At 42.6% G+C, this 46251-nt stretch carries 40 protein-coding genes; 23 read left to right on the top strand and 17 right to left on the bottom strand.

The window, feature by feature from the left end; all coding sequences use genetic code 11:
• Window positions 1-206 (top strand): hypothetical protein (locus AAEY94_RS19635; protein WP_350979732.1); only part of this gene is annotated, 206 nt, incomplete at its 5' end.
• Between the two features lie 479 nt (window positions 207-685).
• On the opposite strand, the gene AAEY94_RS19630 is transcribed toward AAEY94_RS19635, so the two are convergent.
• Window positions 686-1588 carry a LysR substrate-binding domain-containing protein gene (locus AAEY94_RS19630; protein ID WP_350979730.1) on the bottom strand — a complete coding sequence of 301 codons (903 nt, stop codon included), beginning with the start codon at window positions 1586-1588 and terminating at the stop codon, window positions 686-688.
• Between the two features lie 210 nt (window positions 1589-1798).
• On the opposite strand from AAEY94_RS19630, the gene AAEY94_RS19625 reads away from it, so the two are divergent.
• Both AAEY94_RS19625 and ybaK read left to right on the top strand, forming a co-directional pair.
• A complete protein-coding gene (locus AAEY94_RS19625; RefSeq protein ID WP_350979728.1) occupies window positions 1799-2767 on the top strand; it encodes a TDT family transporter in 969 nt (322 codons plus the stop codon).
• Between the two features lie 10 nt (window positions 2768-2777).
• Window positions 2778-3251, top strand: a complete 474-nt coding sequence (gene ybaK, locus AAEY94_RS19620) for a Cys-tRNA(Pro) deacylase (protein WP_162022404.1) — start codon at window positions 2778-2780, stop codon at window positions 3249-3251.
• A 395-nt stretch (window positions 3252-3646) separates the two neighbouring features.
• Here the strand turns inward: ybaK and AAEY94_RS19615 are convergent, their stop codons facing one another.
• Together AAEY94_RS19615 and AAEY94_RS19610 are read right to left on the bottom strand one after the other, a co-directional pair.
• Complete coding sequence (locus AAEY94_RS19615; protein ID WP_350979726.1) at window positions 3647-4378, bottom strand: DUF2057 domain-containing protein; 732 nt, start codon at window positions 4376-4378, stop codon at window positions 3647-3649.
• Window positions 4379-4505: 127 nt separating this feature from the next.
• Window positions 4506-5351 (bottom strand): pseudouridine synthase family protein, encoded by an 846-nt coding sequence (locus AAEY94_RS19610; RefSeq protein WP_350979724.1) that lies wholly within the window; start codon window positions 5349-5351, stop codon window positions 4506-4508.
• A gap of 181 nt (window positions 5352-5532) precedes the next feature.
• Here AAEY94_RS19610 and lgt point away from each other — a divergent pair, with 181 nt between their 5' ends.
• Window positions 5533-6309 carry a prolipoprotein diacylglyceryl transferase gene (lgt, locus tag AAEY94_RS19605; RefSeq protein WP_101085954.1) on the top strand — a complete coding sequence of 259 codons (777 nt, stop codon included), beginning with the start codon at window positions 5533-5535 and terminating at the stop codon, window positions 6307-6309.
• Between the two features lie 109 nt (window positions 6310-6418).
• Here lgt and AAEY94_RS19600 read toward each other — a convergent pair whose 3' ends face one another.
• Window positions 6419-7261 carry a sulfotransferase domain-containing protein gene (locus AAEY94_RS19600; protein ID WP_101085953.1) on the bottom strand — a complete coding sequence of 281 codons (843 nt, stop codon included), beginning with the start codon at window positions 7259-7261 and terminating at the stop codon, window positions 6419-6421.
• Window positions 7262-7586: 325 nt separating this feature from the next.
• Between AAEY94_RS19600 and AAEY94_RS19595 the strand changes: the two genes are divergently transcribed.
• The 3 genes from AAEY94_RS19595 to AAEY94_RS19585 all read left to right on the top strand — a co-directional run bounded on the left by AAEY94_RS19595 (window position 7587) and on the right by AAEY94_RS19585 (window position 10867).
• Window positions 7587-7808 (top strand): hypothetical protein, encoded by a 222-nt coding sequence (locus AAEY94_RS19595; RefSeq protein WP_101085952.1) that lies wholly within the window; start codon window positions 7587-7589, stop codon window positions 7806-7808.
• A 681-nt stretch (window positions 7809-8489) separates the two neighbouring features.
• A complete protein-coding gene (locus tag AAEY94_RS19590; protein WP_101085950.1) occupies window positions 8490-9980 on the top strand; it encodes a SulP family inorganic anion transporter in 1491 nt (496 codons plus the stop codon).
• Between the two features lie 29 nt (window positions 9981-10009).
• Window positions 10010-10867, top strand: coding sequence for a universal stress protein (locus tag AAEY94_RS19585; protein WP_502959412.1), 858 nt, complete (start codon window positions 10010-10012; stop codon window positions 10865-10867).
• 257 nt (window positions 10868-11124) lie between these two features.
• On the opposite strand, the gene fdhF is transcribed toward AAEY94_RS19585, so the two are convergent.
• The 3 genes from fdhF to AAEY94_RS19570 form a co-directional block, all read right to left on the bottom strand.
• A complete protein-coding gene (fdhF, locus tag AAEY94_RS19580; protein ID WP_350979720.1) occupies window positions 11125-15357 on the bottom strand; it encodes a formate dehydrogenase subunit alpha in 4233 nt (1410 codons plus the stop codon).
• Between the two features lie 471 nt (window positions 15358-15828).
• The gene (locus AAEY94_RS19575) at window positions 15829-16545 is read right to left on the bottom strand and encodes an oxidative stress defense protein (RefSeq protein ID WP_335690861.1); all 717 of its coding nucleotides are present in this window, start codon (window positions 16543-16545) and stop codon (window positions 15829-15831) included.
• Window positions 16546-16709: 164 nt separating this feature from the next.
• The gene (locus AAEY94_RS19570) at window positions 16710-17615 is read right to left on the bottom strand and encodes a LysR family transcriptional regulator (protein WP_350979718.1); all 906 of its coding nucleotides are present in this window, start codon (window positions 17613-17615) and stop codon (window positions 16710-16712) included.
• 100 nt (window positions 17616-17715) lie between these two features.
• Here AAEY94_RS19570 and AAEY94_RS19565 point away from each other — a divergent pair, with 100 nt between their 5' ends.
• A complete protein-coding gene (locus tag AAEY94_RS19565; protein ID WP_502959414.1) occupies window positions 17716-18522 on the top strand; it encodes a class II aldolase/adducin family protein in 807 nt (268 codons plus the stop codon).
• Between the two features lie 136 nt (window positions 18523-18658).
• The gene (locus tag AAEY94_RS19560; RefSeq protein WP_350979714.1) at window positions 18659-19540 is read left to right on the top strand and encodes a bile acid:sodium symporter family protein; all 882 of its coding nucleotides are present in this window, start codon (window positions 18659-18661) and stop codon (window positions 19538-19540) included.
• A gap of 170 nt (window positions 19541-19710) precedes the next feature.
• Here AAEY94_RS19560 and AAEY94_RS19555 read toward each other — a convergent pair whose 3' ends face one another.
• Window positions 19711-20715: an AraC family transcriptional regulator gene (locus AAEY94_RS19555; RefSeq protein ID WP_350979712.1), complete on the bottom strand. Its 1005-nt coding sequence runs from the start codon at window positions 20713-20715 to the stop codon at window positions 19711-19713.
• Between the two features lie 141 nt (window positions 20716-20856).
• On the opposite strand from AAEY94_RS19555, the gene AAEY94_RS19550 reads away from it, so the two are divergent.
• Both AAEY94_RS19550 and AAEY94_RS19545 read left to right on the top strand, forming a co-directional pair.
• Entirely contained in the window at window positions 20857-21186 is a 330-nt protein-coding gene (locus AAEY94_RS19550) for a 2Fe-2S iron-sulfur cluster-binding protein (RefSeq protein ID WP_157822775.1), read from the top strand.
• Window positions 21187-21196: 10 nt separating this feature from the next.
• A complete protein-coding gene (locus AAEY94_RS19545) occupies window positions 21197-22354 on the top strand; it encodes an alkane 1-monooxygenase (RefSeq protein WP_350979710.1) in 1158 nt (385 codons plus the stop codon).
• Between the two features lie 37 nt (window positions 22355-22391).
• Here the strand turns inward: AAEY94_RS19545 and AAEY94_RS19540 are convergent, their stop codons facing one another.
• From AAEY94_RS19540 to AAEY94_RS19525, 4 genes are all read right to left on the bottom strand, one after another.
• A complete protein-coding gene (locus AAEY94_RS19540; protein ID WP_192115657.1) occupies window positions 22392-23525 on the bottom strand; it encodes a sensor domain-containing diguanylate cyclase in 1134 nt (377 codons plus the stop codon).
• Between the two features lie 500 nt (window positions 23526-24025).
• Window positions 24026-24406, bottom strand: a complete 381-nt coding sequence (locus AAEY94_RS19535; RefSeq protein ID WP_182741341.1) for a DP-EP family protein — start codon at window positions 24404-24406, stop codon at window positions 24026-24028.
• Between the two features lie 32 nt (window positions 24407-24438).
• Window positions 24439-27732: an nSTAND1 domain-containing NTPase gene (locus AAEY94_RS19530; RefSeq protein WP_101085939.1), complete on the bottom strand. Its 3294-nt coding sequence runs from the start codon at window positions 27730-27732 to the stop codon at window positions 24439-24441.
• Between the two features lie 204 nt (window positions 27733-27936).
• Window positions 27937-28902: a 2-dehydropantoate 2-reductase gene (locus AAEY94_RS19525; protein WP_101085938.1), complete on the bottom strand. Its 966-nt coding sequence runs from the start codon at window positions 28900-28902 to the stop codon at window positions 27937-27939.
• Window positions 28903-29033: 131 nt separating this feature from the next.
• Between AAEY94_RS19525 and AAEY94_RS19520 the strand changes: the two genes are divergently transcribed.
• Window positions 29034-30347 carry a metal-dependent hydrolase family protein gene (locus AAEY94_RS19520; RefSeq protein WP_101085937.1) on the top strand — a complete coding sequence of 438 codons (1314 nt, stop codon included), beginning with the start codon at window positions 29034-29036 and terminating at the stop codon, window positions 30345-30347.
• Window positions 30348-30732: 385 nt separating this feature from the next.
• Window positions 30733-31698 (top strand): sensor domain-containing diguanylate cyclase, encoded by a 966-nt coding sequence (locus AAEY94_RS19515; protein ID WP_182744683.1) that lies wholly within the window; start codon window positions 30733-30735, stop codon window positions 31696-31698.
• A 203-nt stretch (window positions 31699-31901) separates the two neighbouring features.
• Here the strand turns inward: AAEY94_RS19515 and AAEY94_RS19510 are convergent, their stop codons facing one another.
• Window positions 31902-32348, bottom strand: coding sequence for a MarR family winged helix-turn-helix transcriptional regulator (locus AAEY94_RS19510; RefSeq protein ID WP_101085935.1), 447 nt, complete (start codon window positions 32346-32348; stop codon window positions 31902-31904).
• 205 nt (window positions 32349-32553) lie between these two features.
• Here AAEY94_RS19510 and curA point away from each other — a divergent pair, with 205 nt between their 5' ends.
• The 4 genes from curA to AAEY94_RS19490 all read left to right on the top strand — a co-directional run bounded on the left by curA (window position 32554) and on the right by AAEY94_RS19490 (window position 35878).
• Window positions 32554-33582, top strand: a complete 1029-nt coding sequence (curA, locus tag AAEY94_RS19505; RefSeq protein ID WP_101085934.1) for an NADPH-dependent curcumin/dihydrocurcumin reductase — start codon at window positions 32554-32556, stop codon at window positions 33580-33582.
• 43 nt (window positions 33583-33625) lie between these two features.
• Complete coding sequence (locus AAEY94_RS19500; protein WP_194956143.1) at window positions 33626-34303, top strand: type 1 glutamine amidotransferase domain-containing protein; 678 nt, start codon at window positions 33626-33628, stop codon at window positions 34301-34303.
• Between the two features lie 130 nt (window positions 34304-34433).
• A complete protein-coding gene (locus tag AAEY94_RS19495; RefSeq protein ID WP_101085932.1) occupies window positions 34434-35054 on the top strand; it encodes a glutathione S-transferase family protein in 621 nt (206 codons plus the stop codon).
• Between the two features lie 224 nt (window positions 35055-35278).
• On the top strand, window positions 35279-35878 hold the full coding sequence (locus tag AAEY94_RS19490; protein ID WP_101085931.1) for a hypothetical protein: 600 nt from the start codon (window positions 35279-35281) through the stop codon (window positions 35876-35878).
• On the opposite strand, the gene AAEY94_RS19485 is transcribed toward AAEY94_RS19490, so the two are convergent.
• Window positions 35868-36701 (bottom strand): TIGR03899 family protein, encoded by an 834-nt coding sequence (locus AAEY94_RS19485; protein ID WP_101085930.1) that lies wholly within the window; start codon window positions 36699-36701, stop codon window positions 35868-35870. The genes AAEY94_RS19490 and AAEY94_RS19485 overlap by 11 nt on opposite strands.
• 66 nt (window positions 36702-36767) lie before the next feature.
• A complete protein-coding gene (locus AAEY94_RS19480) occupies window positions 36768-37907 on the bottom strand; it encodes an MFS transporter (protein ID WP_502959413.1) in 1140 nt (379 codons plus the stop codon).
• Between the two features lie 281 nt (window positions 37908-38188).
• On the opposite strand from AAEY94_RS19480, the gene AAEY94_RS19475 reads away from it, so the two are divergent.
• The 5 genes from AAEY94_RS19475 (at window position 38189) to AAEY94_RS19455 (ending at window position 44091) form a co-directional block, all read left to right on the top strand.
• Window positions 38189-39592, top strand: a complete 1404-nt coding sequence (locus AAEY94_RS19475) for a porin family protein (RefSeq protein ID WP_101085928.1) — start codon at window positions 38189-38191, stop codon at window positions 39590-39592.
• A gap of 56 nt (window positions 39593-39648) precedes the next feature.
• Complete coding sequence (locus AAEY94_RS19470) at window positions 39649-40812, top strand: imelysin family protein (RefSeq protein WP_101085927.1); 1164 nt, start codon at window positions 39649-39651, stop codon at window positions 40810-40812.
• Window positions 40813-40954: 142 nt separating this feature from the next.
• Window positions 40955-42583: a di-heme oxidoredictase family protein gene (locus AAEY94_RS19465; RefSeq protein WP_101085926.1), complete on the top strand. Its 1629-nt coding sequence runs from the start codon at window positions 40955-40957 to the stop codon at window positions 42581-42583.
• Window positions 42584-43050: 467 nt separating this feature from the next.
• Window positions 43051-43572: a menaquinone-dependent protoporphyrinogen IX dehydrogenase gene (gene hemG / locus AAEY94_RS19460; protein WP_101085925.1), complete on the top strand. Its 522-nt coding sequence runs from the start codon at window positions 43051-43053 to the stop codon at window positions 43570-43572.
• A gap of 3 nt (window positions 43573-43575) precedes the next feature.
• Window positions 43576-44091 carry a cytochrome b/b6 domain-containing protein gene (locus AAEY94_RS19455; RefSeq protein ID WP_101085924.1) on the top strand — a complete coding sequence of 172 codons (516 nt, stop codon included), beginning with the start codon at window positions 43576-43578 and terminating at the stop codon, window positions 44089-44091.
• On the opposite strand, the gene AAEY94_RS19450 is transcribed toward AAEY94_RS19455, so the two are convergent.
• Both AAEY94_RS19450 and AAEY94_RS19445 read right to left on the bottom strand, forming a co-directional pair.
• Window positions 44065-44193 carry a hypothetical protein gene (locus AAEY94_RS19450; protein WP_277949079.1) on the bottom strand — a complete coding sequence of 43 codons (129 nt, stop codon included), beginning with the start codon at window positions 44191-44193 and terminating at the stop codon, window positions 44065-44067. The genes AAEY94_RS19455 and AAEY94_RS19450 overlap by 27 nt on opposite strands.
• Window positions 44193-45080 carry a LysR family transcriptional regulator gene (locus AAEY94_RS19445; protein WP_101085923.1) on the bottom strand — a complete coding sequence of 296 codons (888 nt, stop codon included), beginning with the start codon at window positions 45078-45080 and terminating at the stop codon, window positions 44193-44195. The genes AAEY94_RS19450 and AAEY94_RS19445 overlap by 1 nt, the downstream gene beginning before the upstream one ends.
• Window positions 45081-45224: 144 nt before the next feature.
• Here AAEY94_RS19445 and AAEY94_RS19440 point away from each other — a divergent pair, with 144 nt between their 5' ends.
• Window positions 45225-46196: an aldo/keto reductase gene (locus tag AAEY94_RS19440; protein WP_101085922.1), complete on the top strand. Its 972-nt coding sequence runs from the start codon at window positions 45225-45227 to the stop codon at window positions 46194-46196.
• Window positions 46197-46251 lie beyond the last annotated feature (55 nt).

The raw sequence follows: 46251 nt of genomic DNA, 5'->3' as shown, positions 1-46251 counted from the left end.
TCCAAGAGGGGATTGCTGTTGATCCCCTTTTGGCCCGTGCAGGGTGGAACCTTGCGATCTTAATTCAAACGAAGTTTAAAAATAGATATGGTGAAGCGCCACGACGTTGGTGGCCGAAGGCCATCGCCAAGACTAAAACCAAAGAACAGAGCTGGATTCCGGCTCACAAGCATTACCGGAATGACGGGAAATGGCGACCGGAATAACAGAGAATGGCGACCGGAATGACGACCGAAATGGCGACCGGAACTACAGAGAAGAGTGACTGGCATGTCAGATGTACTTGGCCCGTGCAGGGTGGAACCTTGCGGTCTTAATTCAAACGAAGTTTGAAAAATAGGTATGGCGAAGCGCCACGACGTTAGTTGCCGCAGGCCATAAGTACAAAGTATAAAAAACAAAGCTGGATTCCGGCTCACAAGCATTACCGGAATGACGGAAAATGGCGACTGGAATGACGGGAAATGGCGACTGGAACGATGGAAAGTGGTGACCGGGATGATGGGAAATGGCGACCGAAATGACAGAGAAGAGTGACTGGGATGTCTGATGTATTTGGCCTGTGCAGGGTGGAACCTTGCAATCTTAATTCAAACGAAGTTTGAAAAATAGGTATGGTGAAGCGCCACGACGTTAGTGGCCGCAGGCCATAAATAGCAGAACTAGAACCCATAAAAGAATCGCTTTATGAATTATCCCATTGATGACAAAACTCAATAAAGCTTTTCAACAGCGGGCTGTGATACTTATCTTTGTGAACCACCAACCAAAACGGTCGCTGCATATTGATATGATTCCCCTTAATTTGGGAGTTGAGCTGAGTCACACGGCCATCGTTAATCGCATATTGTGCCGCCAAAGCAGATAAACATCCTAAGCCAAGTCCGGCGGCGACACTGTTAATTAATGCTTCAGTGGTATTCAGTTCAAACACTTCATGCCACGACTCTATTTGCGGCGCGATAGTGCGCAAAAAAAACTCTCTAGAGCCAGAACCTGCTTCACGTAATATCCACTCACTTTGCTCTAAATCGTTAAACGTCCATTGTGCCTGCAGACTTATGGATAAATGAGGCGCAGCGATAATACACATTTCATCATGGCTAAACTGACTGGCGATGAGTTCTGGGTGATGACTTTTACCCTCAATCAAGCCAATGTCTAACTCGTAATCCAGTAGTTTTTGGCAGATTAGACGTGAATTGGAAATCACCACGCTTTGTGAGAAATGTTGATGTTGCTGCCTAAATTGGCTCAATAACCCGGGTACAACATGATTACCTAAGGTGTCACTGGCACCTATTTTCAATTGACCCGTAAAAGCGTGGTCTGCATCAAACAATTGACTGATATTATTTGCTCTACTAAGCAGCTCGTCGGCCAGTGGTAATAGCTTGTGTCCTTCTTGATTAAGCACCAAGCGATTATTGACCCGATCAAATAGCGGGTGACCCAGTTGTTTTTCGAGTTCAGCCAGTGCCATGCTCACCGCGGCTTTAGACAAATACAGCGCCTCGGCTGCAGCTGTTAAGGTTTTATGTTGGGTAACACTGGTAAACACGTTGAGCTGCTTTAATGAAATGTGCATAGCGCCGCTTAGTTTGATATAGAGTGAGTTTGAAATAGCATTAGTTTGATGGTTATAAAGTTAATGTGAACGGTTTTATCTTCATCGTTATTGTTATGATCGATATTTCGTTCAGATTTTCTGAACGTATGTTTCATATAATTGGATATATATAAACAAAGTGCAAGCGTAATATAAGCTTATTCTCTGATGGGTTGTTTTGAGGTTGTAATGATTCGAGCAGTAAAACAAACACTAACGACTGTTCCAACCCCTATGGCTGGATTAGCGTTGGGTATTGCAAGTTTAGGTTGGAGTTGGGAACTCCTAGTTGATTTCCATCATTATAGTCAGTGGGCAGGGGCTGTAATCGCAAGTGTATTATTACTGATTTTAAGTGCTAAATTTTTATTACATTCACATTTATTACGTCAAGATCTCGCTCATCCAGTCGTTGGTAGCGTGGTACCTACTTTTGCAATGGCGTTAATGGTGGTGTCGAATTCGCTGGGTTATGCCTCGGCACTCGCAGGTGATTTATTATGGTCATTTGCCGTTTTGCTACACATCGGTTTTTTGGTCGGGTTTATTTATCATCGCAGTAAGCAATTTTCTCTGCATCATATGGTGCCGAGTTGGTTTATTCCTCCTATTGGTATTGTGGTGGCAGATGTGTCGTTTTCAGGCAATATTCATCTCGCGTGGGTTGCTCATACCGCGCTGATTTTTGGCATGTTAAGTTATGCCATAATGTTACCGATGATGATTTATCGTCTTATATTTACAGAACAAATTCCTGATGCAGCCAAACCAACCTTAGCGATTTTAGCGGCGCCAGCCAGTTTATCTTTGGCGGGTTATTTAACCGTAATTGAACAACCATCGCCGGTCATTGTTGGATTATTATTTGGTATTGGAGTGTTAATGACTGCAATTATCTATTTGTGTTTTTTCAAACTGATGCGTTTACCTTTTAGTCCTGGTTATGCCGCGTTTACGTTTCCGATGGTGATTGGGGCAACGGCATTATTTAAGATGTCTGTTTGGATGGAAAGTGTTGGCATGGCTGCGGAATATGTACAGCAAATTAATGCATTAGCTGAGTTTGAATTGCTTGTCGCTACCGTGGTTGTCAGTTATGTTTGTCTGCGATATCTGCATTTTTATCAACCGAATAGAGTCTTGGTGGCTAATCCATAAATGAGCGTATATGACCCCAGCAATTGAGATAGCAAAAAAGCATAAAATAGATTTTGAAGTACATGAATACCACCATGATACTAATAGTGAATCTTATGGTTTAGAAGCAGCGCAAAAACTGGGTGTGCCAACGGAACAAGTGTTTAAAACCTTGGTGGTGAGTTTAGATAATCAAGCGCTGGTGGTTGGGGTTGTGCCAGTGTCGTCGATGTTGAGTATGAAGTTAATCGCGAAAGCCGCAGGCGCAAAAAAAGCCCGCATGGCAGAGGCATTAGTCGTTGAGCGTTCTAGCGGTTATGTACTGGGTGGAGTGAGCCCATTAGGGCAAAAAAAACCTCTGCCGACAGTTATCGATATTTCTGCACAGCAGCATCAACGTATCTACATTAGCGCCGGCAAAAGAGGCGTAGATATTTCGTTAAGCCCTGCTGATTTACAACGGTTATTGAACGCCACGTTTGCTGATATTTGTGCCCAACGCTAACGTCTATTTGCCATTAACTGGCCGATGAGATTGTTAGCTTAATGACCATTGTCAGCAAGCAATACGCAGCAAGCATTTCGCAGCCAACATTTCGAAATAAGCATTTTACAGCCAATAATTTTTTACAAAGAGTTTGCTATAAAAGGTTAGCTATAAAGAGATCGCCGTAAACAATTCACCTCAAACAATTCACCTCAAACAATTCACCTCAAACAATTCACCTCAAACAATTCATCTCAAACAATTCATCTCAAACATTTTATCGTAAAATATCTGCTCTTAAACAAGTCAGTCTAAAAGAGTCAGTCTCAAATCATTAGTTTCAAAAGAATGAGTGTCGAACTATTCAAGTTCAAACTCTAGGTTTTACCTTCGTTCAATAACACCCTTCATTATCAATTTATTTTGGCTTTAAACTCTGCTTGGGTATTGGGATTAGCTTTTTGATACCAATAATCGAGCATTCTACTGATTTCTGCTTGGGTGATATTTTCAGTTTTATTAACCTGAGTGTCGGCAGTATTGTTACTTGCGGTAACCTCTGCCGTTTTTGCGACTGGTACTATGGCTACTGGCGCTACTGGCGCTACTGGTACTACTGGTACTACTGGTGCAATTGGCGCTGCAGTAGCTGTTTTTTTGTTGATAGGTTTAGCTGATGCAATTGCAGCTATGGCGCCAGATTCATTATATTGTGCGATCTCTTGAGCAAAATCACGGCCAATTTGTAAGCCTGATTTCATCAGTTTATCTTGAGTAAATACAATGCTTTTACCCGTATTGTCGGTTAACGTTATAGTGGGTTGATCATTAAATTGATTGGCGCGTGAGGCAGAGTTAATGGTCGGCAATGTGAGTTGGTAGTTTTGCTCGCTGGCCTGAAAACGTAAGATAACAACATCAGAAACAAAATTATTTTGGCTGCCATTATCGCGATAACGGGCTTGATAGCGAAAAGCGATTTGTTGCATGTTATCGGGCATGCTTAAGTCCAGTTTTACACTAGATTGCTGTTGTGATGCTTTACCGTTAACTAATACCGTTTCGACTCTGTCTGGCAGTTGTAAACTGGCGGCGATGCCCATAGGGCTAAGAGTAAGACAAAGTAACGCGATGATATGACGCATAGTGTGTGGTTCCATTGATGTTGATGAACAATATTGTGTGTTATGTGTAAGCACAATAATTGCTTAATTGCTTAATTGCTTCATTGCTTAATTGCTTAATTGCTTAATTGCTTAATTTCCTAATAGCTTAAGTGGTGATAAATGCTGGTCGGTAATGCTCTGGCAGTTCAAAGGTTTTTAGCATGTTGCTTAATGGGCAAACAAAACGGAAAAAACACGATGTCAGTGCAAGGTCGGGCGAGTGCTCGTTGCCATTGCCATGCAAACGATCGCCTACAACCGGGTGGCCTAAGCTAGCCATATGAATCCTAATTTGATGTTTACGGCCGGTGTCTATTTTTACCTGTACTTTGGATTGATTCAACTCTGAGTTGTAGGTCAGTAAGGTGGCGTGGGATAACGCCGGTTTATTATCGACTGGAGTATTAATGGTAACGGGTTTGCTCGGAAACTCACCTTCAACAATCACTTGATAGTACTTTTCCAATTCGCGAGTTTCAAATAGCTTAGCAATAGCAGCAGTGGCTTTTTTACTGTGTCCCAATACTAATAAACCGGTAGCAGCACGATCTAGACGATGAATAATAAAGGCATTGCGCTGCGGCTGCATATTTAATTCAGCGTAGCGATTAATGGTGGTGTGATCGCTCCACTTTGAGCCCTGGCAACGCATACCATAGGGCTTGTACCAAATGCTGTAGTCGCCTTCATCAAACAATAACTCTGCCGGTGTGACTTGTTCGTCTAAAATGTATTGATTGTAATAGAGATGCAGTTTGTCACCAGGTTGCAAAGGCTTTTTTGCACGGCGAATACGATTAGTTTGTTTACCATGGCTGTGCCAGATAGCACCTTTTTGCATAGCATCTTTCAATACTTGCTTGCTCAGGCTACTGGCTTGCGCCAAAAGCTCAATAGCGTCAGTACTGTGCTCGGTAATATCAATATGGTATTCGGTTTTATCGGCCATCATTTGGTTAACTCTAACAATGCAGTTTATCAGCAGTAAATAACGCTAAATGTTACCTTATTTAGCGCTTCAATGTTGATTAGTTAATGAAACTTTCTCTTCGCTTAAGTATCTATGTATCATCTGTCGTAAAGTTGTTTTAGCATAACGCGACAAAACACCATATCAATCTGGAGTAGGTAACTTGGAACACATCGTTTGGGATTTTGATCCTATATTAGTCTCGTTTATGGGATTAACCGTACATTGGTACGGCGCGCTTTTTGCGTTGGCTATAGCCACTGGTTTTCAGGTGATGAAGCACTTTTACAAAAAAGAAGGCTTAGATGTTGAGTCTCTTGATAACCTATTAGTGTATTGCGTTATTGGCATTATTGTTGGGGCTCGTTTAGCTCATTGTATTTTTTATGACCCTGGGTATTACTTTGCTCATCCGCTGAAGATATTTGCGATTTGGGAAGGCGGCCTTGCTAGCCATGGCGGCGGGTTAGGAGCGATATTGGGTCTGTATTTTTACCAACGTAAAGTGAAGTTACCGTTTTTGTTTTTACTCGATCGTTTAGCTATTGCGACAGCCATATTTGGCTTTTTTGTGCGTATGGCGAACTTTGCTAATTCAGAAATTTTGGGCGAACCCACTAATCAGCCATGGGGCATTATTTTTAAACGTATTGATATGTTGCCGCGCCATCCTGCGCAGTTGTATGAATCGTTTGCCTATTTATTAATATTTATCGGCTTATTCGCCATTTATAAATACACCAATATGAAGCAAAAACACGGCGCTATCTTTGGTTTGTTTTTGGTATTGGTCTTTACTGCGCGTATCGCGATTGAAAGCGTGAAAGTCAGCCAGGCGGCATATCATGAGTCAATGCTCAGTGCCGGCCAGTGGTTAAGTTTACCGTTTCTATTCGCGGGTATTGTGTTGCTGGTTATGGCTTACCGTAAACGCAGCTAATATGCTTACAAACTGAAAGTGATATCCAATAAAAACGTCCTATGGCTAATGCGAGAGGACGTTTTTTTATGAGTAATCTGAGTCAGGATTTAATGCCTTTTACTTGGCATTACATACCTGCAGGTAAATACTTAAATCGCTTCATTTGTTCATAATGGGTATCAACAATTTTTTGTACTTGTTCTGGTGTCAGTTTGGTTTTCCACTGATGCTTGCCACCATTTCTAAAGAAGGCATTAGCATTTTCATGTTTTTCAACAAAGCCGAGTTTAGTTTCTTGGGCTTTCAATTGAGCAAAAGAAGAGTGCTTAATGGCATTTTTCAGGCGGACAGGATCTTTTTTCAAACCTAAAAAGGATTCTACTTTACGGAAGACCTTTTTAGGATCATCTAGCATATCCTCATAGCGTAAAATCAGCTTTGAGGCATCATCGGCAGTCCAGCTAGACACATGCATAGACCAAGAGGTAATAATTTGTGGCACATGCGGTGCTTCATTTGGCGTGCCAGTCATTTCTTCTGCCATATAAGCTATGGCTTCATCGATGCTGTAACCAAAGTAATTGGCCATTGAGATTGCCACATCTAGCGGGTTACGAACCACATAAATTGCCCCAGATGTGACTGAGGAATTATGCAGTGGATGACCGTTGTATTCGCCTAGGTAGTTGTGGGTTTTTACAAATGTGGTGCCATTAGCTTGATGCGCAATATCAGCCTGAACCTGTGGCCGCAATACACTCACCTCTTCTAACGTCAGCTCAGTGGTGGCAGCTTTGTCTTTTGGTAAATAATGCTGGTAACGATGCGCGGCCGACTCTGCCGTCGAAATGGTGTGCATGGTATTAATATCAATCGGTTGATCTTGATTTTGAATATAGTTTTCTAAAAATGCGCGTACCCAAGTGTTACCCGATTTAGGGTAAGAGGCCACCCAAAGTATGTTTCCCATCCGTAATCCTTTGTTATTATTTTTACGTCGTTCAATGCAGTAAAACTACCGATAATTGTTCAAAATGGCAAGTTTACTGGGGTGTTTGTATAGGGATTAAACTGTGATTATAACGACGATAATGTCGCTAAATGTAAACGCTGTAATGAATTTCAAGCTTCATAGCGCATGGTTTATTGTTAAGCGCTGACATTAATTGCTTTGCATCAAATTGCTTTGCATCAAATCGCTAGCAAATGTAGCATGCTTGTTAATAAATGCCTTGCGACCGTTTGGTAGAGGTATTTTAGGCTGTATTATGTATAAAACAACAAGGAGAGTTTTGATGAATATTAATGCAACGCTGGTTGGCCAGTTAATTGTTATTTTCGCATTGCTAGTGGGTGTTATCAGTTATTTTCTTGGTCGTCGTAAAACACAATCACCGATTATGGCGGGCGTGCTTGGCGCTGTATTATCAATTGTACCGCTATTTGGTTTGATCTATTTAGTGGTGTTGATACTCAAAAATGATGTTAATTTAGGCGCTGAAACCGCAAGCAATTAAAGGTTGTTCCTAGGTCTCCTTTTAATGTTAAGGCTGCTGTTTTGATGCAGTTACCATTTTTTCTGCTAGTGATAATAAGTTTCGGGTCAACTTATGCAACGTTAATTCCTCGCTCTGCTTATGAAGCATTCCGGCTATTGGGTTCTATTTCAGAGTGTGTTTCAGTATTAATGGCTTACGGCTTAATCGTTGCGTACAACAAATTTACCTCAGAAAAAATTGCGGTTATCTCTTCATCATAACGTTGGGCTTTGTTCAGTTGAGCATTAAAAGGGGATAGCTGAGTGTTGTATCCACTTTAGCTGCTCTGACAAGGCTCTAAACCAGTAAACGTGTCCGCGGTGTTACTGTTTAAACGCTTTGATTTTACTTATGCAACCCTTTATACTTGCCGCTGCATTTTTATGCACTGCGCGTTTAATAAATTTTAAGCCTAATTTACCCATATTGCCGAGGTCGTTTTTCCATAATGAATATTAAGCCGCATTAGTTTTCCCTCCCTATTTGGATCGTTAAGATCCGTCCGTAATTGCTGCCATGTTGGTAGTTTTTGTTGTATATCACTATCCAATATCATTTTGTCGCATTAATGAGTTAATTTCACCGCTGACGCACGCTGATATCTCAGGCGTTAACATATGTTATTGGCATATTGGCTAACATTAAAACAGAGTAAAATACATGATACAAAACATGAAAAAAGAATGGTTTTCCAACATCCGTGGAGATCTGTTAGCAGGTATAGTCGTCGCGCTAGCGTTAATTCCTGAGGCGATTGCCTTTTCTATTATTGCTGGGGTTGATCCAAAAGTGGGTTTGTACGCTTCATTCTGTATCGCTGTGGTTATCGCGTTTACGGGTGGACGTCCTGGAATGATCTCTGCGGCTACTGGTGCTATGGCGCTATTGATGGTGACCTTAGTTAAAGAACATGGTCTTGAGTATTTATTAGCAGCAACGTTATTGACCGGCATATTTCAAATTGCAGCAGGTTACTTAAAGCTTGGTAGTTTGATGCGTTTTGTCTCGCGTTCGGTGGTGACCGGCTTTGTGAACGCACTCGCCATTCTGATCTTTATGGCGCAGTTGCCAGAGCTCACAGATGTGACGTGGCATGTATACGCTATGACCGCCGCTGGACTGGGTATTATTTACTTATTCCCACTCATCCCAGTTATTGGTAAATCGTTGCCGTCACCTTTGATCTGTATTGTCGGCTTAACCATTTTTGCGGTTTACATGGGATTAGATATCCGTACCGTAGGCGATATGGGACAACTTCCTGATACGTTACCAATCTTCCTTTGGCCAGAAGTGCCATTAACCCTTGAAACGTTAATGATTATCTTCCCTTACTCTGCTGGTCTTGCTGTTGTGGGTTTATTGGAATCGATGATGACAGCGACCATTGTTGATGATTTAACCGATACGCCAAGCGATAAAAACCGCGAATGTAAAGGCCAAGGTATTGCGAATATCGGTGCTGGTTTATTGGGCGGCATGGCAGGTTGTGCCATGATTGGTCAATCAATTATCAACGTTAAATCAGGCGGGCGTGGGCGTTTGTCGACATTCTCTGCCGGTTTGTTTTTGCTAATCTTGATCGTGTTTTTAGGTGATTGGTTAAAAATGATCCCTATGGCTGCACTCGTTGCCGTGATGATCATGGTGTCTATTGGAACCTTCTCTTGGGATTCTATTCGTAATCTTAAACATCATCCTTTATCGACCAATCTTGTGATGGTTGCCACAGTTGTTGTGGTTGTCGCTACCCATAATTTAGCGATTGGGGTATTTGTAGGTGTGTTACTTGCCTCGTTATTTTTTGCCAATAAAGTGGGCCGTTTTATGGTGGTTAAAAACACCGACACTTCAGCAGACACTGGCCGTCATTATCAAATTATTGGCCAAGTCTTTTTTGCCTCAGCAGATAAGTTCAGCAACTCATTTGATTTCAGAGAAGTGGTTGATAAGGTGACTATTGATTTATCTTTGGCACATTTTTGGGATATTACTGCGGTATCGGCGCTCGATAAAGTGGTGATTAAATTCCGCCGCGAGGGCACTGAAGTTGAGTTAATTGGTCTTAACGAAGCCAGCGCTACCATTGTGGATAAATTTGGTGTGCATGATAAACCCGAAGACGTTGAAAAAATGATGTCAGGTCACTAAGCCCATAGCCACACCATAAAAGGATAATAATGATGACAAATGTGATTGCCTGTATCGACGGTTCAAAAGCAACACGCGCGGTATCTGATGCTAGTGGGTGGGCGGCTATGCAGTTGAATGCCCCTGTGACTTTACTACATGTATTGGATAAGTCTGCCTATCCTACAGAGTTAAATCTGTCGGGAAATATTGGCCTTGGAAGCCGAGAGCATCTGCTTGCTGAAATGGTTGAACTTGAAGGGCGCATGAGCAAACTCGCGCTCGAACAAGGTAAATATATGCTACAAGATGCGCAAACGAGCATTGTGGCGGCGCAACCTTCTGTGACTGTGCAAACACTGCAGCGCCATGGCGATTTAGTTGAAACGCTACTTGAGCAGGAAGCTGATGCCAGACTGGTGGTTATTGGTCGTCAAGGTGAGCAACATCAAGATCAAGCGCAAGCGATTGGCAGTCATTTAGAAAGTGTTATACGCACGCTTAAACAGCCGATTTTAGTGGTGATGGCTGATTTTACAATGCCAAGCCGTTTTATGATTGCTTATGACGGCAGTGCTACTTCGAAAACCGTGCTTGAACGCTTGATAAGCAGCCCACTACTTAAAGGGCTCGCATGCCATTTAGTGATGGTGTCTGACAATCAGTCTCAAGCGCTAACCGAATTGACTTCAGTTGCAGACTCTCTTACCGAGGCTGGTTTTGAGGTAACAACTGCGGTTTGTCAGGGCGAGGTGCAAACGGCTCTAGAGGCTTACCAGCTAGCACACCAAATTGATTTAATGGTAATGGGTGCTTACGGTCATTCACGTATTCGTGAGTTTTTTGTTGGTAGTAATACGACACGGATGATCAGTAAAAGCCACATCCCGTTGTTATTGTTGCGCTAAGCAAAAAAGACTAGCGTCGCTTCGCTGCTAGGGCGGACTACGTCCTGCTAGGATCGCTTCGCTGCTAGGGCGGACTATGTCCTGCTAGGATCGCTTCGCTGCTAGAGCGGACTATGTCCTGCTAGGATTGCTTCGCTGCTAGGGCGGACTTGCGTCCTGCTAGGGTGCTAGGTTCTTGATTTTATAGGATCTAGCCGCGTAGCGACCTAGCAGCGTAGCGCTACTAGGCTACTAGTATGCTGTGAGCTAGGCTCTGCTTAAGCAACAACACTTGGCAGCAGTGACTTTTCTGCTTTTACTGCACACACCTTATATTCTGGAATTTTTGCAATGGGATCCAATGCATTAATGGTCAGTTTATTGGCTGCGGCTTCGGCAAAGTGGAATGGTAAAAATAATACTCCTACCTGAGCCCGCTTAGTCACAAAGGCGGCTATGTCTATTTCTCCGCGGCGAGTACTCAGTTTCAACATATCACCGTTATTGACTCCCAATTGCTCGGCATCAAAAACCGAAATCATTACTCTGGGCGACCCTTTAATATCCAGTTCCGGGGTTTTGCGCGTCATAGTACCAGTATGGAATTGTTCCAGTAAACGGCCTGTTGAAAGGGTTAATGGATATTCGCTATCGGGCATTTCGGCAGGTAGTCGATAGCTCACTGGCATCATCCTGCCTTTACCACGTAAAAATGTTTCGGTATGCAAAATCGGTGTGCCAGGATGGTTTTCATCAAAGCATGGCCACTGTAAACCATCTACCTTATGTTCAAGTCGTTGCCAGGTAAGGCCTTGATATTGCGGGGTGACGTGGTTAATTTCTTGCCAGATATCTTTGGTGCTGTGGTAATTCCAATTAGCATCAAGGCTGTTGGCAATCATTTGGATAATTTTCCAGTCTACAATCGCATCCCCAGGAGGGGTTAACGCGACACGTAATTGTTGTACCCGACGTTCTGTATTAGTGAAATGGCCATCTTTTTCGGCAAAGGCAGTTGCGGGTAGTACCACATGGGCCATCTGCGCGGTTTCGGTTAGAAAGATATCTTGCACTACCATAAATTTAATTTTGGATAGTGCAGCGATTACGTGAGCTTGGTCCGGATCGCTTAGCACTGGGTTTTCACCCAATACATACAGAGCATCGAGTTTACCTTTGACAATAGCCTGCATGATTTCAGTTGCTGCTAATCCTATCTCTAAATTTAGCGATGTATTGCCCCAAGCTTTGGCAAATTTAACGTTATTGAGTGGGTTATCGACTTGCTGATAACCGGGATAATAATTGGGTAACGCGCCCATATCACAGGCACCTTGCACATTACTTTGGCCACGTAGTGGATTGAGTCCGCCGCCCGTCACGCCAATGTTGCCACACAGCAATTGCAAGTTAGAGGTGGACACAACGTTGTCATAACCCGAGGTATGTTGAGTAATTCCCATGGCATAATACAAGGCGGTTTTATCCGCGGTACCAATCATTTTTGCCATAGCGGCAATGTTTTCAGCGCTCACACCAGTAATTAACGCTGCATTGGCTAAGTTGTAATCTGGCTTCATCACTTCTTGCTTGAGCAATTCATAGTCTTCAATACGGCTATTGATGTAGTGCATGTCTTGCCAGTTATTGATGATAATTTGCTGCATGATGGCATTGAGTAACATCACATCTGTGCCCGGTTTATGTGACACATATAAATGGGCACTGTCTGCAATAGCCGTTCTCTTTGGGTCCGCCACAATTAAGCGCGCGCCGTGTTGGCTGACCGCTCTTTTAATGTGAGAGGCGATAATAGGATGGGCGCTGGTGGTATCGGAGCCGATAATAAAAATAACATCGGACTCTTTGATACTGGGAATATCATTGGTCATGGCCCCGCCGCCAATGGTATCGGATAACCCTGCAACAGATGATGAATGACATAGTCGTGCGCAGTGATCGATGTTATTAGTGCCCATAATGCTACGGGCGAATTTTTGCATTAAATAGTTTTCTTCATTGGTGCATTTAGCTGAAGACAATGCCGCAAACTTGCTTGGCCCAGCAGCATCTTTAATCGGTTGAAGTTGCTGTGCTATATAGTTAATGGCCTCGCTCCAGCTGGCCGGTTCTAGCTGACCATTTTTGCGAATTAATGGTGTGGTAAGGCGTTTAGGGCTGTTTAAAAAGTCAAAACCAGAGCGCCCTTTAACACATAACATGCCTTCATTGACCACTGATTGAGTATCGCCAGATACTCGCATTACATGATTTTTGGCCGGGTCGACATGCAGTTCAACCCGGCAACCGACACCACAATATGTGCACACGGTTGAGGTTTTGGTTAACGCTCTGTCGCTGCCTTGGGTTTTATCGCGGGCATCAACCAAAGCGCCAGTAGGGCAAACTTGAACACAGTTACCGCATTGCACACAATCACTGTCATTCATCGACGCAGTAAAGCCAACACGAGGGGCGTTGCGGCTAATGCCTGCTGTTGTAGCATCGGGTAGTGCTTGATAACTATTGGCTTCAAAGCTGATAACGTTATGACCACTTTGTTGATGGCAAGCGTCAATGCAAGCGGCGCAACTGATACAGCGATTAGCGTCGAAAGTAATAAAAGGCGCACTGTTATCGACTTTAAATTTACGCGACTGAGTTTGATCCAGTGTTTTTCCGTCGACTTTATATTCGGTGGCATAGTCGCGTAACTTACAATCGGTATTGGCTTGGCAAGCACACTCCAAACAACGCATAGCTTCTTGCATTGCTTCATCGGGAATGAATCCTAGCTCTACTTCGGCAAAGTTAAGCGCTCGATTGAGCTGGTTTAGCTCTGGCATTTTTAAGCGACGACGTTTGGCTGTCTCAGGGTATAAGTTAGGGTAAGCGTTGGGATGTAGCGCTGCAGATAACGAGGCTGTTTTGTTGGCTTTTCGTGAGTTAAATAGTCCAGGCTCTAAATGACATGTTAAGCCTTCAGTTAATAATCCTTCAATGGCTTCAGCGGCTTTTCGACCGTCTGCCACCGCACCAACTGCAGTACCTGGGCCGGTGCGGGAATCACCGATAACAAATAGCTTTTCCACTCCAGCAGACATGGTTTGCTCGCAGCCAAGGAAGGTATGCCAGCGGGTCAGGGCGATATGGCCAGTGTCTATTTGATTTTCTGGCTGGTCTAAAAAGGCTAAATCCACTTGTTGAGATACCGCAGGAATTACAGTGTCGAATGCTTCTTCAAAGGTTTCGCCAGTCGCTTTAGGAGAACGGCGACCAGATTCATCGGGCTCGCCGAGCTCCATTTTAGCAAAGGTGACGGATTTAACCCGGCCCTGGTTATCGCTGTGGTTTTCCAGAGGATTAGTGAGAAAATGAAACTTAACCCCTTCCTCTTCTGCTTCATGTATTTCATAGGGCTCAGCTGGCATTTCATCACGGCTACGACGATAGATTAAGGTCACATCAGCACCATCACGGACAGCGGTACGGGCGCAATCAATGGCAGTATTACCGCCACCAATGACGGCTACTTTTTTGCCTGTAATGAATTTTTTGTCGGTGCAATAATCGCGTAAATAGTCCACACCTAAATAACAGCCGATTAAATCACTGCCAGGATAATTCATTGGCACGGCTTTTTGCGCCCCAATCGCGAGGCAAACCGCATCATAATTGGCCACTAACTCGGTTAAATTGGTATCACGACCCAGTTCAACTCCAGTTTCAATCTTAAGTCCATTGCGGGTGAGCAGTTCAATCTCTTTATCCAGTATATCTTTAGGTAAGCGGTACTCAGGAATACCGTAACGTAACCAGCCTCCAGCTTTAGGAGCCGACTCCATAATGGTCACATCGTGGCCATTATTAGACAAATAATAACCCGCGGTGAGTCCTGCAGGGCCACTGCCGATAATGGCAATGCGCTTGTTGGTAGCGGGTGCTTTTGGCGGAACATAAGACTCTGCATCTTGTAAATCTAAGTCTGCTGCATGACGTTTTAATTGGCGAATTGCCACAGGTTCATCTACCAGTCCGCGGCGACACTGGGCTTCACAAAAAGCCGGGCAAACACGGCCAATAGACAAGGGTAAAGGTAAGGTTTGCTTGATGACTTTGACGGCTTCTTTATGATCACCTCTGCCGATATGATACAGGTACGACTGCACGTCAACGCCGGCAGGACAGGCGGTTTGGCAAGGTGCTTCACAATCCGCAAAGTGATCACTCAGAATATCTTTGAGTGCTTGTTGACGAAGATGGCTTAAGTGGCTCGACTGGGTAATGACCTCTAAGCCGGTTTCAAGCGGGGTTTCACAGGCACGAACACATCGTAAACTGCCATCATGGTTTTTGATTTGTACTTGGCACAAATTGCAGTGTTGTCTCTCTTGGCGATGAGAATAATCACATAAGCTAGGGATGTTAATACCGGCGTTTTTTGCTGCCTTTAACAAGCTGTCAGCTTTAGGAAGCGAAAGTGTTGTTCCGTCGATAGTGATATCAATCATTGCAAAGCCTTTTCATTTTTTGAGTCACGGGCAAAGTCTAATGCCTTTGAGGATGGGACGAGTAGGGCGTCAATAGGCATAAAAAACTAAACCTAAAATGGGATTAATGTCAGCAATGGCAGATTAAGCTGATAACCTTGCGCTCGCATCTACAGTCTATGCATCAAGTTTAATTTGAGGAGTGATTTTCAGATGTGACTTAGATCATTTTTATTGCGATTAAATATGTATTTTATATTAATGTTATAATAAACAATTAACTACTTGTGGTTTTATCTCGTAATTATTGCTAGGAGAGTGATGATTTGTTGTCATTGTTCACAATTGTGGACAGTTGGTTGTGATGAGAGGATTCATCGCTGTTGCAACCATTGCTGTTACAACAATGGCTGTTACAACAATGGCTGTTACAACAATGGCTGTTACAACAAAGCAGGCTGAATAAATGATATTCAACCTGCTTGTTTATTGCTACTTCAATCTAAAAACCACTTCAACTCTGTCGCTAATGTTAACTTGGCCTTGTTGATAGGTTTGCGCCACATCGGCATTCATTTTCATGCTGGCGCGGTACATTTCTGGCTGATTGGCTTGTTGCGGAAAGTATCTTACTTGCCATACCCCAGCAATTTGTTCACCAAAGCCTTTGGCTAAAGATTGAGCTTTTTGCTTGGCGTCATCAATCGCGGCTTGGCGAGCCTGGGCAATAATTTTGGCTTCTTGGCTCGACTTTAGCTCGATATTATTAACGTTATTAATCCCTTCAACCAAAGCGCTGTCGAGTAATTCATTTAAGCTGTTAAGGTCAATTACGGTAATGGTCATTTGACGACTAGCGTTATAACCCGTGAGTTTACGCGGTTCATTTTGCACATACATATATTGCGGATTAAGTTGTAAGTTAGCACTTTGGATGTGTTTTTTGTCGACTCCAGCTTTGAGTAATCGTTGCATAAATTGGCTAACGGCTTCGTCGGCTTTGTCTTTAGCCGCTTTAGCGCTATCAGCTTCTATAGATACTTGAACATTAATAATAGCCATGTCTGCTGCAGCTTCAATGGTGCTTGTTCCCACTGTTTCAATATGAGCAAAACTGAGCTCGGCTGCTTGTACTGGCGATAAACTGCTGGTGGCGGTTAAAGTAAATAATGAGGCAGAAATGATGCTTGTGAGTAATATTTTGTTCATTGATAACTCCGCTAGTGGTTAGCTAAATACTGTTTTCACACAGGTAAAGTGGGTCTGTTATGAGTGTAAACGGTGCAAATATAAAAAAGGGTTTTTATTTTTGACTATTTTCTGCGATTTATTTCTTACGGTTTATTTATGACTTACTAACTACTTAACAGAAACTAAAACAACTGGGCTGAGATATTAAGCAGTTTGTTTCTGATCCATTGATTTACCGGATCGTCTTGGGCTTGTTGATGCCAATACATGTGTACCGCCAGTTCTGGTACTTCAAAGGGCAATGGCGACACTACAATTGGCATGGTTTGTTGTAACAACATGGCGTAGGTGTTTGGCATGGTCATGATCAAATCTGATTGGCAGATCACGCTGATGGCGGCAAAGTAATGCTCGCAACGTAATGCAATATTGCGGCTAACGCCTTGATGGGCGAGCGCCATGTCGACGGTGTCGATGCTGAAGTCTTTTAAGCTCACTAATGCATGAGATGCGGCGGCATAATTGGCGAGGGTGAGCTGCTGTAATATCGGATGGTTTTGGCGGCACACTAGTGAAAATCGTTCGCTGCATATTAGAGTGTTGCAAATATCTTTATGGGTTGGCATCAGTACATCGATAACAATATCTAAACTTTGCTGCGTCAGTGACGGCTCAAGTTCAGTGCGTTTAATTTGACGACTGTTTAGGGTGATATTGGGGGTGTTATTGAGTAAATCGGGCATAAGAATAGGAAAGAACATTGACTCTAATATGTCTCTTAAGCCTAGTTTTATCTCGCGTTTGTGCTGTTGTATGTCAAATATTGCGGGTTGGCTAACGGTATTATTGAGTAACAGCAGCGCTTGTTGCACGTCGGGAATGATTTTTTGGCATAAGGCTGTTGGCACCATTTTACGGCCATGGCGGACAAATAATGGGTCGTTAAATTTGTCGCGTAGCCGAGCAATAGCATGGCTTACAGCGGGTTGTGTTAGGTGCAGTTTACTGGCCGCAGTAGTAATGCTGCCGTGCTGATATACCGTGCTCATAATGAGGAATAAGTTTAAATCAATCTTACTATGCAGCATATTAATAGTTATCTATGATTTAGTATCATTTGAATTTATTTTAGGCTTGGTTAAATTAAAGTCAAACTAAACCAATAAAAGCAGACTCAACATGACCTCAATAAATGACACTCAAGCACAGCAAATTCAAAAAATGACTATTGGTACTGATAAGTATCCAATGCCGTTACCGCCAAAATTTGATAACAAACAACAGCAACAACAATATGAAAAACAGCGCTTAGCCGCGGCATTTAGGGTATTTGCCCATTACCGATTTGATGAGGGTTTAGCGGGGCATATCACCTTGCGTGATTGTATTGATCCTGAGTCATTTTGGGTTAATCCATTAGCGGTGCATTTTTCTAAAATTAAAGCATCAGATTTAGTGCGAGTTGATCATAAAGGCAATATTTTGGAGGGCAAGCACCCAATCAATAATGCCGCATTTGCTATCCATTCGCGTATTCACCATGCGCGCCCAGATGTCAACGCAGTGGCCCATGCCCATACTACTTATGGGCGTGCATTTTCATCACTAGGTGAGTTACTTAAACCTATCTCTCAAGATGCCTGTATGTTTTATGAAAACCACAGCGTGTTTGACACCTTTACCGGCGTGGTCGCCGATTTATCTGAAGGCGACATGATCGCAGAAGCGCTACAAGGTCATGCTGCGGTGATATTGCAAAATCATGGTTTGCTAACCGTGGGTAAGTCTGTGGATGCGGCAACGGCTAATTTTGTCATGTTAGACAGTTGCTGCCATAGCCAGTTATTGGCACAGGCGGCGGGTGAACTTAAATTGATTGGCCATGAAATTGCGACTAAAACTCGTCAAGTTAATGGTTCTGATTTAGTGACTTGGGGTAATTTTCAACCTTTGTATCAGGTCATGTTGGCACAAGACAATAGCTTTTTAGATTAAGCCTGTTAACGACGCCAAAGGGCGGTTTGATTTTGATAAAACCGTATTCATGCAGTCATATTTCGCAAGAACGTATTCTGTACTGAAGCTTATGATACCCGCTAAACCTGTTTAGCGGGCAAGGATGTTACTCCCAATGACAGGTTCGATTATTACCGAAATACTGCTGCCACTTGCGCTGGCGTTTATTATGTTTGGCATGGGCTTAAGCTTAACCCAGTTTGATTTTTTACGTTTGTGGCAAACTCCCATGCCGATTATTGGCGGCTTTATAGGCCAAATCATCGTGTTGCCCTTGCTGGCTTTTACTCTATGTTTACTAATAGATTTATCGCCAGCGATGTCGGTAGGGTTAATGATTTTGGCAGCCTGTCCTGGTGGGACTACCTCAAATGTAATTAGCCACTTAGCCAAAGCGAATTTGGCATTGTCAGTGAGTTTGACTGCACTGAGTAGCATTATGTGTGTCTTTACCGCGCCGTTTATCATCCAATTTGCGGTTAGCTATTTTAGTGAAACCCATGATATTGAGGTGTCGTTAAGCAGCATTTCATTAGGGTTATTGGTGATTACCTTACTACCGATTATGTTTGGCATGATTGTGCGACGTTATTATCGCGATTGGGCTGTGAAGGTTGAGGTGTATTTTAGGCGCTTTGCATTAGTGTTTTTATTGTTGATGATTACTGGGGTGGTGATTCAAGAACGTGACATTATCAGCGACGCTTTTAACGAGGTGTTTATTGCATGCATGTTGTTAAATTTTCTTGCCATGATGGTGGGCGTAATTACTGCCAAACTATTCAAATTAAGCCACAAAGATAGCCTAACGTTGGCCATTGAAATTGGTTTACAAAACTCCACTATGGCAATGCTTATTTGCATTAGTTTACTGCAAGCCCCGAGTTATGCTGTGGTGGCTGGAGTGTATAGTTTAACGATGTATTTAGGTGCTGGCTTGTTAATCTCCTATGCCCGTTATGCTAGAAACCAAAAACATACAGTTCAATCTAGCTAATTACATTAGTGCTATTGATTAACGGATTTTGTCGGTTAGTTAATAGCTTAGTTACTTACTTAGGGCTTAGTTAATCACTTAGTGTTTAGTTACATAGTGTTTAGTTACATAGTGTTTAGTTAGTTACTTCGTTAGTTAGTGCTTAGTCACTTATGTTCCTAAATCGAATTTTATTTTACTCTTTTTTGCTGGCGGTATTCACTGGGTGTGGTGCCTTGCCAGCGTTTAAATGCCCGTCGAAAGTTAGCCACATCAACATAACCTAATTGATATGCCAATTGCTTAATACTGCCAGTAGATTGCGATAAGTATTGCTTCGCAATATGGTGATTCACCGACGCGACAATGTTTTTATAGCTTGTTTGTTGTTGGGTTAAATGGCGATGAAGAGTCCGTGGGGTCATATTAAAATGCGTGGCTGTATCGCTTAAGCTTGGTAGTGGCATCGGACTTTGTAGTAAATACTGATACAACTTATCGCTAAGGCTTTGCTGTAAATCAAGTTTTTTAAGTTCGTTAATACACCATTGTTTGGCTTGAATAAACGAGCTGGGATCGGCCATATCCAAGCGTTGATTTAATGATGCTTGAGTTAATATTAGCTGGGTGCTGGCTTGATTAAAATGCACTGGTACTTTGAGTAATGCGGAGTATTGCTGCCAATAGGCTGGTGCTGCGAACCCCAAATTAACCTGGCTTATTGCAGGTGACAACGGGGTGGTTTGTTGTAACAAATTGGCAATGGTGACGAGCAAAGCATCCATAAACGGTTGTTGAATCACGCCCAATGGTTGTATCGCTTGCAGTGTGATAACCATACTGCTGGCGGTTTCATGGGTATTAACATTAACCAATGGTGTGCGTGTATTGATAAATTGCTTCAATGTATCAACAGCTTGTTTAAGGGTACTGCTATTAAGGATGGCAAATCCCATCATGCCATGGGTGTTAATGCCTATTCGGCTGCCGACATGTAAGCCCAAGTCTGGCCGTGCCGATAGATGAATTGCAGACGTTATCAGTCGTTGATAATCATCAAAAGTCACTTGAAAGTGTGGGTCTTGTAGTTGTTCAAGCATAAGGCCGTTATGGGCTAGCCATATATCGACATTGCATTCCCACAGGCGCAGCTGTTGATACACTTGGTTTAAGTAAAATACAGGAAGCAGCTGCATAGCAATCTTATTAATGGCTTTGAGTTAGTTGTAACGGATTTTGCTGTGCTTGTCTATTAATGACCCCTTAATGTCCATTCTTCCCTCTTTGTTATATTTCTGGTTGGCGTACAGTAAACCTTTAATCACCAAGGAATGTGTATGTTGTCTATGTTTACTGCCAAACCGGTTAGCCTAACCATTAATGATGAAATAGTGATAGCGCAAACTAGCGTTAAACACTCTATTTTAACCGCCGCGTTGGCCGCCAACATTGCCTTTCCGCATCATTGCCGAGTAGGCAGTTGCGGTGCTTGTCGATGCAAGTTGGTTGCGGGCGAAGTGAAACAATTAACCGACAGCGCATATGTTTTATCAGCTGAAGCCATCGCTCAAGGAATGATTTTGGCCTGTCAGAGTCTGCCTAAAACTGATGTGAACATTCACGTTAATTTACGCCAGCGTCCTTTAGCTGACGAACCGCAAGCATAAGGACGTGGCCATGTTTAAATACCTTAAATTTATGTCGTTTCATCTTATGGCGGTGATCGCTATTATCAGCATCACTTTGGGTGGAACCTATATCAGCATTGGCTTTGCTATTTGGGTTGCGGTGTATTTGGGTGGTGACATCGTGTTTGGTGATGATACCGCGACGCCACAATATCGCTATCCGGCTTTGCTTACGTGGCAATTGTGGTTGGCACTGCCATTGACTGTGATATTAGTGTTTGTGTGTTGCTGGCAATTTGCCAGCCAAGATATTGGCCAATATGGCGCATGGGTCACTCGTTTTACGGGGTATGACGCCCTGTTAGCAAGGCAAAACACCAGCATGATTCAATATGGGGTGATGGTGATTTATTTGGGCTTAGTGGTTGGCGTAATGGCGACGATTACAGGCCATGAGCTAACCCATCGTACTTGGCAGCCGGTGTCATTATTGATTGGACGCTGGTTATTGGCATTTAGCTTTGATGCTAACTTTGCCATTGAACATGTATATGGCCACCATAAATACGTTAGTACCTTGAACGATCCTGCTACCGCTCCGCGTGGTCGTGGTGTTTATGCACATATTATTATTTCGACCATTAAGGGCAATATTAGTGCGTGGCATATTGAGCAACAAAGGCTGGTGCGTAAACAGTTAGCTGTGTGGAGTTGGCACAATAAAGCGTTACGAGGTTACGCTATGAGTGTCGCTATTATGGTGTGGGTATTTTGGCTTGCTGGTTGGCAGGGGTTAAGCTTTTTTGTATTAATGGCGTTATGGGCTAAAGCGACTTTAGAGATAGTCAATTACATGGAGCATTATGGTTTGGTTCGCGAACTTAACTCGCCAGTAAAACCTCATCATTCTTGGAATACCAATAAGCGGGTAAGCTCGTGGGCAATGTTTAACTTAACCCGACATTCACATCATCACGCTCAAGGGCAGTTACCTTACCATCAGTTATCGCCTTATCCCGATGCACCGCAAATGATTGGCGGTTACCTTAGTACCTTTGTATTGACCCTCATTCCGCCTTTATGGCATCGACTTATGCTGCCCAAATTACAACATTGGGATGCACATTTTGCCACGCCAGCTGAATATAATATGGCCCAGCAGGCAAATCAACAAAGTGGCATTGCAACTTATCAAGCGTGTTGTTAACCCTTTGATTGTTTGATTGTTTAGACGCTAATAGATATTAGCTACTCATATTAATGCGGTTACGGCCTGTTGATTTGGCGCGGTAAAGTGCTGTGTCTGCGGCGCAAACCAGTGCGGTTGGCGTGCGGTATTGACCACTGCGTTCACAGGCAATGCCCTGGCTGACACTGATTTTGGTTTGTGCAGGTAACCCTATATCGGTAAAGCTTAACTGGTTAATACGACGTTGAATATTTTTGGCAATGTATTCTGCAGTTAACGGATTACTGTTGGGCAAAATGACCACAAACTCTTCACCACCATAACGGGCAGCCATCGCATTGTTAGAGGGGAGCACCTCTGCCAGTACTTGGGCAATTTTTTGCAAACATTTATCACCGTTAACATGACCATACTGGTCATTAAACATTTTAAAATAATCGACATCGATAATGATTAAACACAGCGGTTGGTCGTGGTTAATGCTGTCGTTCCAGTTTGTTTGCAAGGCATCATCAAAAGCGTGACGATTGGCAAGGCCGGTTAATTTGTCGGTATGGGCTAAGTGGCGCAGTTTATTGTATTCGGCTTTATGCGAAGTCAGGTTATGCATAATGCCAATAAATAATGGCTCCGACCCTATCTGTATTGACGGTAAACATGACAATGATAAATCGGCTTCGAGCAACGTGCTGTCGGCGCGGTTAATGATAATTTCTTTAGGCCCATGATTAAACTGAGTTACTTTGTTGCTTTGATCGCTGGCGTTGTTCCACAGGTCAAATAAAGATTGATACTCATCTTTAAAAGGACTTTGTAGATAATCGGTCCAGGTTTGACCAATTAACATTTCGGCTGGGGCACCGAATAATTTAGCGCCTAACGGATTAATCATCTCAATAACGCCAGCGGAGTTAATCACAAATATCGCTTCTGAAATCGCGTTAATCACATTGAGTAAGGTGCGAATTTGTAAGTTATCTACTACAGCCATTTTGCCATTCTGGTTTGCTGAAGTGGCATCAAAAGTGGCATCAAACATCACCGCTGTCGATGACGAGTCGGCTAGGGTTTCAGCTTCAACACGCAGTGGTATTTTTACCGCGTTAGGATATTTAGACAATGAGTCTGTTAATTTAGTCACACGAGAAATCGTGTCATTGAGTTCAGTTAATTTATCATTGGTAAACATGGTGCATTTCCTCAAGCGTTTGGTGTTGGTAACCCCTTGTTGATGACAAACACTCTATTAGGAATGGGAGTTTTTAACCTTTCGGTAATCTTCTGATTTTAACTTATTGATTTTTATTTAATTAAATTATGATTTTTGGTATAAAAAAGATTGATTTTAGTTGCAGCTTAAAATGTCTGCATCAATCTGGCTGCGACTTATAGGGTAAGTCATGGCAATTGTCATAGCCATTCATCGGCAAGTTTTAGAGTTTTTCGCGAATTGGTTAGCGAATGTTTTAGTGAAAATATTAGTAAACAACACAGTGTTATTGGCGATGATTAACAGAGGTTTTTGTCTGGATTTTAGCAGAGGATTGAGGACTAAAAATCTAACCTTGCAATGGGTTAGTGGGTAACACAAGTTGTTTTAGTCTTGGTTAAGCGATTAACTGCTTTGTAGTGTGGTTATCTTGTTCAAGATAAAAAGCTCAGGGTAGCCCTGAGCTTTTTATCTATTTTTTATTTATTATCGCGATTAATAACTTGAGGATCTGGGCTAAGTACTAGCAGGGTATTGGCACTGTTTGACAGCACAAATTGAAAGCTGGTGCTGCCTGGCACTTCATTTAAATCGGTTAATTGTATCAAGTTGCCATCGCTGCTGATGGTGGTGGCATCGATAATACCGTCAAACGTGGTAGTGAAAGCTGCGCCAACAAATTTAAGGCCCTTACCAGTCTTGTCAATCAACTGGTAAGAAATGACTCCGTATTGAGTTACGACCATATTGCCGGATACTGCAGAACCATCAATATTAGTATAGCTAAAGACGGGTTCATTGTTCGCGTTTAGGATTACTGTGACGTTAAACATGGTTGCTTGGCCTTGGACATTAGGCATTTTATTCTCCATACTTTCTTTTTGTTTAGGGTTTAGGGTTTAGGGTTAAACTTATAATCTGTGATGGCCGATTGTTGTAGCTGTTGCACTAAGTCATCGTGTTGATCTAGCTCTCCTAGACAATCGAGGGCCTTCGCGTAGGGCATAGTAAATCTCGGTTCTTTATTTTTATCAATAATATCGGCCAATTGATTTTTAGTTTGCTGACATAGGGAGTTAACTTGCTTAGGTTGACCTAGGGATGTCAATAATGAAGCCGTTAACATATTGCTTTGGGCTAAACTCGCGACATAAAGTGAACTTTGGTTAAATTCAGTGATTAATTGCTTAAATGAGGTAATGGCTCGCTGTGCATATACTAAGCTTTCTGACAATAGTCCCTTAGAGGCCAAATAGTTGGCGGCAGCCAATTGATATGTTGCCCAAACCTCTATTTTTTGGGCTGATTTGTTTAAGGTAATATCTTTCTCGAGCATGGTTGCTAATGAGTCAAGACTCTGCCCCATAGTCTGTTCAATCGGCTCAGTACTATAAGCCAACATCTTTAGGTAGGCGTAATATTGCTGGATTTTCCAAACATCATTTTCAGGGTCTTGTTTAAGGGCATTGGTGATGGTCACTAAACTGAGTTGTGCTTTCTCAAAAGCTTGTTGCTGATGGTTTTGGTAGCTTAATAATCTAGCCAGTAACGCATAACTGCTTGATAATCGTTCCAGTAAGTAGGGCTGCTTTTCTAAGGAGTTATTGTTAAATTGTTGCTGAATTTGCTGATGGATTTTAATTGCCGTGCTGATATCACCTTGGTCACTGGCGGCACTGGCAAGCCATGAGCGAGTGTCTGCAATATCGGCTATTAGCTGGTTGTTGGTTTGGTCTTTATCCCACAGTTGTAGTTTAAGTTGTAATGATTGCTCAAATGCCTCACGGGCATCGGTAAAGTTTTGCTGCTTCATGTATATGGAGCCAAGAGAATTTTGCGCATAGGACAACTCCATTAGCGCATCGTTATCGTCTGGCGCGTATTGATACATGGTTTGGCTGTATGTTAAATACTGTTCGAACCAAGGCTGTGCCGCTGTCCAATCATTTTGATCGTATTCAAGCTGGCCGAGCCAAAAAGCATTGGCACCTAAGGTTTTGAGTAAACTGAGGTGTTGAGGTTGCATTTCGAGTAACGGCAGCATGCGCTCACGGGCGGCGATTAAGGCGCTGTGGGCCTCGTCGTTATTGCCGCGAGAATAGGCCACTTCGCCCATGGCCTCTAAGGTTTGGCTGTGTTGAAAGCGCGCTTCAAAGCTTAAATAGCTGGCATCGTCGGCAGAAAAGTCGCTGAAATATTCCAATGCCTTGTTACTGATCCCATCGAGCAAGTCCATGCGGCCAATGCCGCGCATTTTGTCGGCGAACTCACCGACCATAAAACCAAGTAAGTTTTCTGCCGCTAGGCGTTTTTGTTGTGCCTGGGTTTCGGCCTCAATGCTGCGAACACTCATGGCGACAGAAATCAATGTCAGTGCCACAAGGGCTAGCATGACTGCACGGCGGCGCCAGCGGCCGATGTTGGCTTGTTTGGTTGAGGCTTGAATGAGTGCCAGTTCTTGAGGCTCTAAACTAAACAATTGGTTATCGAGCAATGTGCTTGCTTCTACTAATGGTTTGCCTTCTGCCAGTAAATAAGCATTACTCTTTGACTCGGCCAGCCAGCGGTTAGATTGATGCTGTAAACGGCTTTTAATGGCTAAACTGTCCTTGTGCTCGGTTATCCATTGGGTGGCGCGGGGCCAGCGCCTTAATAGCGCTTCGTGAGCAATACTAAAGCAGGGTTGATCTTGTTGCAGATGCGAAACAAACAAACGGTTATCAACCATGGCTTTGACGAGGTTTATTTCGGCATCACTACTGAGATCGCTCCAGCGGGCGGTGCTGCTGGTGATTGATTTTTCATCTTCGGTTAGGGTGACTAACATCGACAGTATTTTAGGCAGTGCGGCGCGTTCGCTGTTGTTTAATTGGTTGAGCACTTCTTCGGCATTTTTACCGATGGCGCCTTCAATCCCCCCAAGCGAATGGTATACCGACACCAATAATTGGTTGTTGTCATCTTTGTGCAAATACAGTGATTGCAAGGTGTATTGCAACATGGGCAGAGCATCGGGGTTTGAGGCGGCTTCACTGCAAAGTATTTCGTCCAACGGCATTGCCGTATCGGGATCGAGTGTCCATGTGAGGTTAGCTGCATTGGCCGGCAAGCGGATCATTTGCATCAGCTCTGATCGGGTTGGCGCCGATAAATCGAAATGTGAGCCATTAGCTTTGCCTGCCATTAGGCTTGGGTGGCTAACAACCTGAGGGTAAAAGTCATTGCGGCAAGCACTAATTATTAATACTGCCCCTGAAACCGCAAGGGTTTCGAGGATATCTAATACATTGTTGCGTTCGGATTCGGTAAATAATGGCGACGCTAATAAGATTTCTAAACGGTCGATAAACAATGAAAAATGGGGCCGACTGTATTTTGGGGCATTGTCATCATTGATTGATGAGTATTTGGCTAAAGCTAGCTGACAATATTCAATAACGGCGTTGATGTCGTTTTGCAGTTTGTTTGCCAGCATATCGGCACTACAGTCGGTAAACACCGCTTGGTCTTTGATTTCCCAGTCGAGCATCGCACTGGCGATATCGATAATTAAGCGTCCTTTAGTGACATCGGCTAAATCTAGGTTAGCATTATCGATTACGCCAACCCCGTTAAAGCCATTTTTGGACATTAAATTAGGCATGATGCCGGCATTAATTAACGATGATTTACCTGTACCGCTGGGGCCGAGGATTAAGCAAAAGGCACGGCCAAATTCAACTTGTTTTGTGATGCGATTTAATAAAGTGTCAACTTGCTCACTTCGGCCAAAAAATACATTGGAGTCGTTGGTGTCAAATGCGCGTAAACCTGGAAACGGCGAGGCGCCTTGCCATTGTTGGGTAGTGACTTTGGCATGATGACCAATAGGGAATTCAACACTGGCGATGGTGCGATAACCGCGTTTGCGGATGGTTTCTATGTACTGCGGATTAGATGCTTGATCGCCTAATGCTTTACGCAGCTGGGTAATGACTTTATGCAGCGGATTATCGCCAATGGCGATGCTGTTCCAGCAGTGGTTAATAATATCGTCTGCTGCTAGCACTTCCCCTTGGTGTTGGCACAGTAAACGCAACACATCCATGGCTTTGGGTTCAAGACTGCGAATAACATCGCCAGACTGAATGCTATTGCTGTGTGGATTAATTTGCCAATCGCCAAAAAAGAAAGTGCTGTCGTTCATCTGTAATTAATTTCCGATTGGTTAATCGCGTTAAGTTATAAGCAATAAAGATTACGTCACGATGACTCTTATTGAGAGTCATCTTTAGGCGTACTACTTCTGCTTGTTTGATTGTATCGTGCGACTACGTCAATTGTATTTTTTTGCAATATTTTACAATAGATTTACTTTTTTCTCGACAACGATATCGCGTACGGCATTTGGTTAATGTCGTTGTTCTAGCTGCTTTATTTGTTCTACTATCGCTTGATTCTCCGGTGTTTTTATACCGTGTTTTTTCCCAATGCTGACCACCGCGCCATTGATGTAATCGACTTCTGTTTTTCGTTTCGCTTGAATGTCTTCCCACATTGATGATCGTGCTTTGGGATCGATGTCGAGCATCTGTTTAGCGACCAGATTAAACAACCCATTTGGCAACGATAAAATGGTGGGTAACCAGGAGGGTTTAACCTTGGTGTATTGATGCAATGTAATGTTTGCCGCTTCGCATACTGCTAGCCATTCTTTCATTGCTTTGGCTAAAACTCGGCGATTTTTGTAGTCACTTAATTGCTGTTTAATCGGTAAATCGGTGACCGCATTTAATGCATTATTGAGATTTAATAATAATTTACCGTAAATCATTGGGGTAAAGTCTGCTTCAATGTCGCAACCAAATCCGTGGTTAACCAGTGCGGATTGAATTGCGATGGTATGAGGGTTTTCTTGTAAGGTAAACACACCCTCTGTGCCTTTATGAAATACGCCATTGGGCAGTTGCAGCACATTAAATGGCGTGATCCCTTGGAGTAAGCGGTAATGATCGAGCGAGTCTTTAATGCTGTCAAAACTGCCTAAGCCATTTTGCATAAATATAATGCTGCTGTTGTCGTGAGTAATCGCCATTAATTGATTGGCAATACTGCTAACTTGATGACATTTTAAGGTGACAAATACTACATCAAATTTGCCATTGATTGATGATTCTTGGTCGATATCGGTGATCAACGCTTGCGGCATAATCGTTTGTTTTAAGCCGTTATAATCGGTCAAGGTAATGCCGTTATTGGCAATGATTTTTTGCTTAATTGCTGGGCGACAAATTAAGCTGACTTGTAACCCCGAAATACATAACTGACCCGCTAAATAACAGCCTGTTGAACCCGCGCCAAAAATTGCAATATTCATTTTTTATTCATTCACTGTTTGTTAATGACGAAACGATTTTTCTAATACAATATTTTACTCTCTTGTAACATAACAGCATTTTTGGCAGTGTAGAAACTTAACCTCTTTCTCGTTATCAACAGTGAGCGTCTATGAATAATAATACTATTACCACCATCGCCTTAGCGGTGTTCGGATTAACGATGGCATCGACGGTGGTTGAGGCTGCCGATATTAACGTTATTTATGCTGGCACATTATTAACTACGCCAGGCGAGTCACCTTTAACTCAGCAAACTGTGGTGATAAAAGATGGGGTAATCACTTCTATCACTTCAGGTTATCAGTCTGCACCGGTGGTGGACGAGCATGACAATGTTGAGATGATTGATTTAAAAAATAGCTTTGTTATGCCTGGCATGATGGATATGCATGTTCATTTACAAGGCGAGTTAGGGCCGAATAATGATAGCGAAGCTTTGCGAATGTCGGATGCTGACGTGGCAATGCGCAGTGCTTATTTTGCTAAAAAGACCTTATTAGCAGGCTTTACTACGGTGCGAGACTTAGGCGCGAAACCGGAACAGATTTATGCCTTACGCGACGGCATTAATAAAGGCTGGATTGATGGCCCGAGAATTATTGCATCTGGTGGCGTGTCGGTTACCGGAGGCCATGGTGATGTTGACGGTATGAGTCCTGATTTACTTGATAAGTTTACCTCTAAAACCATTTGTGACGGACCTTATGATTGCCGCCGCGCGACTCGTCGGGCGATAAAGTTTGGCGCTGATGTGATTAAAATCACCTCTACCGGAGGAGTGTTATCGGACACTAATACGGGTACTGGCCAGCAAATGGATGATGATGAGCTTAAAGAGGTGATTGATACTGCGCATGCCTTAGGTCGTAAAGTGGCCAGCCATGCCCATGCTGCTCAAGGTATTAATGCAGCGTTGCGCGCCGGTGTCGACAGTATTGAACATGGCAGTTACGCCGATAAAGAAAGTATTAAATTAATGAAAAAAAGTGGCGCGTTTTTAGTGCCAACATTGTTGGCGGGCGACACGGTAGTGAAAATGGCCAATACCGCAGGGGCTGACTTTATGTCTCCTGCCATAAAAGCCAAGGCAATACGTGTTGGTGGCGACATGATGCAAAACTTTAGTGCGGCTTATAAAGCTGGGGTTAATATTGCTTATGGCACCGACAGTGGGGTGTCACATCATGGTGATAATGCTAAAGAAGCTGTATTGATGAGCAAAGCGGGTATGAGTAATGAGGATATTATAATCAGTGCGACGATTAATTCGGCAAAACTGATTGATATGTCAGATAAACTTGGCACTTTGGAGGTTGGCAAATATGCCGACATCATCGCAACGCATAAAAGTCCTCTTGAGCAAATTGAAGCGTTATTAGATGTGTCATTTGTGATGAAGAGCGGAGTTATTTATAAGCGTTAATGTTATTTATTATTGTAGGTCAATAGTATCGACAATAACTAACCTTAACGCTTGTTTTGTTTTGAGTTGAGGTTAGTTAGCAAAACAGTAGACAGTTTAATCACCGTTTATTAGCGGAAGCTAAGGTTAACTTGACTTGAGCCCCAATATTGTCGATTTCAACACGATAATCAGAATCTATATTGCGATATTTCAATAATATGCAACGCATTTCGGCGTTGAATCCAGGCATTCATTATTTGATTGTCACAATAGATCTTTTTATACTTGACCCTGTTTACTATACGGTATGGTTAACCGTAAGTAATAAGAGTATATTGTTGGATCTGCGTCATTAACATCATCAATGACGTATATGGATATAGATGGTAGCTAAGGAATGCTCATGTCGCTTGAAATCGTTGGATTATTGATTTTCATCTTATTGTTAATCATTGCTTTTTTGCTGTTTTTTAACCTAAACCGATACCGTCAGCAGCAAGCAAAAAAGATGATATTAGATACCTATGAGCTTATCCTTGATCAAGTTGATGCTTATATTTATTTAAAAGACACTCAATGCAAATATGTTTATGCGAATCAACTAACGCTTGACTACTTTGGTGTGACGCTTGAAAAGCTAAAGGGCACTTCCGATAGCGATTACTTTCCCGCGAATGTTGTAGATATTTTGCACGTGAATGACACTAAAGTGCTTAACTCGCAAAGTAAACTCTCTGACGATATTATTGTTGATACCCCAGCCTCGCTCATTGTATATCACGAAGTTAAACAACCCTTATATAACCATAAAGGCACATTAATTGGCCTCATCGGTATTTCTACCGATATTACCGCTGCTTATCATTTACGTTCAAAACTAGAGCGACTTGCTAATACCGATCCGTTAACGGGTTTGTTTAATCGTCGTTCATTTACGTCTTTTTGCGAACATGAGTTTTTTCGTGCTACTCGCTATTTTCAACCATTCTCGTTAATGATCATTGATATTGATTTATTCAAAAATGTGAATGATACCTATGGCCATTTAGTGGGTGATGAAGTGATTAAGCGCGTTGCCAATATATGCAATGAACATATTAGGGAGGCCGATGTATTGGCTCGAATTGGCGGTGAAGAGTTTGCTATTTTATTACCCGATACTGATATTGACTCTGCTTATATCTTGGCTGAACGGTTAAGAGAAGCTCAACAACAGTACGACGAACAAAAAGCTCCTTCGATAACCATTAGTATTGGCGTTGCAACCTTACGTTCTCAGGATAAAGCATTTTTAGAGATATTTAAGCGGGCAGATAAAGCGTTGTACTCATCAAAAAATATCGGTCGCAATAGTGTCAATGTCGCGTAATGGCAAGTGCTTGATAACCATTTCAGTCAGATGGCAAAGTGGGATTTCATCGCGTTTTATTCTCTTCAAACAATGCGGCGGCATCACGTAATCGTTTATAGACCTTAAAAATTGTTAATTTAAGTTGCGCGCAATTAGTTATCGTGATTATCATATAGCTAAGCAAAACAAATTAAACTCAAAATTTTGAGTCATTTTGTGCGTTAGAACTCAATATGACTAGGCAGTTTTAGCCTAAATTGATCCAGCTGTCGTTTTAGATCGGTGATTTCAGACATTTCGATACCGCATTGTTCAAGAATACATAGGTGGATTTGTTCTGCTTGGGGCTGCAGTTGATGACCTTTTTCAGTTAATTGCATGCACAAGGTCCGTTCATCTAAGGGCTCGCGAATGCGCTTTAGCAGGCCATCAGTTTCGAGACGTTTTATGACCGGTGTTAATGCACCCGATTGCTGCCCGAGTTTGCTGGCCAAGGTTTTTAAACTTAGACCATCTTGCTCCCAGAGGACTAACATCGCCAAATATTGAGTGTAAGTTAGCCCAATAGAGTCTAGTAACGGTTTGTACAGTTGGGTAATAGCCAATGACGTTGAATAAACAGCAAAACACAACTGATTTTCGAGTAATAGATGTTTGTTTTTATTCATATCAATCGCTTAGCTCGCAAAGTTGTTGATCATATTTGAATTGATCAACTTAAGTAAAAAGATCGTATTATTTGGCCTCGGTTGTTTATTGTACCAGTGTTTGGTTGATATCAGTATTACAGCGGTAATCAACTTTTAACAACCGAGGTCATATTGTCTTCTCAAGTACCACTTTATGGTGCTTATGTTATTTAAAGGACACAAGATGAACACTCAAAATCGTCGTATAGTACTTGCCAGCCGTCCACAAGGTGAGCCAGTGGCTAATAATTTCCGTTTAGAAACCGTCAACAAACCTGTACCAGCAGAAGGTGAGGTGTTATTGCGCGCGGTGTATTTATCGCTTGATCCTTACATGCGTGGCCGTATGAATGACGCCAAATCATATGCAGATCCAGTAGCAATTGACGATGTGATGGTGGGCGCGGCGGTATCACAAGTGGAAGAGTCTAATCATCCTGATTATAAAGTGGGTGAGTGGGTGTTAGCGTTTGGTGGTTGGCAAGATTATTTGGTCTCTAATGGTGAAGGACTGATGAAATTGGGCGATAACCCAAGCCATCCTTCTTATGCGTTGGGTATTATGGGCATGCCAGGCTTTACTGCGTATATGGGGCTATTAGACATTGGCGCGCCTAAAGCGGGCGAAACCGTTGTGGTTGCTGCAGCTACTGGGCCTGTTGGCGCAACGGTTGGCCAAATTGCTAAGTTGAAAGGCTGTCGAGTTGTTGGTATCGCCGGTGGCGCAGAAAAATGTCGCTACGCAAAAGAAGTATTAGGCTTTGATGAATGTATTGACCATAAAGCGGCTGATTTTGCGCAGCAACTGGCAACGCATTGTGATAACGGCATTGATGTGTATTTTGAAAACGTTGGCGGCAAGGTGTTTGATGCGGTAATGCCATTACTCAACACTGGTGCTCGAGTGCCAGTGTGTGGCTTAATTTCTCAGTACAACGCGACCTCGTTACCGGATGGTCCTGATCGTTTGTCATTACTGATGGGCACTTTGCTGGTTAAGCGCATTAAGATGCAAGGCTTTATTATTTTTGACGATTATGGCGACCGCTATCCAGAGTTTGCCAAAGATATGGGCCAATGGCTTGGTGAAGGTAAGATTCAATATCGTGAACAAATTGTCGATGGTCTTGAAAATATGACTACAGCCTTTATCGGGCTATTAAAAGGCGAAAACTTCGGCAAGGTTGTCATTAAAGTAAACAATCCTCTGTAATCTAAGTGATTACAACTAAACATACAGTATTTAAGGAATCACTATGAAAGTATTAATGGTATTAACTTCGCACGATAAATTAGGCGATACTGGCGAGAAAACCGGTTTTTGGTTAGAAGAATTAGCGGCTCCATACTACGCATTTACCGATAAAGGTGTTGAGGTAGTGCTAACATCTCCTAAAGGTGGTTTACCGCCATTGGATCCTACAAGTGATAAAGTTGATTTTCAAACTGACTCTACGCGTCGTTTTACAGCCGATACTAAAGCGCAAGCATTACTAGCCAATACACTCACATTGGCATCAATTGACGTAGCAGATTATGACGCGGTATTTTATCCAGGCGGTCATGGTCCATTATGGGATTTAACCAATGACAAAGACTCTATTGCATTAATTGAACAGTGCTACAAAACAGATAAACTTTTAGGTTTAGTATGTCACGCACCGGCTGCACTTAAGTACCCTAAAAAGCCAGACGGAACGCCACTCGTTGCCGGTAAAAATGTCACTGGTTTTACTAATGGTGAAGAAGAAGCTGTACAGTTAACTAACGTTGTACCGTTTTTAGTTGAAGATATGCTGCAGCAAAATGGCGCGACTTATTCTAAGGGTGACGACTGGCATCCATATGCAGTAGTTGACGGTAAACTCGTTACCGGTCAGAACCCTGCATCGTCTGAATTAGTGGCAGAGAAAATGTTAGCTTTACTAAGCTAATCTGCTGTTTAGTTTAGTGGTTACAGTTAACTGTAACTCGAAATAACAGAATACGTAGATTGATAGAAGCAAACCCAGTGAGTTGTTCATTGGGTTTATTTTTTATCACTAACAATACAAGGATGGCTTAATGATTAAACTACATCATTTAAATAAATCACGTTCAAAACGCATTATTTGGTTATTAGAAGAATTGGGAGTGGACTATGAGCTGGTTGCTTATCAGCGTGATACAACCACATTTTTAGCGCCAGAGTCGTTAAAAGCGGTTCATCCATTAGGTAAATCACCAGTATTAGAAGCGAGCGGTTATACCATTGCTGAGTCGGGCGCGATTACCGAGTATTTAATTCATACCTATGGCGCTGATAAACTGATGCCAGCACTCGGCACAGCAGATTATATCGATTACTTACAATGGATGCATTTTGCTGAAAGCTCAGCTGCTTTGCCACTATTGCTGAAAATTTTTGTTAAAATGGATGGCGCAGAAACCCGTTTTATCGGTGGATATGCCGATGCAGAAACGGCAAAAGTCATCAGCTATGTTAACGACCGCTTAGATGGTAAGTCATACCTAGTTGGTAACCGTCTTAGCGGTGCAGATATTATGATGTCGTTTATTGCAGAGCTTGTTGGCCAAAACGGTGAGTTTGACAAGTATCCTAATATTGCTAAGTACTATCAACAACTAATGAGCCATGCATCGTTTAAAAAAGCGATGCAAATAGAAGCTGAACACGATCGTTAATGATTTAATTGTATCGGCACTAAAAAGACGAACTGAGTTCGTCTTTTTTCATTTAGGTGTGAGTGCTGTTAATTCACATCGACTTATCTTTTATGATGTTTTTTACGTTGTTCGGTAAGCCTGATACATTATAAGTAGTGGTATCTTTTGGTTAAAGTTTGTTCGTTATCATACTAAGGTGTTAGTATGGTGATCGTGTTTTTGTGTAAAAAAAAGGCTAGATTATGTCGACTTTATCTGATGAAGAGCTCGCTTATTTTAGCGGTGTATTTTCGCCAGAAGATGACAGTACCGATAATGCTTTATCGAGACATTCATTAAGTGTTGCGACTGAAATACCGCAAGTGCTTGCTCATATTTTGGGGAATGCCAAATTAACCTTATTGGCAGAAATTAGTTATTACCGTTTATGGTTTCCGTTAACCTTAAAGCAAGATGAGCTTGGGCAATTTTTGCCGGAGTTGGGTATTCCTGAAGTGATTGATATGCGCGGCGGTGAACGTAGCTGGCGGCTCAATAATGTCAAAAATATAAAAGTCATTGATAACGATACGGCTAAATTTGTTGAGGTACTCTCTTTATCGAGTTCAGGCATGACCATTAAAGTGCCGCAAGAGCTTAACGATAAAGTGCCACGCTTAACACAGCTAATTTTACCTAATGGTGTGCACCTCGATATGGTGTTTGAACCGGTACGAACTGAAAATGGGGTAATGGCAGCAAAAATTAGTGCTGAAGGCGAATCCCGTGAAATATTGCGTCAATTTTTGTTTAGCGAACATAAGGCTAAGTATTCGCACCTTTACAAAAATATTAACCGCTAACCATAAAATCTTTGGCTAACATGGTTTTAACGGCATTGATAAATTCATCATCACTTTTTGCCTGAATTAATTGGCACAACTCATCACCTACAGTGGTAAATCGATAATACGTAAATAATAAGTGCTGATGCTTAGGTTTGAGCGACAAAGTGGCATTACACATAGTTAACTGAATATGTTCACTACTGCTTAATAGTCCGGTTTCAAACTCGCTTTTATGTAAAATTCCCGCATCGACTAAGGTAAGAATACTCGAATAAGGTAAGCCGAATTGGGACAGGCCGAAGTTAGTGTGAGTATGCTTACGAAAATATTGTTTCATCCCACCATTAATACGGTAACTACTGAGTAATTTAAATCTGGGCTCGGTATTAATTTTAACTGACATGCCTAAGGCTTTTTCAAATATCAGTGCTTCTCGAAACGTCAGTTGCAGTAATACCGCTAAAGTTCTAAGGCTAAAGTTACCTGGATTAACGACTTCACTGGCTAAAATTCTGGCCCACAAATCCTGCATTTTACGGTTATGAATTTGTTCAGCCATTTGAAAAAATTGATAGCGCCAATCTGGATCTAATTCGACTCCTGTTACATCGGATGGGGTGTAATTGAGTGCTAAGGCAAAAATGCTTTCAAGGTTGGTCTGATGCTGGCTGAGTTGCTTGCGTTGACGGTGCTCAGCACGCTCGGCAACGGAGGCTGTTGAAGGGCGATAATCTTCCTCGCTGGCTAAGCCGATAATGCGCCCGAGTAATAAGGTTTTTTTGCGTGCGGACACTTGAGTATTGTCATCTTGTGTTGCCGTCACATCAATATCAGTCATCATTAACTCCCTTTATGCATTACACTTTCGCCATGTTTGTATGGTATGACATCTGTGCTAAATCTTTTAGTGTTTTGTCATTAACGGTGACCATAAGGCTTCTTTACCAGGCTCCGGATGACGCGGCACATTGAATGCTAGTGCGAGTGAGCATACGGCAAACCCAGTGCCTATGAAGAATACTGCTTTAGGCGAACTGAGCCATAAAATGCCTAATAAAACAGGGATAATTACCGCGGCAATATGGTTAATGGTAAAGCTGACCGACATGGTTGAAGCAATATCTTGTTTATCGGAAATTTTTTGAAAATAGGTTTTCATCGCAATCGCCATAGCAAAAAGCAGGTGATCAATCACATACAATCCAGCCGCAATATTAGCGTCGCTGACATAAGCGTAACTACTGAAAATAATCACTAAGCCAACGTATTCGATAATTAACGCGTTACGTTCCCCCATTTGGCCAATAAAGCGACCAATGGTAGGGGCAAAGAGTAAGTTAACGACATAGTTAATTAAGAATAAAGCGGTGATTTCAGACACCGAATAGCCAAATTTTTCAACCATCATGAAGCCAGCAAACACCATAAAAATTTGCTTGCGCGCTCCAGAGAAAAAGGTTAGTAAATAATAAAGCCAGTAGCGTTTTCTCAGTATTAAGTGTTTGTGTTGAATGGAGCCTATGGCAAAACGAGGAAAATACACTGCCATAATGAACACCATAACTAATCCACATCCGCCAATAATGCTATACATCCAGATGTAATCTAGACTCAGCCAGTTCATTATTAACCAAATTGACCCATAGCCGACAAGTGCTGCAGCGGAGCGCCACGCTAACGCTTTGCCCATAAAGCCAGGTGCATCGGCTTTATCTACCCACTGTAACGTAAGCGATTGATTTATTGTCTCAAAATAATGAAATCCAATCGACATGAGTATCGTTGTTAAATACAACCCTATGACATCAGGAAACCAGCCGGTAATTCCCACTCCAACGCACAATAGTGCCAAGGATGATAAGGCAAAAGTTTGCTCTTTGATCAGCAGCAATACAAACACCGCGGTAAAAGCTAAAAATCCAGGTACCTCTCTTAAACTCTGCAGTAATCCAATCTCAGCGCCAGTGAATGCGGCGCGTTCAATAACAAAGTTATTTAACAAAGCCTGCCAAACTGCAAACACCATGGACATTACAAAGGTCATCCATAGCAGCAAATGTTGTGGATTAGTGCGCTCAATACGGGCCGATTTACCACTAAAGAGGGCAGTATTACTGATGTTTGACATTGAAAGTACTCGGTTTATAGGAGGTTTTTTTGATTGTTGTTTTCCATAGTGACATAAAACGGTTTGTTAAGTGAAATGTAATTTAGTGTAAATAAAATTGCTAATCTTAATGTAAATTATAATGCGAATGGTTATCGTTTGGTGTATGGTTGTTGCGTTTTTTGAGGGAGTATTAACGTGACGTGTCGGAGAAACAGATGAATAGAAAGTTAACCTTGTTGGCAGTATCTGTGGCAAGTGTATTGGGTTTGAGTGGGATGCCTAATGCTCAAGCTGCAACGAATACCGAAACATTAGCCAAAGCCATTGCCAAGCAAGAAGCTGAAATTACGATATTGAAACAGCAGCTTGCTACATTAGCAGCCGAACAAAAACAACAACAGCAGCAAAACAAACAAGTGGCGACTCAAGTTGACACTGTGGTGCAACAGGCCACTAAAGCGCAAGACCGATTGAGCCGTTTTAGCTTTAACTCATATGGCAGCGCTGTTTACACCAGTGATGAATATTTCGATAACGTACAAGATACATCCGCAGAGCGACGTAGTCGTACTGATTTAGAGCGGATTGTGACCGAGTTTGGTTATCAGTTCACTGATGATTGGAGTATGGAAGTTGAAATTGAATATGAGCATGGTGGCACTGGCACCTCACTAGAATATGACGGCTTTGATGAATTTGGTGAGTTTGAATCCGAAGTTGAAGCGGGTGGCGAAGTGGTGGTTGAAAAAGCGGAAATTCGTTACCGTCCATCAAAAGCCTTTGGGGTGAAATTCGGTAACATTCACTTGCCTATTGGCTTATCGAGCATGTTACACAAACCTAATCAATATCTTACAGTGCAACGTCACAAGAGTGAAGCTGCGATGATGCCAACCGTTTGGAACGAAAATGGTATTGGTGTTTACGGAGAGGTTGCCGATTTTCATTATCAGGCACAAGTTGTCAGTGGGTTAAACTCTGAGTATTTTCGCACTTATGATTGGGTGGCATCAGGCCATCAAAAACGCTTTGAAGAGGTGAATGCTGACGACTTGGCATTTGCTGGCCGTATTGATTATGGCAATTTCAAAACCGGCAGTGCAGTCGGCGTGGCTTATTACTACGGTAATACCAGTGGTAATCGCCATAAGAGTAACAAACTCGATGTTGATGGTGCTCTTAGCATTGTGTCTGTTGCCGGAGCCTTTGTTGAAGGTCCATGGATCCTCCGCGGTCAATATTTATATGGCTCGTTAGACAATGCTGACGCTATTACCCAAGCTAATAAAACCACCCCAGGTTTACGTCCAGGTAATTTTGCCCAACTGGGTTCAGAGTCGCAGTCGTTCTTTGTTGAGGCGGGCGTCAAACTTGATGAATGGTTTGATATTCCGATGACCGTGTTTGCCAATATCGATTATTCCAATCCACTTATGGCCGTTGAAACGGGCACCGCAACCAAGCGTTATGAAAATACTTGGAGCAGTGTGGGTATTAACTATTTCCCGATACCTGAAATTGTGATTAAAGCCGAAGGTGGTCTTCATCAAGTGGCTGTTGCCAGTATTCCTGACACCAATTTCTTTGCTTTAGGTGTGGGATATCAGTTCTCGCTATAAGCAAATTTAATTTTTCGACCTATTTTTTGATCTGTTTTTTTACATGGAGTTTTATTATGCGTTTTAACTACACTGCAATCTCACTAGCACTAGTGGCAACATTATCCGCGTGTGGCGGTTCAGGCTCGGATGACACTAGCACCCCGACAACCCCAACTACACCACCAACCGGTTTTAGTTTTGTCGCGACAGAAATGATCACTAACTTAACCGATGATGTGATTGTGGCTGGTTATGCTGATTTAGCGGCAAAAGGGGATGCCTTATTATTGGCAACCCAAACCTTACTTACCTCAACGGTACAAGCCGATTTAGTGGCTGCACAAAATGCGTGGAAGTCGGCTCGTCAACCTTGGGAGCAAGGGGAGTCGCATATCTTTGGCCCAGTCGACTCATTGAGTATCGACCCGCATTTAGACAGCTGGCCGTTAAACACCACTGACTTACAAACCCAGTTAGCCAACAGCAATGGTTTTGATGCCGACACCATTAAAGGTTGGAATGATGATGTTCAAGGTTTTCATACCATGGAATATCTGTTGTTTGGCGATGGTGTTAACAGCAACACAAAGTTGATTGCAGATCTTAGCACCAAAGAGCGTGAGTATTTAATCGCCTTAGCGGAAGTGTTCCGCGATTACACCGCGCAATTAGACGATGCTTGGCAAGTGAGCCATAACCCACAAGATGCTAACGCCAAACCTTATGCCGAGTTGCTTAAAACTCCTGGCGATGCCACTAACACTATTTACTCTTCTCAGTTGGCGGTTATTGAAGAATTGATCAACGGCATGATTGGTATTGTCGATGAAGTGGGTAACGGTAAAATTGCCGATCCATTCGGAGAGTCATTAACCACGGCAGACACCTCTAAGGTGGAGTCGCAGTATTCGTGGAACTCACTAACCGACTTTTCAAATAACATCATTGGTGTACGTAACGTTTATCAAGGTGAGTTTACGGGTGGTGCTGATAAGCAAGGTTTAATTGATTTTGTAACAGCAGCTGATGCGACTTTAGCTACGCGTGTCGCCAGCGAAATTGATGATGCCATTTTAAAAATTCAAGCCATTTCGGGTAGCACTAGCATGCCGTTCCGCCAAGCGATTCTCGATGCTGATGGCCGAGCTAGAACCCAAGTCGCCGTGGATGCATTAACAAAGTTACAAACGACGCTGCAGTCAGATGTGCTGCCTTTATTATCTGATTGGAACTCATAATTTAACTGTTACCGTCTCAATAAGGCCATGGAACGACCTTATTGAGAGGGTAAGTGTGACCCAAAAAATAGAGACTCAACTCATAACAAGGTCGCATTACTGCTACATAAACTCAATTTTAGTGTGAATGTGTGAGACAAAGATGAACAAATTATTACGACAACCTTATTGGTTTGTAGCATTACTGGGGCTTAGCCTAAGTGCTTGCGGTGGCAGCGGCGATGATGAAACCTCGCCAGACCCCATTGATCCGGTAGTGACTTATCCTAGCTATACCTTAATTGTTGCTTTAGGCGGTGACACCACAACATTCGATGCCAGTAACTCTGGCCATGGCTTTTCAACGCCATCGTTAAATTTAACGGCAGATGAACTCGCGTTACATTTACGAGGTGATACCAACTTTGAAGTCTCGTTTACTACAGCGCCGAATGATCAACACCCTGAGCTTGATGGTTTAGGCCCTGTATTTAATAATGCTGACTGTAATTCTTGCCATCAACGCGATGGTCGAAATTCCACTCCCTTTTTGGCCGCAGATGAAACTCGGGTAAAACTGGGTTCGGCAGCGGGTATTTTCTTACGTATCAGCAAAGCTCCCGCTGAGCCTTGTAGTGTAGGAACTGCAGATAATAATTACTGTGCGCCGATTAAAGTGCCAGATTTTGGTGACCAGCTATTTCATCGCGGAGTATTAAAAGCGCGCCCTGATTGGCAAGACAATGCATTTGTTGGTCAAGCAGATGTGTATTTGTCTTATGAGCGACATGATGAAGTGTATGCCGATGGACGCACCATTAGTTTGAAGAAGCCTATTTTCGCGGTCGAAAATCCATATGATGCACCAGGCGAAACCAAACAAAGTGCCAATGTAACTTCAAATCTATTACAAGATGATGTGTTAATGGGTTGGCGTAACGGCATGCCTGTGTTTGGTTTAGGGTTGCTAGAAGCAATACCTGAGGCAAGCATTCTCGCCAATGTTGATGCTGATGACAGTAACAAAGATGATATTTCTGGACGGGCTAATTGGGTATTTGATGCCATAAAAGCACAAAATGGTGACAGTACACCCGTGTCTTTAGGTCGCTTTGGTTGGAAAGCGAATACTCCAAGTGTGCGAGTACAATCATTAGGTGCATTACGTGGCGACATTGGTATTACTAACCCGTTATTTCCTGATGAAAGTATTGTTGGCACCAGCTTACATGATTCATATTTAACACGAACTGGGTTTGTTGATACTGGTGAAGATGTTAATGGTGCGCCTGAGGCCAGTGCAGAGTTCAGTGATTCTGTGGTATTTTATGCCGAAACATTAGCGGTGCCAGCCAGACGTAACGTTGATAAAACGGCAGTGCGCGAAGGCGCTCGGTTATTTGAACAACTCAATTGCAGCAGTTGTCATACGCCGTCGTTTGTGACCAAAACTTCAGGTGATATTGGCGGATTACCGATGAGCGAAAGCTTAAAAGGCCAAACTATTTATCCCTTTAGTGACCTGTTGTTGCACGATATGGGTGAAGGACTGGCAGATGGTCGTCCAGACTTTTTAGCCGACGGTAACGAATGGCGTACTCGACCATTGTGGGGCATAGGCTTAACCCAAACGGTTAATCCACAAGCCGGATTTTTGCATGACGGCCGCGCAGCAACCTTGGAAGAAGCCATTTTGTGGCATGACGGAGAATCTAAAACGTCTAAGCAAGACTTTATGGCATTAACTCAAACAGAGCGTGATCAGGTAATCGCCTTTTTACAGTCGTTATAAATTGCTGTAGAGCTCAAATACCTTAGGGTCTGTAGATCTTTCAAGGTTTTTTTGCAGCGAATTGTTGGTCATTACTTACACATGAGCTACAAGGCAGAGGCTTTGTAGTGTAGTTATTCTACATTAAGAGCTGATAACGCAGTAGAAATGACCAACAAACGCTGCCCGAAGGGTTCGGCTAAAAACGTTTTACTCTTTGTTGAGCGAATTTTGCTTAGATTGCTAGGCAGCAATCCACTCGCCTCGATTAAAATATTTTTATCTCGAACGAAATTTAACCAGCAAAGTTCAGCAGACCCTAGACATTTATGCCTAGGGTATTTTTTTGCGCGGCTGTTCACATTGCATTACGGTAGTTCATATTGAAGTAATTGTGGATGATGATGACGTGATCTGTTTCATGTAAATTTTCGCGCCAGTGGTCTAAGATACTGTATTACTTTTAAATGATTTCATTCGAGGTCAGCATGAGCCAAATTTTACTGATCCATTCAAGTGTCCATGGTTACACTCAAAAAATATGTGAATATTTACAGCGTCAACTGGTTGAGCAAGGCGAGCTGGTCACGGTCGTATCCTTAGCGGAAGCTCCCGATTTAGCCCTATTTGATAAAGTGTACATTGGCGCCAGTATTCGTCATGGCAAACATCGCCCAGCCCTGTATCAATTTATTGAAGATCATCGAGCGGAATTGGACGGCAAACCCAGTGGTTTTTTCTCGGTGAGTTTAGTGGCGCGCAAACCCAATAAAAACACGCCGCAAACTAACAGCTATATGCAACAGTTTTTAAGTCAAAGCCCTTGGCAGCCAAGGTTATTACAGGTGTTTGGCGGTAATTTAGATTACCAAGGTTATGGTGCCATGGACCGGAATATTATTCGGTTTATTATGTGGCTAACCAAAGGGCCGACAGACCCTAATACCAAAGTTGAGTTTACCGATTGGCAAAAAGTTGATGAGTTTGCTCAGCAAATAATAGAGGCATAATTAATGGTACTAAAGCCGTTATGGCAGCGTATTGAAGCAGTATTGCATCCATTGATGATATTGATGTCGTTGTTATTAATTTGCACCAGCCCATGGATATTAATTGGACGTCAATTAAGTCCTCGCGCCAGTGTTTGGGATGTATTTCATGTTTATGGTGGCTTGTTTACCACATTGTTAGCATTGATGTTTACTTATAAAGTGTGTGCGGCCGGGCAGTGGCGGCAGTTTTTTCCTTGGCTTACCTTTGAGTTAACGCCATTGCTTGCAGATGTGCGAGGGTTAGTGCACGGTCAATTGCCACATTCTGGTGGTAAAGGTTTAATCAGTGTCATTGAAGGCATTGGGGTTATTTTGTTACTGCTGGTGGTGTGTAGCGGAGCCGGTTGGTACATAGCAGATCCTAGTAATGCTTTAGCATGGCGCGGTTATCATATTGTGTTTGCTCAGGGGTTTATTGGCTTTATTGTGCTTCATTGTTTATTGGCTCTTTTACATCTTCGCGATTTTTTTAATTAACTGTGCCTGAGTCGCTGGCAAACCGGCATTGTCATCAGCATTGTCATTAGCATTGTCATTAGCATTGTCACCAGAAGAATGGCTTAGTTCAAATCGACTCATTATTGGGTATTCAATTGCTGAAACCAATTTAACGTAAACTGAATAAAACTGCTTAGCCTTGCGGATTGTTGTACCAACTGTGGGTGAATTAAATAAGTGGTCGATGCGTTCATGGTTTCTGTGGTTAAGATTGCCTGTAATGTGCCTGCTTGTATTTCTTTATCGACTAAATACTCTGGTCCGACAATAATTCCTCGACCCAATAATGCCAGCTGTTTAAGCATATGATTATCGTTAACACTCAAGTAGCTATTGATTAATATCGGCTGAGCATTGAAGGTCCAGTGAGTTTGTTCTGTTGCCGTTAGGCATTGGTGATGTTGCAAATCCTCAATCGAATTGGGCGTGCCGTGTTGTTGAAGATATGCAGGGGCCGCACAACAGATTTGCTGATAATCAAATAATTTTTTAGCGACCATGTTTTGCGGTGGTGTTGCGGTAGCCCTAAATGCGAGATCAAAATCGTTACGGGTTAAGTCGTGCAGGGTATAGCTGCAATCAATACTAAAATGTACCTGCGGATGCAATTGCGTAAACTCATGGCAAATATTAAGCAAATGCCGTTGAGTGAGTTGGCTGGGCGCTGTAATGCGGATCCGCCCTGAGATATCGTCGTTGTCGTGACGAATTCTTTTGTCTAGCATGAGTAAGTCGGCTTTCACTTGTCCCATGCTCGATAAAATCATCTCACCTTGTGGCGTTAGCCTTACACTGCGTGTTGTGCGTATGAGTAATGGTCGGCCTACTTCTTTTTCGAGTTGCCTAATCTGCTCAGATAAATATCCTCTCGATATCCCTAATGAGGCAGCCGCTTCGGTAAAGCTAAGTTGTTTGGCGACTTCGCTGAATAAGAATAATCGCTCAAATTTTTTGTGTTCACGGCTCATGATTATAACCATCAATAATATTTTATAGAGAACTGTAATCTGTTATTGGTAGATATACCAAATAATGATTTTGCTTTTTACGGTTCATTTTTATGCAGGATCCAATACACTCATATTCATTACCATTATAAAAAGAGCATCAATATGACGGGTTTACCCTTAACTGAATTTTTACCAAACGTTAGCCCTATTGTTTATGGCTGTATGGGACTGGGTGGCGGTTGGAATAATAATGCGATTACTCAAGCGGATATTCAGCAAGCCCATAAGGTCATTGATACTGCGCTGGATAACCAAATAAACTATTTTGATCACGCAGACATTTATACTTTTGGCAAAGCAGAGTCCGTTTTTGGCAAGATATTAGCTCAGCGCCCTGAGTTGCGTGAAAAAATATACCTGCAAACCAAGTGCGGTATTCGATTTGAAGACAGCAAGGGCCCTAAGCGTTACGACTTATCAGCAGAGTGGATTAAGTATTCTGTTGATAACAGCCTCAAGCAACTCAATGCCGAATACCTTGATGTATTAGTGCTTCATCGCCCAGACCCGTTAATGCGACCAGCAGAAATTGCCGAAACATTTCAACAGCTAAAGTCTGCTGGTAAGGTACGCTTTCTGGGTGTTTCGAATATGCAGCAACATCAAATTAGCGCGCTGCAGCGTATGCTTGGTGAGCCATTAGTGGTAAACCAAATTGAAATGAGTTTGCAAAAACACGCATGGGTAGACGAAACCATTTATGCGGGTAATCAAGACGGCAAAGACATCAACTTTACCCCTGGTACGTTAGAGTACTGCAATCAACATAATATACAAATTCAGGCGTGGGGCAGCTTATGTCAAGGGATTTACAGTGGCATAGCAACAGCGGAGCAGTCGACAGCCGTGCAGCAAACCAGCCAGCTTGTTGCTACGTTAGCCGCTGAATATCACACTAGCCCAGAAGCCGTGTTATTAAGTTGGTTAATGCAGCATCCTAGCCAAATTCAACCTGTTATTGGCACCACCAACCTTGAGCGTATTAAGGCTTGTGCAAAAGCCACTAACGTCTCGTTAAGTCGCGAGCACTGGTATGCATTGTATGTAAGCGCTAAAGGACATGAGTTACCTTAATCATCACTACAGCATGTTTGAGCAATACCCGAGCATTTCTCGATGCCATTCAATT

This window comes from Shewanella sp. AC34-MNA-CIBAN-0136 (assembly GCF_040309945.1).
Taxonomy (GTDB): Bacteria; Pseudomonadota; Gammaproteobacteria; order Enterobacterales; family Shewanellaceae; genus Shewanella.
Note: the sequence above shows the minus strand (reverse complement) of the source record. Positions and strands in the feature narration are given on the sequence as shown.

Coding starts and splice junctions, on each gene's coding strand:
- AAEY94_RS19445 (WP_101085923.1), bottom strand. CDS start 45,080: ATGAGCCGTGAACACAAAAAATTTGAGCGATTATTCTTATTCAGCGAA.
- AAEY94_RS19530 (WP_101085939.1), bottom strand. CDS start 27,732: ATGAACGACAGCACTTTCTTTTTTGGCGATTGGCAAATTAATCCACAC.
- AAEY94_RS19540 (WP_192115657.1), bottom strand. CDS start 23,525: ATGTTTACCAATGATAAATTAACTGAACTCAATGACACGATTTCTCGT.
- AAEY94_RS19515 (WP_182744683.1), top strand. CDS start 30,733: ATGTCGCTTGAAATCGTTGGATTATTGATTTTCATCTTATTGTTAATC.
- AAEY94_RS19525 (WP_101085938.1), bottom strand. CDS start 28,902: ATGAATATTGCAATTTTTGGCGCGGGTTCAACAGGCTGTTATTTAGCG.
- AAEY94_RS19590 (WP_101085950.1), top strand. CDS start 8,490: ATGATACAAAACATGAAAAAAGAATGGTTTTCCAACATCCGTGGAGAT.
- AAEY94_RS19510 (WP_101085935.1), bottom strand. CDS start 32,348: ATGAATAAAAACAAACATCTATTACTCGAAAATCAGTTGTGTTTTGCT.
- fdhF (WP_350979720.1), bottom strand. CDS start 15,357: ATGATTGATATCACTATCGACGGAACAACACTTTCGCTTCCTAAAGCT.
- AAEY94_RS19550 (WP_157822775.1), top strand. CDS start 20,857: ATGTTGTCTATGTTTACTGCCAAACCGGTTAGCCTAACCATTAATGAT.
- AAEY94_RS19535 (WP_182741341.1), bottom strand. CDS start 24,406: ATGCCTAATGTCCAAGGCCAAGCAACCATGTTTAACGTCACAGTAATC.
- ybaK (WP_162022404.1), top strand. CDS start 2,778: ATGACCCCAGCAATTGAGATAGCAAAAAAGCATAAAATAGATTTTGAA.
- AAEY94_RS19615 (WP_350979726.1), bottom strand. CDS start 4,378: ATGCGTCATATCATCGCGTTACTTTGTCTTACTCTTAGCCCTATGGGC.
- AAEY94_RS19490 (WP_101085931.1), top strand. CDS start 35,279: ATGTCGACTTTATCTGATGAAGAGCTCGCTTATTTTAGCGGTGTATTT.
- AAEY94_RS19560 (WP_350979714.1), top strand. CDS start 18,659: ATGACAGGTTCGATTATTACCGAAATACTGCTGCCACTTGCGCTGGCG.
- AAEY94_RS19450 (WP_277949079.1), bottom strand. CDS start 44,193: ATGAGTCGATTTGAACTAAGCCATTCTTCTGGTGACAATGCTAATGAC.
- AAEY94_RS19600 (WP_101085953.1), bottom strand. CDS start 7,261: ATGGGAAACATACTTTGGGTGGCCTCTTACCCTAAATCGGGTAACACT.
- curA (WP_101085934.1), top strand. CDS start 32,554: ATGAACACTCAAAATCGTCGTATAGTACTTGCCAGCCGTCCACAAGGT.
- AAEY94_RS19545 (WP_350979710.1), top strand. CDS start 21,197: ATGTTTAAATACCTTAAATTTATGTCGTTTCATCTTATGGCGGTGATC.
- AAEY94_RS19570 (WP_350979718.1), bottom strand. CDS start 17,615: ATGCTGCATAGTAAGATTGATTTAAACTTATTCCTCATTATGAGCACG.
- AAEY94_RS19630 (WP_350979730.1), bottom strand. CDS start 1,588: ATGCACATTTCATTAAAGCAGCTCAACGTGTTTACCAGTGTTACCCAA.
- AAEY94_RS19455 (WP_101085924.1), top strand. CDS start 43,576: ATGGTACTAAAGCCGTTATGGCAGCGTATTGAAGCAGTATTGCATCCA.
- AAEY94_RS19465 (WP_101085926.1), top strand. CDS start 40,955: ATGAACAAATTATTACGACAACCTTATTGGTTTGTAGCATTACTGGGG.
- AAEY94_RS19520 (WP_101085937.1), top strand. CDS start 29,034: ATGAATAATAATACTATTACCACCATCGCCTTAGCGGTGTTCGGATTA.
- AAEY94_RS19585 (WP_502959412.1), top strand. CDS start 10,010: ATGATGACAAATGTGATTGCCTGTATCGACGGTTCAAAAGCAACACGC.
- AAEY94_RS19610 (WP_350979724.1), bottom strand. CDS start 5,351: ATGATGGCCGATAAAACCGAATACCATATTGATATTACCGAGCACAGT.
- AAEY94_RS19485 (WP_101085930.1), bottom strand. CDS start 36,701: ATGACTGATATTGATGTGACGGCAACACAAGATGACAATACTCAAGTG.
- AAEY94_RS19625 (WP_350979728.1), top strand. CDS start 1,799: ATGATTCGAGCAGTAAAACAAACACTAACGACTGTTCCAACCCCTATG.
- AAEY94_RS19555 (WP_350979712.1), bottom strand. CDS start 20,715: ATGCAGCTGCTTCCTGTATTTTACTTAAACCAAGTGTATCAACAGCTG.
- AAEY94_RS19470 (WP_101085927.1), top strand. CDS start 39,649: ATGCGTTTTAACTACACTGCAATCTCACTAGCACTAGTGGCAACATTA.
- AAEY94_RS19480 (WP_502959413.1), bottom strand. CDS start 37,907: ATGACCTTTGTAATGTCCATGGTGTTTGCAGTTTGGCAGGCTTTGTTA.
- AAEY94_RS19495 (WP_101085932.1), top strand. CDS start 34,434: ATGATTAAACTACATCATTTAAATAAATCACGTTCAAAACGCATTATT.
- AAEY94_RS19500 (WP_194956143.1), top strand. CDS start 33,626: ATGAAAGTATTAATGGTATTAACTTCGCACGATAAATTAGGCGATACT.
- hemG (WP_101085925.1), top strand. CDS start 43,051: ATGAGCCAAATTTTACTGATCCATTCAAGTGTCCATGGTTACACTCAA.
- AAEY94_RS19575 (WP_335690861.1), bottom strand. CDS start 16,545: ATGAACAAAATATTACTCACAAGCATCATTTCTGCCTCATTATTTACT.
- AAEY94_RS19595 (WP_101085952.1), top strand. CDS start 7,587: ATGAATATTAATGCAACGCTGGTTGGCCAGTTAATTGTTATTTTCGCA.
- AAEY94_RS19440 (WP_101085922.1), top strand. CDS start 45,225: ATGACGGGTTTACCCTTAACTGAATTTTTACCAAACGTTAGCCCTATT.
- AAEY94_RS19475 (WP_101085928.1), top strand. CDS start 38,189: ATGAATAGAAAGTTAACCTTGTTGGCAGTATCTGTGGCAAGTGTATTG.